The organism is Actinomadura keratinilytica, from assembly GCF_039539665.1.
GTDB classification, from domain to species: Bacteria; Actinomycetota; Actinomycetes; order Streptosporangiales; family Streptosporangiaceae; genus Spirillospora; species Spirillospora keratinilytica.
Genome location: NZ_BAABDO010000003.1, coordinates 55,849 through 113,519 on the forward strand (window position 1 = coordinate 55,849; position 57,671 = coordinate 113,519).

General features: G+C 72.1%; 47 protein-coding genes and 1 pseudogene (2 of these 48 only partly in view). 26 read left to right on the forward strand and 22 right to left on the reverse strand.

Annotation, left to right across the window (positions count from 1 at the left end; genetic code table 11):
• A protein-coding gene (locus ABD879_RS01760; protein WP_345016700.1) for an exonuclease domain-containing protein crosses the window boundary here: on the reverse strand, positions 1–246 show its start. The gene continues 681 nt to the left of window position 1, outside the view; the window shows 246 of its 927 coding nt (coding positions 1–246); its start codon is at positions 244–246; its stop codon lies beyond the left edge, outside the window.
• A 141-nt stretch (positions 247–387) separates the two neighbouring features.
• Here ABD879_RS01760 and ABD879_RS01765 point away from each other — a divergent pair, with 141 nt between their 5' ends.
• A complete protein-coding gene (locus tag ABD879_RS01765) occupies positions 388–2,484 on the forward strand; it encodes an N-6 DNA methylase (RefSeq protein ID WP_345016701.1) in 2,097 nt (698 codons plus the stop codon).
• A 32-nt stretch (positions 2,485–2,516) separates the two neighbouring features.
• Positions 2,517–3,536 (forward strand): annotated as a pseudogene (locus ABD879_RS01770) (type I restriction-modification system subunit M); the annotation flags it as partial.
• Positions 3,537–3,608: 72 nt separating this feature from the next.
• On the opposite strand, the gene ABD879_RS01775 reads toward ABD879_RS01770, so the two are convergent.
• From ABD879_RS01775 to ABD879_RS01830, 12 genes are all read right to left on the reverse strand, one after another.
• Positions 3,609–5,276, reverse strand: coding sequence for a GmrSD restriction endonuclease domain-containing protein (locus tag ABD879_RS01775; RefSeq protein ID WP_345016702.1), 1,668 nt, complete (start codon positions 5,274–5,276; stop codon positions 3,609–3,611).
• A 9-nt stretch (positions 5,277–5,285) separates the two neighbouring features.
• Positions 5,286–6,227 carry a hypothetical protein gene (locus ABD879_RS01780; RefSeq protein WP_345016704.1) on the reverse strand — a complete coding sequence of 314 codons (942 nt, stop codon included), beginning with the start codon at positions 6,225–6,227 and terminating at the stop codon, positions 5,286–5,288.
• A complete protein-coding gene (locus ABD879_RS01785; RefSeq protein ID WP_345016706.1) occupies positions 6,217–7,455 on the reverse strand; it encodes a DUF3696 domain-containing protein in 1,239 nt (412 codons plus the stop codon). The genes ABD879_RS01780 and ABD879_RS01785 overlap by 11 nt, the downstream gene beginning before the upstream one ends.
• 187 nt (positions 7,456–7,642) lie before the next feature.
• Positions 7,643–9,085: a hypothetical protein gene (locus ABD879_RS01790; protein ID WP_345016708.1), complete on the reverse strand. Its 1,443-nt coding sequence runs from the start codon at positions 9,083–9,085 to the stop codon at positions 7,643–7,645.
• Between the two features lie 89 nt (positions 9,086–9,174).
• On the reverse strand, positions 9,175–13,365 hold the full coding sequence (locus tag ABD879_RS01795) for a CHAT domain-containing tetratricopeptide repeat protein (protein WP_345016709.1): 4,191 nt from the start codon (positions 13,363–13,365) through the stop codon (positions 9,175–9,177).
• Positions 13,362–13,685 (reverse strand): hypothetical protein, encoded by a 324-nt coding sequence (locus ABD879_RS01800; RefSeq protein WP_345016711.1) that lies wholly within the window; start codon positions 13,683–13,685, stop codon positions 13,362–13,364. Before ABD879_RS01800 ends, ABD879_RS01795 begins: the two co-directional genes overlap by 4 nt.
• 493 nt (positions 13,686–14,178) lie before the next feature.
• Positions 14,179–15,990: a serine/threonine-protein kinase gene (locus ABD879_RS01805; RefSeq protein WP_345016713.1), complete on the reverse strand. Its 1,812-nt coding sequence runs from the start codon at positions 15,988–15,990 to the stop codon at positions 14,179–14,181.
• A 285-nt stretch (positions 15,991–16,275) separates the two neighbouring features.
• Complete coding sequence (locus ABD879_RS01810; RefSeq protein ID WP_345016843.1) at positions 16,276–19,068, reverse strand: DUF5682 family protein; 2,793 nt, start codon at positions 19,066–19,068, stop codon at positions 16,276–16,278.
• 20 nt (positions 19,069–19,088) lie between these two features.
• On the reverse strand, positions 19,089–20,204 hold the full coding sequence (locus ABD879_RS01815) for an ATP-binding protein (protein WP_345016715.1): 1,116 nt from the start codon (positions 20,202–20,204) through the stop codon (positions 19,089–19,091).
• Positions 20,205–20,244: 40 nt separating this feature from the next.
• Entirely contained in the window at positions 20,245–21,648 is a 1,404-nt protein-coding gene (locus tag ABD879_RS01820; RefSeq protein ID WP_345016717.1) for a VWA domain-containing protein, read from the reverse strand.
• A complete protein-coding gene (locus tag ABD879_RS01825) occupies positions 21,645–23,039 on the reverse strand; it encodes a hypothetical protein (RefSeq protein ID WP_345016719.1) in 1,395 nt (464 codons plus the stop codon). Before ABD879_RS01825 ends, ABD879_RS01820 begins: the two co-directional genes overlap by 4 nt.
• Entirely contained in the window at positions 23,039–23,533 is a 495-nt protein-coding gene (locus ABD879_RS01830) for a hypothetical protein (RefSeq protein WP_345016722.1), read from the reverse strand. Before ABD879_RS01830 ends, ABD879_RS01825 begins: the two co-directional genes overlap by 1 nt.
• 158 nt (positions 23,534–23,691) lie before the next feature.
• On the opposite strand from ABD879_RS01830, the gene ABD879_RS01835 reads away from it, so the two are divergent.
• A complete protein-coding gene (locus ABD879_RS01835) occupies positions 23,692–24,294 on the forward strand; it encodes a superoxide dismutase (RefSeq protein ID WP_345016724.1) in 603 nt (200 codons plus the stop codon).
• 134 nt (positions 24,295–24,428) lie between these two features.
• Here the strand turns inward: ABD879_RS01835 and ABD879_RS01840 are convergent, their stop codons facing one another.
• From ABD879_RS01840 to ABD879_RS01855, 4 genes are all read right to left on the reverse strand, one after another.
• Positions 24,429–24,863, reverse strand: coding sequence for a hypothetical protein (locus tag ABD879_RS01840; protein ID WP_345016726.1), 435 nt, complete (start codon positions 24,861–24,863; stop codon positions 24,429–24,431).
• A 60-nt stretch (positions 24,864–24,923) separates the two neighbouring features.
• Positions 24,924–25,295, reverse strand: coding sequence for a LysR substrate-binding domain-containing protein (locus ABD879_RS01845; RefSeq protein WP_345016728.1), 372 nt, complete (start codon positions 25,293–25,295; stop codon positions 24,924–24,926).
• A gap of 163 nt (positions 25,296–25,458) precedes the next feature.
• The gene (locus ABD879_RS01850; RefSeq protein WP_345016730.1) at positions 25,459–26,838 is read right to left on the reverse strand and encodes a glycoside hydrolase family 43 protein; all 1,380 of its coding nucleotides are present in this window, start codon (positions 26,836–26,838) and stop codon (positions 25,459–25,461) included.
• Positions 26,839–28,226: 1,388 nt separating this feature from the next.
• Entirely contained in the window at positions 28,227–28,445 is a 219-nt protein-coding gene (locus ABD879_RS01855) for a hypothetical protein (RefSeq protein ID WP_345016732.1), read from the reverse strand.
• 228 nt (positions 28,446–28,673) lie between these two features.
• On the opposite strand from ABD879_RS01855, the gene ABD879_RS01860 reads away from it, so the two are divergent.
• Together ABD879_RS01860 and ABD879_RS01865 are read left to right on the forward strand one after the other, a co-directional pair.
• The gene (locus ABD879_RS01860; RefSeq protein ID WP_345016733.1) at positions 28,674–29,888 is read left to right on the forward strand and encodes a sensor histidine kinase; all 1,215 of its coding nucleotides are present in this window, start codon (positions 28,674–28,676) and stop codon (positions 29,886–29,888) included.
• Entirely contained in the window at positions 29,876–30,538 is a 663-nt protein-coding gene (locus tag ABD879_RS01865) for a response regulator transcription factor (protein ID WP_345016734.1), read from the forward strand. Before ABD879_RS01860 ends, ABD879_RS01865 begins: the two co-directional genes overlap by 13 nt.
• Here the strand turns inward: ABD879_RS01865 and dmpG are convergent.
• Both dmpG and ABD879_RS01875 read right to left on the reverse strand, forming a co-directional pair.
• Entirely contained in the window at positions 30,492–31,571 is a 1,080-nt protein-coding gene (gene dmpG / locus ABD879_RS01870) for a 4-hydroxy-2-oxovalerate aldolase (RefSeq protein ID WP_345016735.1), read from the reverse strand. The genes ABD879_RS01865 and dmpG overlap by 47 nt on opposite strands.
• A complete protein-coding gene (locus ABD879_RS01875; RefSeq protein ID WP_345016736.1) occupies positions 31,568–32,470 on the reverse strand; it encodes an acetaldehyde dehydrogenase (acetylating) in 903 nt (300 codons plus the stop codon). Before ABD879_RS01875 ends, dmpG begins: the two co-directional genes overlap by 4 nt.
• Positions 32,471–32,607: 137 nt before the next feature.
• On the opposite strand from ABD879_RS01875, the gene ABD879_RS01880 reads away from it, so the two are divergent.
• The 11 genes from ABD879_RS01880 to ABD879_RS01925 all read left to right on the forward strand — a co-directional run bounded on the left by ABD879_RS01880 (position 32,608) and on the right by ABD879_RS01925 (position 44,574).
• Positions 32,608–33,354 (forward strand): IclR family transcriptional regulator, encoded by a 747-nt coding sequence (locus ABD879_RS01880; protein ID WP_345016738.1) that lies wholly within the window; start codon positions 32,608–32,610, stop codon positions 33,352–33,354.
• 86 nt (positions 33,355–33,440) lie between these two features.
• Positions 33,441–36,791, forward strand: a complete 3,351-nt coding sequence (locus tag ABD879_RS01885; protein WP_345016739.1) for a right-handed parallel beta-helix repeat-containing protein — start codon at positions 33,441–33,443, stop codon at positions 36,789–36,791.
• 136 nt (positions 36,792–36,927) lie between these two features.
• On the forward strand, positions 36,928–37,461 hold the full coding sequence (locus ABD879_RS01890) for a 2,4'-dihydroxyacetophenone dioxygenase family protein (protein ID WP_345016740.1): 534 nt from the start codon (positions 36,928–36,930) through the stop codon (positions 37,459–37,461).
• Between the two features lie 13 nt (positions 37,462–37,474).
• Complete coding sequence (locus tag ABD879_RS01895; RefSeq protein WP_345016742.1) at positions 37,475–38,752, forward strand: MFS transporter; 1,278 nt, start codon at positions 37,475–37,477, stop codon at positions 38,750–38,752.
• Complete coding sequence (locus ABD879_RS01900) at positions 38,749–39,786, forward strand: 2,3-butanediol dehydrogenase (protein ID WP_345016743.1); 1,038 nt, start codon at positions 38,749–38,751, stop codon at positions 39,784–39,786. Before ABD879_RS01895 ends, ABD879_RS01900 begins: the two co-directional genes overlap by 4 nt.
• A complete protein-coding gene (locus ABD879_RS01905) occupies positions 39,783–40,517 on the forward strand; it encodes an SDR family NAD(P)-dependent oxidoreductase (RefSeq protein ID WP_345016745.1) in 735 nt (244 codons plus the stop codon). Before ABD879_RS01900 ends, ABD879_RS01905 begins: the two co-directional genes overlap by 4 nt.
• 57 nt (positions 40,518–40,574) lie before the next feature.
• On the forward strand, positions 40,575–41,534 hold the full coding sequence (locus tag ABD879_RS01910; RefSeq protein WP_345016747.1) for a helix-turn-helix domain-containing protein: 960 nt from the start codon (positions 40,575–40,577) through the stop codon (positions 41,532–41,534).
• Positions 41,535–41,560: 26 nt separating this feature from the next.
• Positions 41,561–41,884 (forward strand): tyrosine-type recombinase/integrase, encoded by a 324-nt coding sequence (locus ABD879_RS32880; protein ID WP_425549611.1) that lies wholly within the window; start codon positions 41,561–41,563, stop codon positions 41,882–41,884.
• On the forward strand, positions 41,853–42,062 hold the full coding sequence (locus ABD879_RS01915) for a hypothetical protein (protein WP_345016749.1): 210 nt from the start codon (positions 41,853–41,855) through the stop codon (positions 42,060–42,062). The genes ABD879_RS32880 and ABD879_RS01915 overlap by 32 nt, the downstream gene beginning before the upstream one ends.
• Positions 42,063–42,122: 60 nt before the next feature.
• Positions 42,123–43,112: a pirin family protein gene (locus ABD879_RS01920; RefSeq protein ID WP_345016751.1), complete on the forward strand. Its 990-nt coding sequence runs from the start codon at positions 42,123–42,125 to the stop codon at positions 43,110–43,112.
• 46 nt (positions 43,113–43,158) lie between these two features.
• A complete protein-coding gene (locus tag ABD879_RS01925; RefSeq protein WP_345016753.1) occupies positions 43,159–44,574 on the forward strand; it encodes a dihydrolipoyl dehydrogenase family protein in 1,416 nt (471 codons plus the stop codon).
• 73 nt (positions 44,575–44,647) lie between these two features.
• Here ABD879_RS01925 and ABD879_RS01930 read toward each other — a convergent pair whose 3' ends face one another.
• Complete coding sequence (locus ABD879_RS01930; RefSeq protein WP_345016755.1) at positions 44,648–45,583, reverse strand: alpha/beta fold hydrolase; 936 nt, start codon at positions 45,581–45,583, stop codon at positions 44,648–44,650.
• Positions 45,584–45,647: 64 nt separating this feature from the next.
• On the opposite strand from ABD879_RS01930, the gene ABD879_RS01935 reads away from it, so the two are divergent.
• The 4 genes from ABD879_RS01935 (at position 45,648) to ABD879_RS01950 (ending at position 48,896) form a co-directional block, all read left to right on the forward strand.
• A complete protein-coding gene (locus tag ABD879_RS01935) occupies positions 45,648–46,478 on the forward strand; it encodes an AraC family transcriptional regulator (protein WP_345016757.1) in 831 nt (276 codons plus the stop codon).
• Between the two features lie 467 nt (positions 46,479–46,945).
• A complete protein-coding gene (gene hisS, locus ABD879_RS01940) occupies positions 46,946–48,268 on the forward strand; it encodes a histidine--tRNA ligase (RefSeq protein WP_345016759.1) in 1,323 nt (440 codons plus the stop codon).
• 20 nt (positions 48,269–48,288) lie between these two features.
• A complete protein-coding gene (locus tag ABD879_RS01945) occupies positions 48,289–48,645 on the forward strand; it encodes a hypothetical protein (RefSeq protein ID WP_345016761.1) in 357 nt (118 codons plus the stop codon).
• On the forward strand, positions 48,642–48,896 hold the full coding sequence (locus tag ABD879_RS01950) for a hypothetical protein (RefSeq protein WP_345016763.1): 255 nt from the start codon (positions 48,642–48,644) through the stop codon (positions 48,894–48,896). Before ABD879_RS01945 ends, ABD879_RS01950 begins: the two co-directional genes overlap by 4 nt.
• A 110-nt stretch (positions 48,897–49,006) precedes the next feature.
• Here the strand turns inward: ABD879_RS01950 and ABD879_RS01955 are convergent, their stop codons facing one another.
• Complete coding sequence (locus ABD879_RS01955; RefSeq protein WP_345016764.1) at positions 49,007–50,320, reverse strand: hypothetical protein; 1,314 nt, start codon at positions 50,318–50,320, stop codon at positions 49,007–49,009.
• Between the two features lie 190 nt (positions 50,321–50,510).
• Here ABD879_RS01955 and ABD879_RS01960 point away from each other — a divergent pair, with 190 nt between their 5' ends.
• The 6 genes from ABD879_RS01960 (at position 50,511) to ABD879_RS01985 (ending at position 57,084) form a co-directional block, all read left to right on the forward strand.
• Positions 50,511–51,104 carry a TetR/AcrR family transcriptional regulator gene (locus ABD879_RS01960; protein WP_345016766.1) on the forward strand — a complete coding sequence of 198 codons (594 nt, stop codon included), beginning with the start codon at positions 50,511–50,513 and terminating at the stop codon, positions 51,102–51,104.
• Positions 51,101–51,931, forward strand: coding sequence for an alpha/beta fold hydrolase (locus ABD879_RS01965; protein ID WP_345016768.1), 831 nt, complete (start codon positions 51,101–51,103; stop codon positions 51,929–51,931). Before ABD879_RS01960 ends, ABD879_RS01965 begins: the two co-directional genes overlap by 4 nt.
• 117 nt (positions 51,932–52,048) lie before the next feature.
• Positions 52,049–53,518, forward strand: a complete 1,470-nt coding sequence (locus ABD879_RS01970; RefSeq protein WP_345016770.1) for an SDR family oxidoreductase — start codon at positions 52,049–52,051, stop codon at positions 53,516–53,518.
• A gap of 555 nt (positions 53,519–54,073) precedes the next feature.
• Positions 54,074–55,693: a M4 family metallopeptidase gene (locus tag ABD879_RS01975; protein WP_345016845.1), complete on the forward strand. Its 1,620-nt coding sequence runs from the start codon at positions 54,074–54,076 to the stop codon at positions 55,691–55,693.
• 90 nt (positions 55,694–55,783) lie between these two features.
• Entirely contained in the window at positions 55,784–56,752 is a 969-nt protein-coding gene (locus ABD879_RS01980; protein ID WP_345016772.1) for a M28 family metallopeptidase, read from the forward strand.
• Between the two features lie 110 nt (positions 56,753–56,862).
• Positions 56,863–57,084: a DUF2277 domain-containing protein gene (locus ABD879_RS01985; RefSeq protein WP_345016774.1), complete on the forward strand. Its 222-nt coding sequence runs from the start codon at positions 56,863–56,865 to the stop codon at positions 57,082–57,084.
• A gap of 28 nt (positions 57,085–57,112) precedes the next feature.
• Here ABD879_RS01985 and ABD879_RS01990 read toward each other — a convergent pair whose 3' ends face one another.
• Positions 57,113–57,671: the 3' portion of an aspartate-semialdehyde dehydrogenase gene (locus ABD879_RS01990; protein ID WP_345016776.1), read on the reverse strand. The gene runs 461 nt beyond the window's last position; only the last 559 of its 1,020 coding nucleotides appear in the window; the start codon falls outside the window, past its right edge; its stop codon occupies positions 57,113–57,115.

Genomic DNA, 57,671 nt, shown 5'->3' on the forward strand with positions numbered 1-57,671 from the left:
GTCGGCGAACGCCATGATCTGTTTCAACGTCGGCTCCCACCCCGGGGCGTCGGCGACGTCGGCGGCGGTGATGCCGTGGATTCCCACGTTCCACGGGTCGAAGTAGTCGTACCCCTGCGGCGGCCGGATCAGCGATGACCACTCGCCGATGATTTTTCCGTCCGCCACGCGGACGAGCCCAACGGCGCACACGCTGCCGGGGAACGCGTTCGCCGTCTCGAAGTCGATCGCCACCCAACCGGTCATCCATCACTCCTCGCGTGGACCTCAGCGAAAGCAGGACACATAAGACCATGAACTGAAAGCACAGTCAAACGGTTCACTTGGCCGGGGGGAGTGTGTACAGTAGGGCCCACTCCCGCCAGAGCAGCTCCCACAGGAAGCCCGATGCCGCAGCAGACCGAGCAACTCACCGCCGCCGAGATCTCCCGGCTCGCCGGGGTCACCCGCGCGACGGTCAGCAACTGGCGCCGCCGCCACGCGGACTTCCCGCGCCCGAGTGGCGGCACCGAGAGCAGCCCCACCTATGACCGCGCCGAGGTCGAAGCGTGGCTGGCGGCGCGCGGACAGCTGCCCGAGCCCTCCGCCAAGGACGAACTCGCGACCGAGCTGCGCAATCGGCAGGCGGGCACGCCGCTCAACGCGCTGTATCCGATCGTGATCGCGCTGTCCCGCATGGCGCCGGAGGCGGTCGGCGAGCTGGCCGAGCTGCCCGACGCCGCACTCTTCCATGAGCTGGACAAGGTCGCCGAGCCGTTCGCCGAAGCGGTGCCGACGGTCGCCGAATTTGAGTTCGGCCCGGATGACGCGGCGCTGTTGCGGAAGGTCGTGACGTGTGTCCGCGAGGAAGGCGCCCTGCCCACGGTCGAACTGATCGGCGGACGGCTCGCACCGGACACGACGGTCCGGGGCTCGTACGCCACCCCGCAGCCCGTGATCGAGCTGATGACCGATCTACTGCCGGACGGCGTCCCGCCACAGGTGCTGGACCCGGCGTGCGGCGCAGGCGGGCTCCTGGCCGCGGCCGCACAGCGCGGAGCAACCCGCCTCTTCGGTCAGGACGTCGTGGCCGAACGGGCGGACCTGGCCGCGGCCCGGCTCGGCGTCCTCGCCCCGGACGCCGCCACGACGATCCGGACCGGCGACAGCCTGCGCGACGACGCCTTCCCGGGGCTCGCCGTCGACGCCGTGTTGTGCAACCCGCCCTTCGCCGACCGGTCATGGGGCCACGACGAGCTCTCCTACGACCCGCGATGGGTCTACGGTCTCCCGCCGAAGCTGGAATCGGAACTGGCGTGGGTGCAGCACTGCCTCGCGCACCTGAAGCCGGACGGCATCGCGGTGATGCTGATGCCGCCCGGAGTGGCCGAGCGTCCCTCCGGGCGGCGCATCCGGGCGGAACTGGCGCGCAACGGCGCAATACGAGCCGTCATCTCACTGGCGCCCGGTGCGGCTCCCCCATTCAACGTGGGGTTGCACCTGTGGGTGCTGCGGCGCCCGGACCCGGCTCGCCCGGCGGCAGACCCCGTCCTGTTCGTGGACGCTTCGCAAGCGGACGGCTGGGACGCCGTACGGGCCGCGGTGCTTGACGCATGGCGTTCGTTCGCCGCCGCCCCGGACGACTTCGAGCCGGTACCGGGGGTCGCCCGGACCGTGCCCGTGCTCGACCTGATGCGCGCAGAGATGGATCTGACCCCCGTCCGGCATGTCCGCGCGGTGGCACCGGTCGTCACGCCCGGCGACTTCGCGGCGACGGTGAACCGGCGGCGCGCGGAGCTGCGCCGAGCCGCGGAAGCCCTGCTCGCGAGCGACGACACGGACTGGCCCCCGGCCGGAGACGAACCGGTGACGTGGCGGACGGTGACCGTCGGAGACCTGCTGCGCGGCAACGCCCTGGCGATGGAACGCGCGGTCACCGGGTCGCAGAAGACGGGCGAGCCCGCGGACGGCAGCGGAGCGCGGGTGATGTCGGCACAGGACGTCACGAACGGCGGCGCCCCGTCCAAGAACCAGGCCGACTACAACTTCCTGTCGCCGGTCCTCCTGGAGGAAGGGGACGTCCTGCTTCCGGAGACCATCGGCGGCGGGGTGCGCGCCCGCGTCGTCGGCCCGGAGGAGGCCGGAAGCATGCTCGGCCCGCACGTGCTGTTGTTCCGTCCGGACCCGTCACGGCTGGACCCCTGGTTCCTCGCCGGGTTCCTGTCGGCCGAAGAGAACGTGCACGGAGCCGCGACCGGAACATCGATCATTCGCATCCAACCCCGCAGGTTGCGCGTCCCACTCATGCCACTGGACGAACAACGCGCGTACGGGAGGGCTTTCAAACGAATCGCCGCGCTGAGGCGAGCGGCCGAGATCGCGGGCCGCCTGGCCGAGGAGACCGCACGCGAGCTGACCACCGGCCTCACCGCCGGAGCGCTCGCCCCGCCGGGTCATGACCCTGGCAAACCCCGCGCGCACGCCCCCGCGAAGCGCAAGCATTGACTCACCCGCCCCACGGAACCGGAAGGAACCCGTTGGACACCGCCAAGTTCTCGGAGCTGACCAACCGAGCCTGGTCCGTCGCGGACCTGCTGCGCGGCGACTACAAACAGTCCGAGTACGGCAAGGTCATCTTGCCGTTCACCGTGCTGCGACGCTTGGAGTGCGTCCTTGAGCCGACCCGCGAGCAAGTCAGAGAGACCTACGAGCAGCGCAGGAACCAGGACATTGACCTGGAACGCTTCCTCCGCAGGGCTTCGGGCCACCGGTTCTACAACACCAGCAAGTACACGCTGAAGCAGATCGCCGGCGACCCGTCGCAGTGCGCCAAGCACCTGCAGGCCTACATCGGAGCGTTCTCCCCCAACGCCCGCGAGGTGCTGGAGAAGTACGAGTTCGCCCAGCAGATCAAGAAGCTTGACGGCGCGAACCTGCTCTACCTGGTCGTCGGACGCTTCGCAGACCTGGACCTGCGGCCGGAGGTGGTGGACAACCACCTGATGGGCTACGTCTTTGAAGACTTGATCCGGAAGTTCGCCGAAGCGTCCAACGAGACGGCCGGTGAGCACTTCACCCCGCGCGAGGTCATCAAGCTGATGGTGAACTTCCTGCTGGCACCCGATCATGATGTCCTGTCGCAGCCGGGCACCGTCCGCGAGATCCTGGACCCGGCCTGCGGGACGGGCGGGATGCTCAGCATTGCCGAAGAGTACATCCGCGAGCACAACAAGTTCGCGAACGTGAAGGTGTACGGGCAGGAGCTCAACCCCGAGTCCTGGGCGATCTGCCGCTCCGACCTGATGATCAAAGATCAGGACCCGGACAACATCGTCCATGGCAATTCGTTCACCAACGACGGCCACAAGGGCATGACCTTCCACTACATGCTCGCCAACCCGCCGTTCGGAGTGGATTGGAAGAAGTACAAGAGCGAGGTCGAGTGGGAGCACGAGAATTTGGGGTTCAACGGCCGCTTCGGCGCCGGGCTCCCCCGCTCTTCCGACGGTTCGCTCCTGTTCCTCCAGCACATGATCTCGAAGATGCGGCCGGTGGACCGGGACGGCTGCCGCATCGCCATCGTCTTCAACGGCTCGCCGCTGTTCACCGGCGCGGAGGCGCGGCCCGAGCTACTCGGTGTCGATGTCGGTTTCGCCTTCGGCCGTGTCGGCGGAAAGACCGAACCTCGCCATGAAGTTTCGCTCGCGCTCGGCGAGCGCGGCCCGGCGTTCGGCGATGAAGCCTTCGTCGTCCCCCTGGGCGAGCTTGGCCCACGCCTCCTCAGGTATGCCATGGCTGGCCAGCACTGCGCCGCGCAGGTGCTCGGGGAGCTGGAGCAGCGTGTTCCGCAGCGAGATGCGCGGCCTGGTCGGCATGATCAGCCGGTTGGCCGGGCTGGACGCGGCGGCCAGCCCGGCTTTGATCACCACATGCCGGTAAGCCGATGTGGCCCCCCGCGCCAGGATGTCCACGGGGTTGACCTTCTCCCCGTCCGCCGTCAGCCGTTCGGGGAACTCCTGCAGCTCCCAGATGATGAACGCCCGTACACGGGCACTGCGCAGGTCGAAGCGGTCGGGGAAAGGGCGGGCGCGCTCCTCATCCGGAGTGACCGATTCCGCCCCGTGGGCGAACCTTCTCATCTGCTGGATGGCCTGCTTGATCTGGGTCGAGTTGGCTCCCGCGAAGTGCCCCGACCACGACGTGACCCAGAACCACCGCGCGAGTTCCTCCATCTGGTGCCGATCCGGCTCGGGGCAGTGATGGAAGAAGGTGGTGAGCAGCATCAACTGCGCGTCGTAGGGGATCAGACGGGCGAGCGGTACGCCGACGTTCTCACTGCGCAGGAACTCGACGGCGCGTTCCAGCGCCTCTTCGGTATCGTCGACGGCCTGCTGAAGCTTGTGCTGGACGCGCTTGGCGAGCACGTCCCAGCGTGCCTCCTGCACGTTGTCCTCGCCGGTGACCGCGAGGACGGCCCGGAACACCGCGTCGGAGGAGACCTCGCCGAATCCGGTATCGGCGATCTGCTCCACCATTCCGTCCAGCCTGTCCGCGAGGGTCTGCTGGCCTTTCTCTCGGTAGGTGAGCGCCGACACCATCTGGGCGGGGCGCATCGCCTGGCCGGTGCTGTTGACACGCGAGAACACCTCGACCGCATCGGAGAGTTCCCCACCCACCAACCGGACCACGGCGATCTTGTACTGCCTGATGCGTTGCGCGACCAGTTCCGCCTCATTGATCAACCGGTCGATATCCATGTTCGGTGTTGCGCGTTCCTCCAGGTCGCGCGCAAAGGCGAGAAAGTCGCGGGTGCGCAGAACCGACCGCAGCGGCAGGTAGTACGGCGGCGGCGGCTCGGCCTGCTTCCAGTGCCGGTACCGGCTGGGCCCTTCCTCGGCGCCGGTGCCGAGGACCCTGAAGGGCCACCACATCCAGTCCTTCTGCGCTGTGGTGCGCCTGGCGTCCGCCGGACGGCGCAAGGTCGCGTAAAGCGTGGACAGGCGCTGGTGGCCGTCGAGCACGTAGGCCACGGCCCTGCCAGGGCTAGGCTCCGGCACCGGAAGATCGCCGATGCGGTCCAGGGAGGCCAGCTCCTCGGAGGTCTCCCAGAACAGCAGACTCCCGATCGGGTATCCGCGTTCGATGCTGTCGAACAGGTCCAAGATCTGCTCGGGGCGCCAGACGAACGGCCGCTGGAACCTGGGCACCCTGAGCTCACCGTCGGCGAGGGGGCCGAGGACCTGCTCCATGAGCAGGACCTCCGGCTTGACATCGATCTTGTACTCGTCGGCGGCCATGCTTCATCCTTATACGATCTCGCGGAGCATCTCGAGCATGGCCCGCAGCTCTTCGGGGACGTCCGGCCCGACATCGGTGCGGAAGTCCTCCTCGGTCAGCTCGGCGGCGTGCTCCAGGAAAGTCTCGATCACCTTGCGGCCGAAGCCGTCAGCGAGGTCGTTGATGACGTCCTGCGGTACTCCGTCGTACAACGGCCGCTGCTCCGGCGGGACGACACCGTTCTTGAACCCCGACTTCATGTCGTAGTGGCCACGCTGCTCCTTGGTGAGGCGGCCGAGGGCCGCCACCTTGGGCAAAGGCTTGACCTGCCGAGGCAACTCACGCAGGACCTTGTCTGGAATATAGTTTTCGATCTCTCTCAGGCGCAGTACGTGCACCTTGATGCCGTCCGCGCGGAGTCTTTCGATGTCGGCGTGTTTGTCCGGCGGGTCGCCGGGCAGCCGCCGATCACTGTCCAGCACCACGGCGACCCGGGAGACCCGCCGAAACCGAGAATGCTTGTCGGATGCGCGGCGGAACAGGTCCGCGGTGCCGCCGCCGTGATCGATGACGAGCCACTCATTTTCGATCGCGGTGACGATGACCCCGTCTTTGAACACGCATGCGATCGCCTTGATAAAGCCGCCGTCCGAGGCGTCGTTCTCCACCATGACGACCGCTGGACGTTCAAGATCCGCCATGTAATCCGCGAAGTCGTCCGCGGAGACGCGGAGGGGGGCCGGGGCGCCGGGCGTGCTGTAGGCGCGCTGCCGGGCGCTTTGCCGCGCTAAATCTTTGTAACTGGCCGCGAGTGTGGGGTAATGCCGATCGAGGAACGACTCTACGGCCTTGACCTGCGTCGGCTCGACCACCCAGCGATGGCGTCCAGCAGCAAAGCGCTTCAGGAGCGTAAGAACATCCTCGACGTGTTCATCGGCGTCGAACACCGCAGTCGTCAACTCAACGCGCATCGGTGTCCAAGCGCTCCGTCTGGGCCTCCGTCATGGCCCGGACCTCCTCGAAGTTCTCCGCGAAGATTTCGTCCGGCCAGTCATAAACGTTGCCGGCTTCGTCAACGTTGACGCGTTGCACCGTTGACGCCTCACCATCACTTTCGACGTAGTAGAGCGCGAGTTCGTCCGCACGCAGCCTTTTTTCGGCCACCCGGCGGCGCAGCCGGAGAAGAAAGGTTTCGCTGTGCGTTTCGATCAGGAACCGTACGCGGGTTTTATGGACGGCCCTGATGTACAGGTCGGCGAGCGCCGCTTGGGCGGAGGGGTGCATGTGCAGCTCGGGCTCTTCAACGATCTCCAGGATGTCGTCTGCGGGGCGGTCGAGCTCGTCCTGAGCCCGTTGCACGAGAATGGGAAGCACCTGGGCCACCCCGGTGCCGGAGTCCGCGGCGGACACCCAGAGGTTTCGCGCCTTGAGGGACTTCAACCCGACCGCGTAGGCGTCGTACCGCGGGATGACCTCCAACCTCCAGTCAGGCAGGTGGTCGCCGAGATACTCATTGATCTTCCCAATGAGCCGGCCCCGGCTTCGCACGTGGTCATGGATCAAGATCTCCGCGGTGCGGCTGCCGAACTGGTCCTGCGCGGGCCGCCTGGCCGTCAGCCGCCCCAGGCGGGCCGGCCGAGTGCGGAACGGGCCGAGATGGCGAATCTCGCCGAACGCTTCTTTGATTTCCCGGCCGCGAACGAAGTCGTGTTCGGGAATGAGTCCGGAGAACCTGACCCCGATCGGCTCATCGGAGGCTTTCCCGGGTCCGGAGACGTAGTACGGCCGCTCCTCGGACTCATCCGTGTCGTCGGCGTCCGACCAGGTGAAGGTGGCCGACTCGCCGCGCACGTCGATACGGCAGCGGCTGACGACCTGCGTCTGCGACTCGATGACGTTCTGGATGGTCCAGCTGCACCGGATCGGCTCCCTGAACTCCAGCTCGATGCCGACACTTCCGTGATCAAGCCGGTTGTGGACGAGATCGATGAAGTCCGGGGCGTCCTCTCCCAGCTCGGCGAGATCCAAGGGCACCGGTGAGAGGCCGTGCATACCCGTGGCGATGACCAGCGGAGAGCGGACCAGGGCGCTTTTGCCGGAATTGTTCTTGCCGAAGACCACGGTGATCGGTCGGATCTCCACCTCCTGCCGTTGCGCGAAGCACTGGTAGTTCTGGAGCGCAAGCCGCACCAAGGTCATGGTCAAGAACCATAACGTCTATCTCTTGCCTGCGCCGCCCGGATGGAGAGCGAGGGCCACGCGGCACCGCCCTCCGCGTTCGGGAACGCGGATGCGCGCCGACGTCGGCCGTCTGGCCTCGTCGGCCGAGCGCAACGTCGGCGACTGCCGAAGGCCTGTTCCAGAACGCACATGCACCAAGATCGAATCAGCGGCGGGGTTCGGTGTTTTTGTGGGTGGTGGGCTTCTTCGATTTCCCGGGGAAGACCTGGATCAGGTGGGTTTCCAGGGGGCCGTCGGGGCGGTAGGCGGTGTCGCGGTTGCGGACGTGGAGGCGGACGCGGTACGGGCCGGGGCCCGCGGCGGTCAACGGCGGCAGGTTAGGTGGTGTGTCCGCCGGCAGGTAGAGCTTGGCGGTGCCGCGTGGGCTGTCGATGCCGACTTCTTGGACGCGGTCCCAACCTTTGAGCGCCAGCGGCGGGGCCTTGCGGTAGGCGCGCACGGTGACGCAGAAGTCGTCGTTCTCCACACCGGTCATCACCGCGGCGGCCGAGCCGCTGGACGCGATCAGGCCGTCCTTGATCGCCCGGCCGAACGGGTCGCTGGGGGCGGGGCCGTCGCCGATGTAGTAGCCGCCGCCCTCACCGGTGGTGACCAGGGTCGTCTTCTGCCGCACGGCCCTCGGGTCGCGACGGAAGGAACGGCGGCAGGAAGCCTCATCCTTGGCTTGTTCTTTCTGGTATTCGCGCTCCAGACGTCGGCGTGTCTCGGCGGCGGTCCGGGCCTGGCGCAGTGCCACGTCCGGGCACAGGTAGGCGAGCACGGCCTCGAAACGGGCGCGTCCGCCCAGGCTCCTCCATTCGTCCAGCGCGGCCGGGGTGGGACGGCCCTGCGAGTCCATGCGCGTGCACACGCGTCGTCCCCGCCAGAGGAGCTCGCCGTCGTCGACGTCCTCGTGCAGTGGCTTGGCCGGGGAGTAGGCGGGGTGGTCGTGGCCGCGCACCATGCACAGATAGGCGCGTTCGCGTTCCCTGACCGGCATCCGCGCGATCGCCTCGATGCCCGCGGCTCCCTGGGCCTGCGGGAGGGGGACGCCGCCGGACGGGCAGTCTTCCGGGCCGATCGCGGCGATCTCCCGGCGTCCGTGGTCGCCGCCGACGGTGAGCAGCAGCGCCGCGGCCAGCGCGAACGCCGTGATCCAGCGGGCCCGGCGGCGCACCGTCAGGTAGATCAGGGCGGCCGGGACGAGGGCAAGGGAATCCCATCCGAGCGTCCGGGGCACGAGCGGCTTCCACAGAGCGGTGCAGCCCTCGTCGCCGGCCGCCAGGTCATAGGCGGCCAAGAGCGGTTTCGTGAGCCCGGCGACCGCGAGGAGCGTCACCGCCGTCCACCCGGGCACCCGCGACCGCGTGCGCGCCCACAGCGCGAATGCGGGGCCGACGACGAGGAACGGCATCCCCGTCAGCCACTGCAGGGGTCCCAGCTCCATCCGCAGCCGCCACCCCCGGCACTCGGCAAAGCCCATGAAGCCGAAGCTCATCCCCGCCGTGGTGCCCCTGCTCAGGACGTCCAGCAGTAGTCCCAGCACAGAGGGGAGGGCGCTCGCCGCAAGCGCGGCCCACCACAGCGTCCGCTCCTGACGGGGGGACATACAGCACCTTTCCGCTTCAGTCGCCAGGCGGCCCCGACCTTAGCCGCCCGCGCCTGTCACCGTTCGACGGCGGCCGCCTTCGGAGGAAGTCAGGCGCCGGCGTGGATGTGGGCGGCCCACAGGGAGGGGGCGCCGGGCAGCCGGTCCCGGACCTGGCGCACGGCATCGTGGACGGCTCGGGCCGCTCGCGCGGTGTCGATCCCCCGGCCCGTGTCCAGGTTCGCGTAGAAGGCGTCCGCGATCTCGGTGGCCACCTGGTCGTCGACCTCCCAGAGCGTGCCGACCACGTGCGGGTAGCCCGCGAGCTGGAACGCCGACGTGAGGTGAATGGACTCGTCGGCGAGCTCCGGCGCCGCGTTGTAGGCCGTCCGGCAGGCCGACAGGTAGGCCAGGCGCGCGTTCTCCAGCCGGACCGGCCCGAGGCTGGCGACGGTCAGCGGGGCGGTCTGGTGGTCGTGCAGGTGGAGCATGCTCCGCGAGGGGTCCGCGGCGTCGCTGCTGCCATGGCAGGCGAAGTGCGCGATGGAGTACTCGGGCAGGCGGTCCAGGACCCGCGCCCTGGTGGGCGTGTCCTCGGTCACGACCGCGGGGTCGGTGGACTCGTTGACGAGAACGGCGGCCTCCGGGAACCGTCTGCGCAGGCGGTCCACCTCCTGCGCGACGTGCGGGAGGCGCCCCGCGCCGGGCGTGGCGGGCATGGCCACGATCAGCATGCGGTCGATCGCGGGGGCGGCGGCCTCGCGCTCCCTGGCGTAGCCGAGAGCCCGCAGGGTCGGCGTGTACGACGACACCGCCCGGTCCATGACCGTGCGGCGCCCCCGCTTGCCCGGCGGCTCGCGGTGGTATCCGGCGGCATGGATCGGCAGCATGGCGAGGGGGCCGGTGGGCACCCACCAGACTCGCGGCCACGGTTCCCCGTCGCCCGGTGTGCGCCGGTACCCGAGCCGGTCCAGGACCGGGCCGGCCGCCGCGTCCCACAGCCACTGGAGTATGCGGAAGATCTCCTGCTGGGCGTCGACGCGCCGCTGGAGCCCGGCACGGGGGTCGCTTGCGGCCTCCAGGGCGCGGCCGAAGTCGACGACTTTCCGGACGAGGTCGGTGCGGCCGAGCTCAGGGAGGGGCAGCGCCGTGATGCCCTCGCCGGTCACGAGGATGGCGGCGTGGCCGTGGCCGCTGGTGGTGAGCACCGCGATCGGCCCGTGCGCGGCGTGCCGGACGAGCTGCTCCGGTTCGGGGGGTAGCAGGAACGTCTCGAATCCCGGCAGTGCGCGGATCTCTTCGATCGTCTTCTCGAAGGCCGAGGCGGCCCGGCGCCGCCGGTCCACCGCGCTCTCCCGGTCCGGCGGGCGGGAGGCGGTGGGCGTGCCGGCGTCCAGGGAGTCCTCGATCGCGTCGAGCCGGCCGCTCAGTTCGATGAACCTGGCGGCCAGAGCCGGATGGCGTTCGGCGAGTTCGGTCAGATCGGTCCGGGTGTCGAGCGCCTGGCCGAGCAGCACGCCGCGTCCCGTCTCCAGCAGGCGCAGGGCGTGCCGGGCCCGGTGCGCCACCGTGCCGCGGCGCGGGTCGGCGAGGACGAGCGCGGCGGCGGGCCCGGCCAGGCCGGCGTAGCTTTTCAGCATGTCCTGCCGGCTGGTGCGGTCCAGGTGCCGTGCCGCCGCCTCGGGGAGCAGCCGCACCGCCGTCTCCAGCAGGTCCGCGGCGTGCACGAGGTCGCCCGTGTCGAGGAGCCGCGCAGGTGCGAGAGCCGCGCGGAGCCGTGCCGTCACGGGCGCCGACGCCACCATGGCGGCCTGCCGGAAGGCCGCGACGGCCTGCTCCCGGTCGCCGTCCGCGCCGGTGACGCGGAACCTGGCGTGGAAGGCGAGGCCGAGGCCGCTCAGCATCGCGGCGCGGCCGGGGTCGTCGGCGGGGGTGGCGGCGACGGCCCGCCGGGCGACCTCGACGGCCTCCTCGGCGTCGGCCGCCGCGCCGGTGTGCCCGAACCGTACGGACAGGCTCACCGCCAGCTCGTGGAGGACGTCCCTCAGACCGGGATGGTCCGCGGGAGTGAGGCCGACCGCGCGGCGTGCGGATGCGACGGCCTCGTCCAGGTGGGCCGTCTCACCGGTGCGCTCCGCGCGATCCCGCAGCGCGATGGCGAGTCCGCGCAGGCGGAACGGCAGATCGGGATGGTCCGGCGGGGTCGCGGCGACCGCCGCGCGGAAGGCGGAGAGCATCTCCTCCAGGTCGGCGGGTGCGCCGGTGCGCTCGAACCGCAGGCCCATGGCGGAGCCGAGGTCGTACAGGTAGTCGCCTCGCTCGGGGTGGTCGGCGGGGACGGCCGCCACGGCCTGCCGGGCGGCCTCGATCGCCTCGTCCAGGTCGGGTCCCGCTCCGGTGCCGTCATACCGCTGCTGCAGCAGGATGCTGAGGCTCTGCAGGCGCATCGCCGTCTCGGGATGACCCGGCGGGGTGCTCGCGAGCGCCTCGCGGGCCGCACCGATCGCCCGGTCGAGATCGGCCGTCGCGCCCTCGCGCCGGTGCCGGGTCTGCAGAGAGACGGCGACGATCCCCACGTTCCTCGCCCTGCCGTAGTGGCCGGCGGGGGTGATGTCCGCCGCGCGGCGGCTGACCTCCAGCGCCTCCTCGAGGTCGGAGCGGTTTCCGACACGCGTGAACCGGTGGAGCAGGATGCGGCCGAGATTGCTCAGGTACACGCCGTGGTTGGGGTGATCGGCCGGCGTTTCCCGCACCGCCCGGCGTTCCGCTTCGACGGCGTCGTCCAGGTCCGCGAGGCGCCCGAAGCGCGCGAACCGGACCTGCAGGTTGTTGCCCAGGTTGGACAGGTACATCCCCAGGTTGCGGTGTCCCCGGGGAGTGACGTGCACGGCCTGCCGTCCGGCCTCGACGGCTTCGTCGATCATCTCCGCCGTGCCGTACCGCCGGAAGCCGGTCTGCAGGCTGATGCCGAGATTGGACAGGTACATGCCGTAGTTCGGGTGGTCGCGGGGAGTGACCCGCACGGCCTCCCGCGCGGCCCGAATGCCCCTGTCGAGGTCCTCCAGCGCGCCGAAGCGCTCGTACCGACGCAGCAGCGCCACGTTGAGGGCGGACAGGTACATGCCGCCCTGGGGGTGGTCGGCGGGGACGGCTGCGACCGCCCGTTCGGCGAGACTCACCGCCTCGTCGATGTCCTGTTCGTCACCGCGCTGGTCGAACCGTTCTCTCAGGAAGCCGCTCAGGTCCGACAACCTCATGGCGTAGAAGGGGTGCTCGGGGGGCGCGGACTCGACCGCCTGCCTGCCGAGGTCGATCGCCTCGTCGAGGAACTCGGCCGCGCCGGTGTACTGGAACCGGGCCATCAGGGCTGCGCAGAGGTTGCCGAGATGCAGGCCGCGACCGGGTTCGCCGGGCGGGATGGCCTGTACGGCCGCACGTCCGGCTTCGACGGCCTGCTCCAGGTCTTGCGGCGACCCCCCGCGCTCGTATCTGATCCGCAGGGCGACGCAGAGATTGGAGAGGCCCAGGAACCTGCGCGGGGATCGCGTGCGGCCCGCCGCGTCGCGGCAGACGGCGATCGCCTCGTCGAGGTCCGACGGGGCGCCCGCGATGTGGAAGCGGGCCATCAGCGCGGCGGCGTAGTTGAGCAGGAACACGACATGCTCGTCGTCCTCGGCGGCACCGGCCCGCATGGCCTCCCGCGCGCTTTCGACGGCCTTGTCCGCGCTGTCGCGGTCCCCGGTGCGTTCGGCGATCCGGCAGTGGACGACGGAGAGGTTGCCCAGGCGCATCGCACGGCTCGGATGGTCGGCGGGTGTCAGGTCGAGGATCCGCCGCCACAGGGCCGCGGTCCGCGCCAGAAGCACGGGCTCGCGCTCCAGTTCCGTCCGGGCCGTCAGGGCCTGGGCCACACCGTGCGCGGCGTCGATGACCAGCGGCAGCCACGGCTCGGGAGCGGATCCCGCACCGGCGAGGAAGCACACGAGGAACGACTTGCCCGCGACGACCAGCAGGTCCTTGTCCATCGCGCGGGGATCGGGCGCCGCGTGCAGGCAGAACCACAGCAGCCAGCCCAGCGCCAAGCGGGCTTCCACGTCGGGCAGGTCGCCGCGGCCGTACCGGTCGCCGAGTTCGCGGAAATAGTCCTCGCCGTCGAGCTGATCGACACCGTCCAGCACGGCGGCCAGCCGCGCGGCGTCCTCGAGTGCCCGCGGCGACGCGGCGGGCGAGACGTCCTGTGCCGCGTCGATCCTGCGCAGCCAGTCCTTGACCGCTGCGAGACGTTCGTCGTACGCGGTCACCGCGTGCCCCCTGCGGCGACGTCGAAGGGGCGGCCCGGAGCAGGCGGCGGCGGTCGGGTGCGCAGATGGCGGGTGAGGGCGCGGCCGATCTCCCGGTCGAGAGGACGGCCCGGCAGGTGTTCGCCGGCCGCGTCGCAGGCGGCCGCGGGGATGATGCCGAGTCGCTGGGCCAGGGTCGTGGCGTGCAGGCGGGCGGCGGCCTCCAGGTGCCGGGCGTAGGCGTCGGTGGCGGCGCGGGTGCGGTGCCGGGCGGTGATCGCTATCACGACGGTCAGGGGCGCCGCGGGCCGCCAGCGGACGGCCGGCAGCGCGTAGAGCACGGCCCATGCGCCCAGGGCCGCGGCACGCGACAGTTCGGTCCGGGCGGAGTCCAGCCGGGCGCGTTCAGGCCGCCTCTGAGCGCGCCGCGGCCGAACACCCCGAGCGGGTCCCCCTGCGCCTGAACGGCGATGTGCACCGTGTTCAGCAACTCGGCGATGTGGTCTCGGGAAAGCTCCCGGCCGTCGGGCCCTTTTCCGGATCGCAGCGCGGCCGCCAGCCGCGGCAGCGGAGCCGACGCGGCGGCCCCCTCGTCACCGAGAAGTGCGCGAATCTCGTGCAGATTCGCGCAGACATCCGCCAACCCGGCGTCGACCTGCGATGACTTCATCCGAACCCCCGGCCGAGATCATGTCCTCGCAACCAGAAACCGGTAGTGCGACCACATATGACCATATCGTGCGACCGTCAACCCGGCGGTAAATGAATTGCGCCCCCTGACCGCACCGGTTTTCGTTCGCGAGTCGAAGCGGTGCATCGGCTCCGGAGACGGCCTCAGGTGCGGGGCAGTCCGGCGGCGGCGGAGCCGGCGAGGTCGGTGGCCAGGCGGCAGCGGTCCCGCGCGTCCAGTCCGAAGACGACGACCAGCAGCAGCTCGGTGCGGGGCTGCCCGGCCAGGGTGAACCGGCGGTGCAGGACCCGGACCAGGCAGGTGTCGTCCCCGTATCCGTCCGGTTCCACGTAGGCGTAGCGGCCGCCGACCCGCGTGGGGTGGCCGTCGTCCGCGGTGAGGGGGACGTGCTGGTCGAAGCGCACGAGAAGCTGGGACCGGCTGGTCGTGCTCCGCCAGCGGCATTCCCAGTTGCCGAAGCCGACCTCCGGGTGGAGCGCGTCCACGCCGGGGAACCGGGCGAGCGCGTCGGCGTCGAGGAGCCCGCAGGCGTCCACCCAGAACAGCGACCGGTCCGCCGGACGCGCGGCACGTTGCGGGAACCGCCCGCCGGACAGTTTCGCGACCGCGCTCTTGGCGGCGGCCTCGGCCATCGCGCACAGGTCGCCGCGGCCCTTGTCGGTGAACTTTGCGCCGATATCGACGCGCACCCCGTCGCGAAGCACGACCGTCCGGTGGCACTGGCCGTCGTTCTCCGGCTCCCTGACGATGGCGATGCCGCCGACCCGTTCGACCTGCCAGGGCGTCGCGACGTCGGGCTCGGCGGCGAGGAGCTCCACCGTGACGTCCACCTGGCCGCCGCCGGGCGGACGCACGTAGACATCGCACCGGTTGAAGTTGCCGGAGGCCGGGTCCAGCTCGGTGCCGCCGAAGCGGGCGAGGGACGCCTGGTCCAGCAGGGCGCAGGGGTCCGCCTTGTGCGGGTCGGCGATGGAGCTCGGCGGCGCCGTCGAGGTGGAACGCGCCGTGCCCGGCCACCACTCGATGGCCATCCAGGCGGCGGCGGTCAGCACGAGGGCCGCGACGGCGACGGTGAGGCAGGCGAGACCGCGTCGACGGCCGACGCCCTTGCCGGCAGCGTCCTCGGCGGGGTCTTGGGCAAGGTCTCGGGCGAATTCTTTGGCGAGGTCTTCGAGCATGCTCCGGGCCTGCGCCGCGGTGGGCCGCTTGGCCGGGTCGACGTGCATCAGCGCGTGCAGCACCGGGGCCAGTGCCCCTGCCCGGCGGCCGGGCGCGGCGACCTCTCCCCTGATCGCCCGCGCCAGCAACGCCATGGGGTTGCCCCTGCCGTACGGGGAGACGCCCTCGACGGCGGCGAACAGGGTGGCGCCGAGCGAGAACACGTCGCCGGCCGGGGTGGGACCGCCGCCCCTGGCGACCTCCGGTGCGACGTACGCCGGGGTGCACCGGATCGGGCCGCCGGAGTCGGTCAGCGTCGCGTCGGCGTACGACGCGCGGGCGATGCCGAAGTCGCCCAGTTTGGCCTGGTCGTCCGCGGTCACCAGCACGTTGCCGGGTTTGATGTCGCGGTGGATGACACCGGCGGCGTGCACCGCCTCCAGCCCCGCGGCGATCTGCGCGCCGAACCGCGCCGCCCGCTCGGGTGGCAGCCTTCGGTGATGCGCCAGGCTGCGCGCAGCCACGTACTCCATGACGAGCCACCACTGCGAGCCGTCCGACACCACGTCGTAGAGGGTGACGATGTTGGGATGGTTGAGGCCGGCGAGGATCTCGGCCTCGTCCAGCAGGCTCCTGATCCGCCTCTCGGCGTCGCCGTCGGCGGGGACGGCGGCGCGTTTCATCGCGACCACGCGGCGCAGCCGCTCGTCGCGGGCGCGCCAGACCGCACCGCCTCCGCCCTCACCGAGCAGTTCTTCCAGCCGGTAACGGTCGGCGACAAGCTGACCAGCCCGCACGGCTCCTCCAGAAGACCGGATGACGCAACCGCACCTTTGGATCCGCCCAATCTAAGCCACGACCTGTCACGCATCGGAGGCGTTTCATGAAATGGATCGCCGCTTCGGTGCGCGGTCCGCCGCCGAGGTGGGAAAACGGCCCGCCGCACGTCCGCGCGAGACGGCGGCACCGCACATCGGCCCCGGTCCGGGCGGCGGGCCGGGGGCCTGCCGCCCGGACGGGTGCGCCTCGGGCGCGTCATCTGAGGCTCTGCCGCCGGACGCGTCCCACCGGTCGGCCTCCGGTCAGGTCAGGAGGGCGGCGACCGCGTCCGCCGTGGCGGGGTGGTCGGCCAGCAGGGCGGCGACCGGCCCGGTGGGGTCGGACGGCCCGGACGGCCAGTCGGGCGGCAGGCCCAACAGGGCGGCCACCGCGTCGCAGGTCGCGGGGTTGGCCGCCAGCAGGTCGCCGACGGGGCCCGCGTCCACGGGCGGGGCCGGCGCCTCCGGCGGGGCCGACCATGGCGGCGTCCAGGTGTCCAGGGCGGCCAGGGTCGCGGGGAAGGTGCGGCCCGCCTCCCTGATCAGGACGGGCACCATCTCCGCCGCGTGGTCCTTCAGGGTGGTGATGAGCCTCGGCAGCCACGGCAGCAGCACCGCGTCGGGCAGCCGCGCGAACGCCTTCGACAGGATCTCCACCACCAGCGGCGCGAGCGACGGCACCGGCTCCAGGGCCTGGACGAAGCCGCTCAGATACAGCGGGAACGACGGGACGACCAGCGGGTTGTCCAGCAGTTCGTCGCAGCGGCGGCGCAGCTCGTCCAGCGGGAGCAGGCCCAGCTGCGTCTGCGCCGCCCACAGCAGGGCGACCTTGTCGGGGGCCTCCGGGTGCGACTGCTGGACGGCCAGTTCCAGCTGCGTGTGGTCGCAGCCGAAGGACAGCGCCAGGCTCTCCATGCCGAGCAGGAACCCGAGCATGGCCGCGACCTGCCGCGCCCCGGCGTCGTCGTCGGCGAACGCGGTGGGCAGCAGCGTGCAGTAGTGCGCGTACCCGGCGGTCACGAACGACCGGCACCACTCCGGCAGGTCCGGTTCGGTCGCCTGGTAGTAGGCGAGCAGCCGCCGGGCGCGGCGCAGCACCTCGGGGGCGTCGTCCACGGTGCGTTCGGCGGCCAGCAGCTCGACGGCGCGGGCGCCGAGTTCGTCGGTGAAGCGCCTGCCGCCCAGGAAGAGGATGGAGTCCTCCACGGCGGCGAGGGCCTGGGCGGCGGTGGCCTTCGGCGCGTGCACCGCCTTGCGGAGCCGCTGCTCCAGCACCTGTTCGACGGTGACGCCCTCGTAGCCCAGCTCGACGATGGCGCGCATGTTGCGGCCGATCGCCAGGTCCCAGCTCTCCTGCATGGAGCGTTCGCCCAGGCGGCGCGTGCCGATGATGGGCCGGGCGGCGTCGGGCACCAGCCGGCGCAGCACCCACAGCAGGTCCGAGCACGGCCGCAGGTCGGGATCGGCGTCCAGGTTGAGCAGCGCCCGGCGGATCGTGCGCTCCTCCAGGTTGACGCCGAGCGGCTTGAGCCGGTCGAGGACGTCGCGGGCCAGCGGGGGCAGGGCGTCGTAGCCGACCGAGCCCACCCGGTCGCCGCCGAGCAGGATCTCGCACAGGCGCGCGATGTCGCGGCGGCCCGGCACCGCGTCCTTCTCGATGCAGGTGACCGCGGCGTCCTGGAAGTCGTACGGCGTCGGCCGCCGCCGACCGCGGATCCCGGCCAACAGGATCGACGTCTCGTACACGGCGATGGCGTCGGCGGTGCTGGACGGGTAGCCGTTCTTGCGGGCCAGCCGGACGATGTCGACGCACCAGCCGAGCAGTTCCTGCTCGTCGACGCCGTGCGGGGCGGGCGCGGTGGTCAGGAAGCCCGACAGCCGGTCGGTCACCGGTCCGGGCCGCGGCGCCACGGGCTTGGCGCGTCCCTTGCGCCGGCCGCCCAGTTTGAACGGCTTGATGCCGGTGCGCCGCAGCGCCTTCTTCCAGGTCGCGGCGGCGATCGACACCGAGCCGGGGGCGAGCCCGAACTGCGCCTCGATCGCCGAGTGGCTGGACGGGATGAGCCCGTACTGCCACTTGGTGGCGGTGCGCGGGCCGATCTCGAACCCGGTCGCGCCGTGCAGGCCGAACTCGGGGACGCGGCTGGCGGCGTGGAAGGCGCCGCACACGTACAGGCAGTCGGCGGGGTCGGCGCCGGAGGCCGCCAGGTGCTCGCGGATCCGCGTCCACATGTAGCGTTCGCGGTCCTCGTCCACCCGGGTGCGGGCGGAGTCCTCGGGCCGCAGCCGCCGGAACAGGCTGCCGATCAGCACCATGACCTGCCGGTAGGTGTCGTAGTCGGCGTCGACCAGCGGCTGCTCGACGTACTGGTCCCACCACTCCGACCAGTGCCGCACCTTGCCGTGGTGCAGCAGGTGCTCCTCCAGTTCGGCGAAGCCCGGCCGCAGGTCGCCGATCTCGACGCCGACCGCGTCGCCGTGCAGCGCCGGCTCGTCGCCCTCGCCCTTGCCGGGGCCGTCGGGTCCGGCGGGTCCGGAGTCGCGGCCCGCGGCATCGTCGCGCGGCTCCCACTGGAAGACGTGGTCGACCGACCGGTCCACCAGCACCAGTTCGACGCCGGAGGTGGTCAGCGCATAGGAGATCGCCTGGTATTCGGCGGACGCCTCGGTGATCGGCGCGACGACGCTGAGCGGCGCCCACCGCTCGGGGAAGCCGTCGATGTCGGCGGCGAACGCCTGCAGCGCCACCGGCAGGGTGCAGTTGTGCAGCTCGTCCAGCAGCGGCCGCACGTCCTCGCACAGCTCCAGGTAGATGACCTTGGGCCGCTTGTCGCGCAGCCGGCGGGCCATCGCCGTCGCCGAGGACGGCGAGTGGTGGCACACCGGGAAGATCTCCAGCGGCTCGCGCAGCGCCCGGTCGACGTCCTCGACCATCCCGGCCAGGATCTGCGCGACGGGGCCGGAGCCGAACCGCTCGGCCGCGCCGAGCAGCTGCTCGCGCAGCCCGCCGAACGGCCCGGCGGCCACGTCGTCCAATCCGGTCGCCCTGCCCGTCATGCCGTCGGTCGCCTGGTCGGTCATGACAGCTTCGCCAGCGCCTCGCGGCCGCCCTCCAGGAAGCCCTGCCAGGGCCCCTGCTCCTTCTTGCTGCGCGGTTCGATGACGCCGTGCCAGAACTTGTTGAGGATGGCCAGGTCCTCCGGGCTGCGCCGGGCCAGCGACCCGACCAGCGAGGACGCCAGCGTCTCGGCGCGCAGTTCGCGTTCGCCGAAGAACTGGCTGTGCAGGATCGCGTCCTCCAGCACGCCGATCTGCTCGGCCGTGGACAGCGCCGACTCCAGCTTCTCGTCGTCGCTGCGGGCGGACGCGGCGGCGGCGCGCAGGTCGGCGAAGCTCTGCAGCAGCACCTCCAGCAGCGACGGCGCCACCTCCAGCTCGATCCGGTGCCGCCGCAGCAGCTCGGTGGTGCGGAACCGGACGATGTCGGCCTCGGCCTTCCTGCTGGTCACCACGGGGATGCGCACGAAGTTGAAGCGCCGCTTGAGCGCCGAGGACAGGTCGTTGACGCCCCGGTCGCGGCTGTTGGCCGTCGCGATGACCGAGAAGCCGGGCTTGGCGAACACGGTGTTGTCGGCGTCCAGCTCGGGGATGGAGATGTACTTCTCCGACAGGATCGAGATGAGGGCGTCCTGCACGTCGCTGGTGGCGCGGGTCAGCTCCTCGAACCGGCCGATCATGCCCTGCTCCATCGCGGTCATGATGGGCGAGGGGATCATCGACTCCCGGGACTGCCCCTTGGCGATCACCATGGAGACGTTCCAGGAGTACTTGATGTGGTCCTCGGTGGTGCCGGCGGTGCCCTGCACGACCAGCGTCGAGTTGCGGCAGATCGCCGCCGCCAGCAGCTCGGCCAGCCAGGACTTGCCGGTGCCCGGGTCGCCGATCAGCAGCAGCCCGCGGTCGGACGCGAGCGTGACGATGGCGCGTTCGACGAACGTGCGGTCGCCGAACCACTTCTGCGGGATCTCCCGGTCCAGGCCGTCGGAGCGCTCCGACCCCAGGATGAACGTGCGGACCATCCGCGGGCTCAGCCGCCACGAGAACGGCTTGTGCCCGTCGTCGATCGACTCCAGGTAGTCGAGCTCGTCGGCGTACTTGACCTCGGCGGGTGCGCGCAGCATCTCGTCGGTCATGGCAAAGGTCTCCTCGTGAACGTCGGTTGCGTGGGGGGCGTCAGGTCAGGAAGTTCTTCAGTTCGAACACGAGCTTGTCGATGTGGCCGGACAGGACGGGGGTGCCCAGCTCCTTGAGCTTCTGCCGGTACCAGGGGTCGACGCTGGCGCGGCCGGAGCTGTTGACCGACCCGACCGGGATGAACTTCACGCCGGACCGGTGCAGCGACCGGAAGTCCTCGAGCAGGCCCCGGTCGTCGTAGAAGTCGGAGATCCACACCAGCACCGTGTTGCGCGGGTCGGCGATCTTCGGCCGGGCCATCCGCATCGCGACCGGGCCGTGCGTGCCGCCGCCGAGCGTGGTGCGCAGCAGCACCTCGAACGGGTCGCGCACCCACGCCGTCAGGTCGATCGCCCGGGTGTCGTAGGCGATCAGGTGCACGTCCACCTTGGGCAGCCCGGCGAAGATGGACGCCAGGATGGTGCAGTTGACCATCGCGTCCACCATGGACCCGGACTGGTCGACCACCACGATCATCCGCGCGGGCGTGGTGCGGCGGGCGGTGTGCTTGTAGAACAGCCGGTCGACGTAGAGCCGCTCCTCCTGCGGGTCGTAGTTGACGAGGTTCTTCCAGATCGTCCGGTCGAGGTCGAGGTTGCGGAACACCCGCTTGGGCGGCACGCTCCGGTCGATCTTGCCGGTACTGGTCTGCTCCACCCGGGTCCTCAGCACCTCGGCGACCTCGTCCACATACCGCCGGATCAGCGTCTTGGCGTTGGCGAGGGCCTCGCCCGACAGGTTGTGCTTGTCGCGCAGCAGCTGCTCGACCAGCGACATGCTGGGGGTGAGCCGGCGGGCCAGCGCCGAGTCGGCGAGCACCTCGCGCAGCCGCATCCGGCTGACCAGGTCGCCTTCCAGGGCGGCCAGGAACGCCGCGAGGTCGGCGTCGGTGACCTCGAACCCCTGACCGGCGCCGAAGCCGCGCCCGGGGCCGGAGCTCTTCCCGGAGCCGTTCTCCTCGCCCTGGTCCGCGCCGCTCTGCTCGTCGCCCGGCTCGCCCTGGCCGGGGGCGCGGCCGGCGCACGCGCCGAGCGCGCGGCGCAGCCATTCGGCGTCGCGCTGCCAGGTGGCCAGCCGCTCCGCCGACACGTCGCCGGTGCCGGTGCGGAACGCGTTGAGCAGCAGCTTCGACACCACGGCCGTGCGCCGCACCCGGTCGCCGCCGTCGCCGCCGGCCAGCGGGTCGCGGAACTCGGCCTCCAGTTCGGGGAACCGCTGCAGGACGGTGTCGACCGAGACACCGGGGTCGAGCAGCGCCGCCGGGAGCCCGCGCTCCTCGACGACGGCCAGGCTCGCCGACTCCAGGGCGGGCTGCTCCTCGACATCGAACACCTGCCCCAGCAGCCGCCACAGCAGCACCTGGCGGCGGACGTCATCGCTGTGGACGTCGTCGCTGTCGATCATTTCCGCAGCAGCCTTCCCGCGCGTTCGGTGAGGACGGCCACGGGATCGCCGGAGCGGGCTTGGGCCTTGGCGACCTTCGGGTCGGTGGGGCCGAGCGCCCAGTCGCCGTTGTGCGCCGCGACCGGTTGCTTCTTGACGGTGCTCTGCACGGCGAGCGGCTGCAGGCTCCAGCGCCCGGCGTCCCAGCGGAGCAGGCCGATGCACGCCGTGGAGGCGGTGACGAGCTGGGCGGTGAGCGGGCCGCCCGGCGGCAGCCGGTCCAGGTCGACGGCGAGGGTCTCGCCGCCCAGGTCGAACGTGCCGTCCCGCTTGGCCTTGTAGCCCTCGACCAGCACCGGTTCGGCGATGTGCACCGGGTGGCGGTCGAGCGGTGCGACGGCGGGGGCCTCGGCGTCCGGGAGCCGGACGCGGGCCGTGGCGAACGGGTCGGCGGGCTCGCCGGCCTCGGCGTGCTCCTCGTCCCAGAGCAGGTCGCCGCCTGCGGTCAGCCGCATGCCGGAGACGCCGACGGAGCGGTGCTCGGCGAGGGCCGCCAGCAGCGTCGGGTAGGCCGACAGCAGCTTCCACACCTCGGGGCCGACGATCGTGTCGACCTTGGCGGCGGAGACGGCGACGCGGACGAGCCGCACCGGCCCCTCGCCGCCGTTCGGCTCCAGCACCGCGTGCAGCTGCGCCTGGACGGCCGTGCCGTGCTCGTGGACGTCGACGCCGAGGGGCAGCAGCCGCCCGGAGACGGTGGTGGTGCCGCCCGGCCGGCCGCCCGAGTGCGACAGCAGCACCGCGCGCGTCCACAGGTCGGCCCAGCGGCGTTCGGGGATGCGGTCCATCGTCGCGACCGGGGAGGAGACGCGCAGCTCGGCGGCCATGCCGTCGAGCAGGACGGCGAGGCGGCGCAGCCGCGGCTCGCCCCACAGCGCCTCGACCGCCTGGTCGGCGGCCGACGCCAGCCCCTCGTCGACGCCGGCCCAACCGGCGATGGCCAGCTCCCGCAGCCAGGACCGGGCCGCGGCGAGCAGGTTGGCGGGTACCGGTTCGCCGTCGGCGGGGCGCTCCTGCCAGGCGGCGCGGGACCGGCCGAGCGCGCCGTCGAGCCGGGCGAGCAGCGCGTCGTGGGCCGCGCCGAGCAGCGCGGCGCGCGCCCCGGCCAGCGCGGTCGTCTCGGGGACGCCGATGGCGCCGCCGGCGACCTTGGCGGTCGCGTCCGCCAGCGCCGTGCCGAGCGGGGACGCGCCCACCGCGGCGGCCAGCGCGTTGACGGCCTCGGCGTGCCGGGGACCGAGCCGGGCGAGCCCGCCCGCCAGCGCGGCGTCGAACCCGGCGACCACCTCCAGGGCCTCCGCGACGCCGGGCGGGGTCTGGGCGAGCAGTTCGGCGAGCTGCACCGCCTGCATCAGGCCACCGCCTTCCAGGCCGGGAACCAGTGCATCTCGGGGAGGGGCTCCGGGACGGCCGGAACCTCCAGATAGGTCAGGTGCCGCAGGAACCGGCTGAACACCATGGCGGCCGGGGCCTTCTCCAGCGTGCCCTTCAGCAGGAAGTGCAGGTCGTCCCCCGCGGAGGCGTCCACCTTCAGGTAGCGGGCGACGCGGTCGAACCCGTACTGCTTGACCGCCTCGTCGATCAGCGCCTTGAGGTGCTTGCAGCGGTAGGAGCCTCCGGCACCGCCGCACGGCCGGTTGTTGTTGGTGCTGCAGCTGAAGTTGTGCGTCTCGGCCGCGATCGACGAGACGTACACGCGGGCGATGTCCGAACCGCTCGACACCACCCCTTGCAACCGGCCCTCGGCCAGTTCGACGAACGGCACCTTGGCCAGTTTCCGTGGTCGGACGGGCGGCACCACGCGCACCGCGCTCCGTTCCTCCCACCCGGCGTCGCCGGAAGTCATGAGCTTCGTCCTCCACCCTTGCGGTCCGTCGGATGGCGAACGTTCTATCGACCCCCACCGACAATCGAGCGCCGTCGGCCGTTCCGGCTGGTCAGCGGCCACCCCGACAGCTAGCTGCATACTTGCTGCAGTTGCGAGTCATTTGCAATAGTGGGCCCATGTCGACCTACGCGCTACCCGATCTGCCCTACGACTACGCCGCCCTGGAGCCCGCGATCACCGGCGAGATCCTCGAACTGCACCACGGCAAGCACCACGCCGCCTACGTCAAGGGCGCCAACGACACCCTGGAGAAGCTGGCGGAGGCACGCGACAAGGAGCAGTACGGCAGCCTGGTCGGGCTGGAGAAGACGCTGGCGTTCAACCTGTCGGGGCACGTGCTGCACTCGATCTTCTGGACGAACCTGTCCCCCGACGGCGGCGACCGCCCCGACGGCGAACTGGCCGACGCCGTCGACGAGCACTTCGGTTCGTTCGAGGCGTTCCGCAAGCAGCTGTCCACGGCCACCTCCACCGTGCAGGGCTCGGGCTGGGGCGTGCTGGCCTGGGAACCGGTCGGCAGGCGCCTGGTGGTGGAGCAGGTCTACGACCACCACGGCAACGTCGGCATGGGCACCACCCCGCTGCTGGTCTTCGACGCCTGGGAGCACGCCTACTACCTGCAGTACCGCAACGTGCGCCCCGACTACGTCGAAAAGCTGTGGTCCCTGGTCAACTGGGCCGACGTCGCCGCCCGCTACGCGGCCGCCAAGAACGCCTAGGCGCCTCGGGGCCACCCGACCGTGGCGCCCACCAGGCCGGGATCATGCTCAGAACACGTTCCCTCACGGCCTGGTGGGCGCCGCTCACGCTATCCGCTCGCGCGCGATGCGGCGGCCGTCGCGGTGCCCCCGCGTCAGTGGAAGTGGATGCCGCCGTTGACGTCGCGCATCTGGAAGACCTTCTCGGCCGGGGCGCTGACGATGTTGGTGACGCCGTCGCCGCTGGTCGCGGTCGCCGTCCGGACCTGCCGGAGCCGGTTCTCCACGTGGGCGCGGAAGTCCGGGTCCTGGTCCATGGCGTAGCGGACGGCGCTCCACAGGTCGTCGGCGAACTCCGGGGCCTCCGCGAAGGCCCGGCGCAACGCCTCGGTGAGCCGGGCGACCCGTTCGGCGTCGTCGGCGTCGGCGATCGCGCCCTGCAGCGCCTCCTCGTCGGCCGGACGGCCGCGGAACCTCTCCCGCACCTTGCGGGTGATCGCGACGATGCCGTCCTTGACGGGCTGGCCGGTGAGCTCCACCGCCTTGCCCGCGGCCGCCGCCGCGACCGCCAGGGTCAACGGGTCTGCCATCGGTCGCTCCCGATCCTCGGGGACTGGGGACGGCACCAGTCCAACACGCGCACCCCATGGTCACAACAGACCGCGCCATGCCGGTGGCTCTTCCTGGAGTGCGGGCCGTGCCGCGGTGACGGTCCGGACGAAGCGGAGGGCCCGGGCGGAGGCGCCGTCGCGGGGCCAGGCGACGGCGATGCGGAGCGGGTCCACGTCGTTGATGCGGCGCCAGGTGAGGTCGGGGTGGGCGTAGTAGGCCGCCATCGACTCGGGGCCGAAGCACACGGCGGTCCCGGCGGCGACGTGCGTGAGCATCTCCTCGACGTTGTCGTTCTCCGGGCCCCGCACGGGCGCCGACCCGTCCGGACGCGGGTTGGCCGCCCACCAGTCCACCCAGGCGGCGGGGGCGCGGCGCGGACGGCCCGGCTGCCGCCTCCCCGCAGTCAACATCAACCGACAGCTGAACGCCAAGATCCGCCGGACAGGCCCGGAGGGGTGCCGTTGACACGGGCGGAGAACGCGGCCGGTGCCGTGGGCGTCCGCTGCGCCTCATGGGCGCCTGGCCGGTGCCGGGACCCAGGCCGCCCCGGCACCGGCCAGGCGGGGCGGGGTGTCAAGAGGTGACGCGGAAGGTCGCGTCCTGGCGGTCGGTGACACCGGAGGAGGAACTGAGCGGGTCGATGCGCAGCAGATAGTTGCTGTGCCGGAGATAGTAGGTCGGGTAGTTGTAGGAACGGAACGACGACCACGACGCGTCGGCGAGGCCGGCGGTGCGGTAGAAGGTGGCGTCGGCGCGGAATTGCGCGGTGCCGTCGTTGGAGTCGAGCCGGACAGCCAGATCGTAGTGCCGCAGGTAGTGGCCGGGGTAGTTGACCGACTCGAACGACACGCCGGACGCGTCGGCGAGGCCGGGCACCATGCGCCACATCTGGTCCTGGTAGGGGTCGAACGGATAGGCGTCGATCCGGCCGACGAATTCCTGGTGCCGTACGAAACGGTCCGGGTAGTTGTACGACTTCAGCCGCACCCAGTTGGGCGTCCCCCAGCGGGAGACCAGGGCGTTGTACTCGGCGTCGGTGATACCGGCGATCGACCCGTGCTTGGAGTTCAGCGGCGGGGTGTAGTCGCGCTGGTCGAGCGGGGTCCACGCACCGGAGGTGATGTCGCTTGTGGACCAGGCGTAGTAGTCGTTGTTGACGGGGCTGTAGGAGTCGCCCCACAGCCGCCAGCCGCTGCCGTCGTTGAGCTTGTGCAGCAAGGGCGCCTCGATCGCGCCGCCCTGGATCAGGCCGCTGGTGTAAGTGGTGAAACTGTTGGGCGCGCCCGTGGTGGACCGCGCCCCGTAAAGACGGCCGTCCGCCAGATTCTTGTAGTACATGTAGGTGATTCCGCCGTCCACGACGATGTCGCCGTCCAGGACGCCGAATCCGGGGCTGAAATAGGTCTGCGGGCTGCTGACGGTGCGGAAGTCGGTGGTGTAGTTCACCCAGAAGACGTCGGCGGTGGAGTAGACGATCCCGTACTGGCTGCGGGAGGCGTCCCAGAACACCGTCGGAGCCCACGTGTGGTCGTCGGTGGTGTGCATCCGCAGGCGGCGGTAACCGGTGAAGGATGTCAGGTCCGTCGAGTCCCACACGTGCAGGTACTGGCTGTTCAGGCTGAAGTTCGTGCCCTTGAGGTCGGTGGCGATGACCACGAACGTGCCGTCCGGCTTGCGGAACACCTGCGGGTCGCGCAGGCCCTGCTGACCGGCCGTCGGCGTGACGACCGGGTCGTTCTGGTTCAGCGGCGTCCAGTTCAGGCCGTCCCGGCTGACCGCCAGGTGCAGGCCGTAGTCGGCGCCCAGGCCCTGCGGCGACTCGGTGAAGTAGGCCATCACGTAGGCGTTGTACGTCGCCGCCGACGCGGCTCGCGGGAAGCCCGCCACGCCGGCGGCGGCGAGCGCGGCGGAGGCGAGGGCGGTCCGGGTGAATTCTCTCCGGGAAAGGGTCACGGGGCTGGCCTTTCTTCTCGGGAGCGGGCTGTGCCCGGGGTTCACGGAGCGCATAGCGGCAGGCCGGTGAACGAAGACGGATGCCTTGCGGGAATGCGGGACAATGCCGCGCAGCTGAAACGGCGCGGCCATACGACGCCTCGCGTCGGAGCTCCTGCCGCACACCACCGACCCCGGCAGGAGAAACCGCGTGGGAGCCTCAGTGTTAGAAGGCCAATCGAAAGGTGTCAAGACCGGCCGGGGCGGCCTCCGCGGCGGCGCCCGGGCCGGTGGAGTCCCTGTGCTCGGCGGATGCCGGCCCAGGGCAGCCGCGGATTCCGTTCGCGTGTGTGCTCGGCCGCAGAGACCCCCGCACATGAAATTTCATGCGGCGTGACGCGCGCCTCCGCCGCCTTGACCAGCCGAGAACGGCGCGGGCGCCGCCGGCGGAGAAGCCCCGCACTCGCGAGAGGGTCTTGACGGACCTCACGACGTCGTGTTTGCTCCGCTGCACCACCACCGACGCCATCCCACCCCGAGAAAGGCCGCACTGGACGCGAAAATGTTAGCGCTAACAATAAGTCCACCGACACCCCGCCCCGACTCCAGGCGACCCCTGGAGGGAGGTCGGCCCACCCATGTGAGCGTTAACGCCCACACGCCCACGATGCCGTTCCAGCGGGCCGCGCCTTCACGGCCGTCACCCCTTGGGTGACGCGTTGAGCGCCCTCCCGCTGTCGGTGTCAGTCGCATCAGCGCTCCGGCCCCGGCCACAAACCGACCCCCACCACCCGGGCACGGTCAGCCGACGACCGGCCGATGGCAGGCGCAACCGAGCACGGCCGAGCTGTCGACGCCGCAGCGTTCCCGTGCCCGGACACGCGCCAACGTGAGCGTCAACGCGCGGCACCGTCCATGCCCCGTAAGGCCGGCATCGGTGACATCGCGCATGCCAGCCCACGGACGCACTCAGCTAACCCTCTGCGGTGAGCTGCTTGGCCGAACACGACCGGCTACATGACGCTCCAGGGTTCCCCCGCCATCCTGCCCGCCCCGAGTGAGCCCATAGAGGAGCGGGTCAGGCGGTTTGCCTTCTCGACGAGGCATCTCCCAAGCGGCGCCGCGCTTCGGTCTGCCGTTCGCCATGCCTCCCGCTCTGCACGCGCCGACGAATTGCGTCGGGGCGTCCGGCCCGTTGCCGATGACGGGCAGGTCGGTCTGCTCCCCGGGCGGTTGCTGGCCCGTGCTCGTGTGGGCGCTGCTTCTCGTGTGCGTCTGCTGAGGACGCCGCCTCCCACTATGCGGGGCCGGTGGTTGGTGGAGGAAGGGCTTCGGCGGGGTGTCGCCTTTGCCGGACGGGGCTTTGCGGCTGGGGCGACGCCCCGCCGTCGGGCGGGGGCGTACGGGGGTCAGGGGCGGCGGCGGGTGCGGTAGTGGTGGCTGATCAGGGCGATGGCGATGGCGAGGGTGACCGCGCCGGACGCGATTCCGGCGGCCATGTTGACACCGGTGCCGGAGAGCACCATGTTGCAGGCCCCGCTGATGATCAGAAGTGCCCACAGCAGGGGCCGGACGGTTCCGCCGTTGCGGCTCGCGGGGGCCTTGGAGGCGTCGTAGTGGTTCGTCATCGCGTGCTCCTCGGTGAGTGGTCCGATCGACGTGCACCACGCTAGGAACCGCGGAGGCGGGGGACGATCCAGCCATTGAGCCGATCTTCGGTACAGCAGGCTGTACTCCTTCGCCCGGCGCGCTGACAGTGCCCGGTCGCTGGCCTAGGGTTCCAGACCTGGGAGGTGCGAATGACGGCGAACGGGGCCGAACCGGCCGGTACCCGGCGTGGTCGGCGAGCGGTCGCCGTGGCGCGCGCCCGTGCCGCCCTCGACGCGCTGGAGCATCTCATCGGGGGGCTGGGCACGGCCCTGCTGGCGTTCGCGACCGTGATGTGGATCGTGCTGGTCGCGCTGTTGTGCGTCACCGGTGCGGGGTTCCTGCTGGCGCGCACCGTCCCGCGTGTCCTGCGGGCCGTCGCGGACCGCGAGCGCGGGCGGCTGTCGCGGTGGGGGCCGGAGATCATCGGTCCGGGACCCGCGCCGTCCGACGTGCGGGCCGCGCTCGCGGACACGGCCGTCCGGCGGGAGCTGGCGTGGGTGTTCGTCCACGCCACGCTCGGCCTGTTCCTCAGCCTGGCCGGGGCGACCCTGACGCTCAACACCGTCCCGTACATCGCCTTCCCGCTGTGGTGGCGGTTCCTGCCTCCCGACGAGACCCGGCCCACGTTCGTGTTCTGGGACGTCACCGACGACTCCGGCGCCCTGCTGGTGGTGCTGGTCGGCGTGGCGATGGGGGTCGCCTTCCTGGTCGCCGGGCCGGGCATGGCCCGGCTGCAGGCGTGGCCGGGGCGGCGGCTGCTGGCGCCGCCCGCCGACATGGACCTGTCGCTGCGGATCGCCGAGCTGTCGGCCACCCGCGCCGCCGCGCTGGACGCCCACGCGATGGAGCTGCGGCGCATCGAACGGTCCCTGCACGACGGCGCCCAGAACCGGCTCGTCGGCGTCACCATGATGATCGGCGTGGCCCGGCGCGCGCTGGCCCGCGACCCCGCCGACGCCGACGCCGCGCTGGAACGCGCCCAGGAGGCCGCCGAGCAGGCCCTGGCCGAGCTGCGCACGGTGGTGCGCGGCATCCTGCCGCACGTCCTGGTCGACCGGGGGCTGGCCGGGGCGCTGGCCGGGCTCGCCGCCGACTGCGGGGTGCCCTGCACGGTGGACGTCGACGTCCCCGGGCGGTGCGCCGCGTCCGTCGAGGCCACCGCCTACTTCGTGACGGCCGAGGCGCTCACCAACATCTCCAAGCACAGCCGGGCGAGTCGGGCGACCGTGGTCGTCCGCCGGGAGGGCGCCCGGCTGCTGCTGCGGATCGAGGACGACGGCATCGGCGGCGCGGACGCGCAGCGCGGCTCCGGGCTCGCCGGAATACGCGGCCGCGTCGAGGCGCACGACGGCCGCCTGACCCTGACCAGCCCACGCGGTGGGCCGACGATACTCCAGGTGGAGCTGCCATGCGGATCGTGATCGCCGAGGACGACCCACTGCTGCGGGAGGGGGTGGCGCTGCTGCTGCGCGCCGAGTCCCTGGACGTGGTCGCCACCACCGACACCCCGGACGCCTTCCTGGCGGCCGTGGACGAGCACAAGCCCGACGTCGCGATCGTCGACGTGCGGATGCCGCCCACCCACACCGACGAGGGGATCAGGGCGGCGGTGGAGGCGCGGCGCCGCCACCCCGGGCTGGCCGTGCTCGTGCTGTCGGCCTACGTGGAGCAGGCGTTCGCCACCGAGCTGCTCGGAGGCGGCGGCGCCGACCGGCTCGGCTACCTGCTCAAGGAGCGGGTGGGGCGCGTGGAGCAGTTCCTGGACGCGCTGCACCGCGTCGCCGAGGGGGGCACCGCCATCGACCCCGAGGTCGTCGCGCAGCTGCTCACCCGCACCCGCACCGACAGCGGGCTGCAGCGCCTGACGCCCAGGGAGCGCGACGTGCTGTCGCTGATGGCCGAGGGCCTCGGCAACAGCGCCATCGCCGAACGGCTCGTCGTCACCGAAGGCGCCGTGCACAAGCACATCCGCAACATCTTCGCCAAGCTCGACCTGGCCCCCACCGACCGGGCGGACCGCCGCGTCACCGCCGTCCTGCGCTACCTGGAGGAGACCCAGCGCCGCCCGTGACGCCGCGTTCGCGCTCCTCCGCCAGGCGCAGCGCCACGTCGATGATCATGTCTTCCTGGCCGCCGACGTACCCGGCCTCGCCGACCCGCTGCAGGATCTCGTGGGCGGGGACGCCGTACCGTTCGGCCGCGCGCTCGGCGTGCAGCAGGAAGCTGGAGTACACGCCCGCGTACCCCTGGGTGATCGCCGACCGGTCCGCGAACGGCAGGCGCGGCAGGAACGGCTGGACGACTTCTTCGGCCGCGGCCAGCACTCCCGGCACGTCCACTCCGGTGGTGATGCCGAGGCGCTCGAAGGTGGCCGCCACCACCTCGGTGGGCGCGTTGCCCGCGCCCGCGCCGAGCGCGCACAGCGCCCCGTCGATCTGCCGGGCGCCGTTCTGCGCCGCCAGGACGGAGTTGGCCACCCCCAGCGACAGGTTCTGGTGGCCGTGGAACCCGACCTGCGCCTCGCGGCCGATCTCCTCGACCAGGGCGCGCACCCTGGCCTGGGCGTCGGCCAGCACCATCGCCCCGGCCGAGTCCACGACGTAGACGCACTGGGCGCCGCCGTCCACCATGATCCGCGCCTGCCGGGCCAGTTCCCGCGGGCCGATGCGGTGCGACAGCATGAGGAACCCGACCGTCTCCATGCCCAGCTCGCGGGCCGCGGCGAAGTGCTGGAGGGACACGTCGGCCTCGGTGCAGTGGGTGGCGATGCGGGCCACCGACGCGCCCGCGTCGTAGGCGCGGCGCAGGTCCTCCACGGTGCCGACGCCGGGCAGCAGCAGCACCGCGATGCGCGCGGCGGTGGCCTCGTCCACGGCCGCGGCGATCAGCTTGATCTCGTCCTCCAGCGAGAAGCCGTAGTTGAACGAGGAGCCGCCCAGGCCGTCGCCGTGCGCCACCTCGATCACCTCGACCCCGGCCGAGTCCAGCGCGTGCACCACGCCCCGCACCTGCTCCTCGGTGAACCGGTGCGCCATCGCGTGGCTGCCGTCGCGCAGCGTCGAGTCGGTGATCCTTACGCGCTCGGCGGTGTTGTCCGCGGTCATCGCCCCACCTTCGCCTCGGACGCGTGCCGCGCCAGCTCCTCGCCGACGCGCGCGGCGGCGGCCGTCATGATGTCGAGATTGCCGGCCCAGGGCGGCAGGTAGTCGCCGTTCCCCTTGACCTCCAGGAACACCGCGACGCGGGCGTTGCCGCCCCACTCCTCGCGGGCGTGGTCGAACTGCGGTTCGGCGCGCAGCGTGTATCCGGGGACGTATTCGGCGACCCGGGCGGCCATCCGCGTGACCGACGCGGCGATCGCCGCGGTGTCGGCGTCCGGCGGGATCGCGCAGAACACCGTGTCCCGCATGATCATCGGGGGTTCGACCGGGTTGAGGATGATGATGGCCTTGCCCCGGGCGGCCCCGCCGACCTGCTCGATCGCGCGGGCCGTGGTCTGGGTGAACTCGTCGATGTTGGCGCGCGTGCCCGGCCCCGCCGACCGCGAGGCGATGGACGCGACGATCTCCGCGTACGGCACCGGCGCCACCGCCGACACCGCCGCGACGATCGGGATGGTCGCCTGCCCGCCGCAGGTGATCATGTTGAGGTTGGGGGTGCCGGCCAGGTTCGCCAGGTTGACCGGCGGGCAGACGAACGGCCCCACCGCCGCCGGGGTCAGGTCGATCGCCTGGATGCCCGCCTCCGCGTAACGGGGGGCGTTGGCCAGGTGCGCCTTGGCGGAGGTCGCCTCGAAGACGATGTCGGGCAGGTCGTCCTGCGCCAGCAGCCAGTCCACGCCGCCCGCGCTGGCCTCGACGCCGAGGCGGCGCGCCCGGGCGAGCCCGTCGGACTCCGGGTCCACCCCCACCATCGAGTGCACCTCGATCGTCTCGGACCGCAGCAGTTTGATCAGCAGGTCGGTGCCGATGTTGCCCGACCCCACGATGGCCGCGCTCAGCACGCCGCCCTCCGGACGGCGGCGCGTTTCACCACGTTCACCTGCGTTTCCTTTCGTCGTCGACGCGGTCAGGGTGCGCGTGCCCGCACGCGTGCGACAAGGGATCCGTCCCGTCTGGCGGGACGCGTACCCTGTCGGCCATGACCGCTGCCCCTGCCGGGGACTCCCTGCCGTCGCGCATCGCGGCGGTCCTCGGCGCGTTCCGTGCGGGAGACGACGCCGTCGGCGCCGCCGAACTCGCCCGCCGCACCGGCCTGCCCCGCTCGACCGTCCACCGGATCACCGGCGACCTGGTGCGCGCCGGGCTGCTGGAGCGGCACGGCCGCAAGGTGAGCCTCGGGCTGGCCCTGTTCGAGATCGGCCAGCGGGTGCCGCGCCAGCGGGTCCTGCGGGAGGCCGCCGTGCCGTTCATGTCCGACCTGCGCGAGGCCACCCGCCAGACCGTGCACCTGGCCGTGCTCGACGGCCGCGAGGTCGTCTACGTCGAGAAGCTCACCGCGCCCGGCGGGCCTCCGCTGCCGTCCGCCGTCGGCGGCCGCGTCCCCGCCACCGCCACCGGCGTCGGCAAGGCGATCCTGGCCTTCTCCCCGCCGGAGACCGTCGAGGCGCTGCTGTCGGCCCCGCTGCCGCGGCTCACCGAACGCACCATCACCGCCCCGGGCCTGCTGCTGCGCGAACTGCGCCGCATCCACCGCGAGGGCGTGGCCTACGACCGGGAGGAGTCCGGGCCCGGCGTCACCTGCGTCGCCAGCCCCGTCTTCGGCCCCGGCCGCAAGGTCGTCGCCGCCCTGTCGCTGTCGGGCTGGAGCAGCGGGATGCGGCCCGCCCGGTACGCACCCGCCGTCCGCACCGCCGCCCTGGCCCTCACCCGCGCCCTGCGCCCCTGACCGCACGCGCCGCGCCCATTTGCCGATCTGTGGGCAGGCGGCCACTATCGGCAGCGGACGCCGATGAAAGAACCCCCGGAGGGACCGTGCGCAGGCTGGTCGTGTCGCAGAATCCCCGTCGCGGCTTCACGAACCTGACCGACGCGCTCCTCGTCCCGGGCGGCGGGCCGCTGTGGATCGGGGTGGAACCCGGCCACTACCGGATGAGCAGCTGCCGCTTCTGGGGCGTGGCCGAGATCGAGGCCACCGGCGGTCCCGGCACCGTGGTGATCGACTGCGGCGGCGAGTACAACCTGCGGGTGGAGAACCGGGGGCGGGTGGTCCTGCGCAGGCTGACGCTGCGCAACTACCACGAAAGCGGCTCCGCCGTGGACGTCGTGGGCGCCCATCTGGCCGCCGAGGACTGCACGTTCACCGCCATCTCCGACACGGCCGTCCAGGCGTGGGACGGCGCGAGGCTGTTCCTGCGCCGCGGCGTCGTGCAGGGCGGCGGCATCGTGTGCACCGACGCCGAAGGCGTCATCGAGGCCGGCACGGTCGCCGACACCTCCGCCGCGGGCGTGTCGCTCCACCGGGGCAGCCGGTTCACGCTCCAGGACGTCACCGTGCGCAAGGCGGGCGGGTCCGGGATCTGGGTGGACGGCGGGTCGGCCCCGCGCGTCGAGGGCTGCCTGGTCGAGGACCCGGCCCGGGCCGGGATCGTCATCGAGGAGAAGGCGGCCGCCGCCGTCGTCCGCACGCGCGTCACCGGCACCGGCGAGGCGGGGCTGGTCGTGCGGGCCGGCGCGACGGCGACCGTGGACGACACCGTCGTCTCCCGCCCGGGCGACGTCGGCCTCTGGGCCGCCGGCGGCGGGGCCCTGACGGCGCGCGGCGTGTCGGTCGAGGCCGCCGCCATCAGCGCGGTCTACGCGTCCGACAACGCCTCGGCGACGTTGCAGGGGTGCCGCCTGGAGGAGCCGAGGGCGTGCGGGGTCGTGGCGGTCGAACGGTCCACGGTCGGCGTCGCCGACACCGGCATCCTGCGGACGGGCCAGTCCGGGGTGGAGGCCCGCGACGCGGATGTCACGGTGCGCGACAGCCTCGTGCGGGGCGCCGGAGGGCTCGGGATGCTGGCGACCGACTCGGCCGGTCTGACGGCGCAGCGGGTCGCCATCGAGCAGACCGAGCACAACGGCGTCCTGGTCCGGGATTCGGCGGTCGCGGGACTGGAGGACTGCACGATCGCCGGGAACACGACGGGCGACGGGCTGGCCGTCCTCCAGACCGGCACCTGCTCGTTCTCCGGCGGGACCATCACCGGCTGCTCCGGCGGCGCGGGCGTGGCCGGCGCCGGGTCGGCGCTGACGCTGCGCGGCGCCCGGATCATCGGCAACCGGTACGGCGGCGTCACCGCCGTGGACGGCGCCGAGCTCGCGGTGCTCGACTGCACGGTCACCGGCAACGAGGGGCCGGGGATCCGCGCCACCGCGGACACCGCGGTGACGGTCGAACGCACCGTCTCCCGCGGCAACGAGCAGGACGACCAGGTGGACCGCCCCCCGATCGACGGCACCCACCTGGACATCGGCGGGAGCACGAGCGAGGAGAAGGCCGCGGCGGCGACGGCCGGACCATCCGTCCCCGAACCCGATGACGACACCGTCCCCCTGCGAAAGCCGCCCGCGCCCCAGGCGGCGGAACCGCCGCAGGCCGCGCCCCGGCCGGAACCGGAGCCCGAGCCGAAGCCGGTGCCCGGACCCGCGCCGCGCCCGGCGCCCCAGGGGCGGCCGGCGGGCGTGGAGGCGCTGCTGGCCGAGCTGGACGCGATGGTCGGCCTGGCCGAGGTCAAGCAGGAGATCCGCAAGCTGGTGTCGTTCCTGCGGGTCGCCGAGCAGCGGCGGCGGGCCGGGCTTCCCGAGGGGCCGTCCATCGGCCGGCACGTAATCTTCTCCGGCGGCCCCGGTACCGGCAAGACGACCGTGGCCCGGCTGTACGGCAGGCTGCTGGCCGAGCTGGGCGCGGTGTCGTCCGGCCACTTCGTGGAGGTGTCGCGGGCGGAGCTGGTCGGCAGCGCGCTCGGCGAGACGGCCGCCAAGACCACCGCGGTGTTCGACGAGGCGCGCGGCGGCGTGCTGTTCGTCGACGAGGCCTACACCCTGTCGCGGCGGTTCGGCAGCGGCGCCGACTTCGGGCAGGAGGCCATCGACACGCTGGTCAAGCTGATGGAGGACCACCGCGACGAGGTCGTGGTGGTGTTCGCCGGGTACTCGGCGGAGATGCGCGAGTTCCTGGACGCCAACCCGGGGCTGAAGTCCCGGATTTCGCGGACGATCGAGTTCCCCGACTACAGCCCGTCGGAACTGGTGGAGATCGTCCGGCGGACGGCCGACCGGTACGGCTTCCGCCTCGCCGACGCCACCCGCGAGGCGCTGCTGGCCCACTTCCAGAACATCCGCCGCGACCAGCGGTTCGGCAACGGCCGGGAGGCCAGGAGGATCTTCGAGGCGGCGCTGCAGCAGCAGGCGCTGCGGCTGGCCGAACTCGACGCCCCGAGCGCGCAGGAGCTGGCGGAGCTGCTGCCCGCGGACTTCGACGGCGTCCTGGACCGCGGGCTGGGCGTGCGGGCCGCCGACGGCCGCGACGACGCCCAGGTGGCCGCGCTGCTGGAACGGCTGGACGGCATGGTCGGGCTGGCCGAGGTCAAACGGCGCGTCCGCGACGTGTTCGACATGCTGGAGACCGAGCGGCGCCGCCGGCAGGAGGGGCTGTCCAGCGAACCGTTCGCCGGGCACCTGGTGTTCTCCGGCCCGCCCGGCACCGGCAAGACCACCGTCGCGCGCCTGTACGGGGAGCTGCTCGCGGCGACCGGGCTGCTGGCGCGCGGCCAGGTGGTGGAGGTGTCGCGGTCCGACCTGGTGGGCCAGTACATCGGGCAGACCGAGGCGCAGACCACCCGGGTGTTCGAGAGCGCCCGCGGCGGCGTGCTGTTCATCGACGAGGCCTACACCCTGGCCCGCGACCACGAGCGCGACTTCGGCCGGGAGGCGATCGACACGCTGGTCAAGCTGATGGAGGACCACCGCGACGAGGTCGTCGTGATCGTCGCCGGGTACACCGAGGAGATGGGCCGCTTCCTGACCGCCAACCCGGGGCTGGCGTCCCGGTTCTCCGGCACCGTGGAGTTCCCGCCCTACGGCCGCGACGAGCTGGTGACCATCCTGACCCGGCAGGCCGCCGACGCGGGCTTCACGCTGACGCCCGAGGCGCTCGACGCCGTCCGCGCCCACCTGGACGCCCGCGCCGAGACCTTCGCGCAGGGCAACGCCCGCGAGGTCCGCAAGCTGCTGGAGGCGATGCGCACCGCCCAGGCCCGCCGGATCGCCGCCCGCGAACGCTCCGGCGCCCCCGTCCCGGCCGGCGAACTCGGTCTGCTGCTCCCCGACGACATGCCCTGACCCCCGGTGCACCGGGCCGGGCGGGGCACGCCGCACGATGTCCGAAATGCGCAAATACGGACGTCGCATATGGGAAAGACGGGCGTCGGAGTGACGCGGTTCACTCTCGGCAACGCGACCGAGAGGAGTACGGACCATGCCCGAGGCGCCCAGCTCGGAGTTCTGGAAGGACATCAAGCCCATCGCGGACTCCGTCAAGCCCGACGCGCTGCCCGAGGTCTACCTGTCCAAGGTGGCCACCGACGACGACCGCTACTACGTGCCGTTCACCGAGACGGTCGGCTCCCGCCCGCTGTGGATCAACATCAAGGACAACACCTGGTCCGACATCCTGCGGGCCAAGGAGGCCGGACTGGTCAACCGGCACTACCACCCCCACGAGGTCTTCGCCTACACCATCTCCGGCAAGTGGGGCTACCTGGAGCGGCCGTGGACGGCCACCGCGGGCGACTTCGTCTACGAGGCCCCCGGCGAGGGGCACACGCTCGTCGCCTACGACAGCGGCGAGCCGATGAAGACGCTGTTCATCGTCAAGGGCCCGCTGATCTGGCTGGACGAGAACGGCGAACCCGAGGGCTACTTCGACGTCCACGACTACCTGAAGATGTGCCGCGAGCACTACGAGAAGGTCGGTCTCGGCGCCGACCTGGTCGACTCGCTGCTGCGCTGACAGGTCCGTCGCCATGGCACCCCCCACCCCCTCCGCCGACCGGTACGAGAACCGGTTGCTGGTGCTGCTGTTCCTGGCGTTCGGGTTCGTCTTCTTCGACCGCCAGGCCCTGGCCTACCTGGCCTCCTACATCGACGGCGACATCGGTCTGACCAACTCCCAGCTCGGCATGCTGTCGGGCATCCTCGCCCTCACCTGGGCGCTGGCCGGGATGTTCGCCGGGCGCCTGTCGGACCGCCTGGGCCGCCGCAAGCCGATCCTCATCGCCGCGGTCCTGCTGTTCTCGCTGTTCTCGTCGGCGTCGGCGCTGGCGACGGGATTCCTCGGGCTGCTGGCCGCACGCGCGCTGATGGGCGCCGCCGAGGGCGCGGTGCTGCCGATGGCGCAGTCGCTGATGGTCGAGGCGTCCCGTCCGGCGCGCCGCGGCCTGAACATGGGGCTGCTGCAGGGCTCCTCGGCGGGCCTGCTCGGCGGCATCGCGGCGCCGATCGCGGTGGTCTGGCTCGCCGAGTCCGTCGGCTGGCGGACGACGTTCTTCGTCACCATCATCCCCGGCATCGTGGTCGCCGCCCTGATCGCCAAGTACGTGCGGGAGCATCCGCCCAGGCGAGCCGCACTCGCCCAGGACGCCGCGCCCGCCGCGGAGACCGCGCCCGCCGGAGGCGGGGTCACCATCCGGCAGGTGCTGGCGAACCGCAACGTGGTGATCTGCATGCTGATCGCCTGCTGCTACCTGACGTGGTTCGTCACCATCATCACGTTCACCCCCACCTACCTCACCGACGAGAAGGGGTTCGCGCCGGGAACGATGAGCGGCGTCATGACCTGCCTCGGCGTGGCGTGGGTGCTGTGGGGGTTCGCCACTCCGGGGATCTCCGACCGGATCGGCCGCAAGCCCGCGCTGATCGGCTTCACCGTCCTGGCGGCGTGCTGCCCGCTCGCGGTGGTGTACGTCGGCAACCCGGTGCTGCTGGGCGTGCTCATGGTGCTCACCTACACCGGGCTGGGCTGCTTCACCCTGTTCATGGCCACCATCCCGGCCGAGACCGTGCCGCGCACCGCGCTCGCCACCGCGCTCGGCGTGATCATGGGCGTGGGCGAGCTGGCCGGCGGCTTCCTCGGCCCGATGGTCGCCGGCTGGGCCTCAGACCAGTGGAGCCTGCGCGCCGCGATGTACATCGCGGCCGGCGGAGCGGTGATCGTGGTACTGCTGGCCACGGGGCTGCGGGAGACCGCTCCCGCCGTCGTGCGGCGGCGCGCCGCGCAGGGCACCGCGGAGGCCGTGGCGTGAAGGCGGCGGTCTGGTACGGCGCCCGGGACGTCCGGGTCGTGGACGTCCCGGCGCCCGCCCCCGGGCGGGGCGAAGTGGCGATCGACGTGGCGTACTGCGGGATCTGCGGCAGCGACCTGCACGAGTACGCCGACGGCCCGCACGCCATCCCGGTGGCCGAGCCGCACCCGGAGTCGGGCCGGACGGCCCCGCTGGTGCTCGGCCACGAGTTCTGCGGGACGGTGACGCGGGTCGGCCCGGACGTGTCGGGCCTGCGTGCGGGCGACCGGGTCGCCGTCGAACCGCACTACCGGTGCGGCCGGTGCCCGCGCTGCCTGGCGGGCGAGTACAACCTGTGCCGCCACTTCGGCTTCGCCGGGCTGATGGGCGACGGCGGCCTGGCCGAGACGGCCGTCGTGCCCGCCTACATGGTGCACCGGCTGCCCGACGGGGTGTCGCTGGAGCAGGCCGCGGTGTTCGAGCCCGCCGCGGTCGCCCTGCACGCGCTGCACCGGTCGGGGCTGCGGGCGGGGGAGACCGTCGCGGTCGTCGGACTGGGCCCGATCGGCCTGCTCATCGTCCAACTGGCCGCCTTGCGGGGGGCGGGCCGCGTCGTCGCCGCGGACCCGTCCCCGCGGCGGCGCGAGCTGGCCCTGCGCCTGGGCGCCGCCGAGGTGGTCGAGGACGCCGGCGGCGGCGCGCTGCGCGCGGCGGCGGGCGGCGAGGGCGCCGACGTGGCGTTCGAGGCGGTCGGCGCGGAGGCGACCCTGCGCCACTGCCTGGAGGCGACCCGCCGGGGCGGCCGGGTGACGCTCGTCGGACTCGGCGGCACCGTCGCCATCGACGCGTTCGCGCTGGTCAACAACGAGCAGTCGATCATCGCCAGCGTCGGCTACCGCGGCGTCCACCCCGAGCTGATCAGGCTTGTCGCCGAGGAGGGGGTGGACCTGACCGCCGTCGTCACCGCCGTCGTCCCGCTCGGCGACGTGGTCCGCGACGGCTTTGCGGCCCTGCTGGCGAGCAAGGAGGAGATCAAGGTGCTGGTGCGGCCATGACCACGGGATTGGACCCGCGGCTGTTCGCGGACAAGACGGTGCTGGTGACCGGCGGCACGTCCGGCATCGGCGCGGCGACGGCGCTGCTGTTCGCCGAGCTCGGCGCGCAGGTGACCGCGGTCGGCCTGCGCCCGGCCCCAGGCGACGGCCCGCCCGAGCACCCGGCGGTGCGGGTGGTGGAGCAGAACGTGCTGGACGACGTCGCCCTGACCGAGCTGATCACCGCCGCCGACCCGCTGGACGTCCTGGTCAACTGCGCCGGGATCAGCCGCGACCGGGACGAGTACGAGCTGGACCAGTGGCGGCTGGTGCTGGAGGTCAACCTGACCGCGACCATGATCGCCTGCCAGGCGGCGCGGCCGGCGCTGGCCCGCCGCGGCGGCGCGATCGTCAACGTCTCGTCCATGTTCGCCTTCGGCGGCAGCCGGGACCGGCCCGCCTACAGCGCGAGCAAGGGCGGCGTGTCGCAGCTGACGCGTTCGCTGGCGGCCGAGTACGCCGCCGACGGGATCCGGGTGAACGCGGTCGCGCCGGGCTTCATCATCACCCCGCTGGCGCGCGGCCTGCTGAACGACCCGGAGGCGGGAGCGGCGGTGCGGGCGCGCATCCCCTGCGGCCGGTTCGGCGAACCCCGCGAGGTCGCCTCCGCGGCGGCGTTCCTGTGCTCTCCCGCCGCCTCCTACGTCACCGGCGCCGTGCTGCCGGTGGACGGGGGCTACCTGGCGATGTGACCACCATCACAACGGGCTAGACTTCGCGAAACATTCCGAACTGGGAGGAGGCTGACCATGTCGGCGACCGCTCCCCCCGTGATCTCCCGGGCGACGACCGAGGAGATCGCCCCTCGCGACCGCATCGCCTACTGGGAGGACTACAACCGCAGGACCCTGGTCGGCCTGTCCTGCACCTCCTACTCCGAACAGGGGCTGCTGGCCCGGCAGACCAATTTCGAACTCGGCGGCGTGCGCCTGGCCGACATCAGCGGCAACGCGCACGCCATCGAGCGCAGTCCCCAGATGGCCCGGTCCGTCCCCAAGGACTCGGTCTTCGTGACCCTGCTGGTCAAGGGCGACGCGGTGTTCATGCACGAGAACGGCTGCCTGTCGGCCACCGCGGGTGAGCTGGTCGTGTACGACACGCGGCGCCCCTACCTGTTCGGCTTCTCGGGCATGATGCGGCAGTTCCTGGTCGACATCCCCCGGACGCTGTTCGTCGAGCAGTGCATGTCCGGAGGCGTCCCCGCGCCGATACTGTTCGGCCGCGGCACCGCCCGCGAGGGGGAGCTGGTCGCGAGCCTGCGCACCCTCCTGGCCGGGATGGTCGCGGGCACCCCCGGCGGCACCCGCGACGACGTGCTCGAACTGATCAGGTTGCTGGGCCGGGAGCGGTCCGGCGACCGGTCCGCTCCCGGCACCTACCAGGCGCTGCGCATCGTCGCCGAGGACTACATCGAACGCCACCTGCACGACCCGCGCCTGACCCCCAGCCAGATCGCGGGTGTGCTCGGCGTCTCGGTGCGGCACCTCGGCCGCGTCTTCGAACCGACCGGCACCACGCCGTCGCGCTACATCACCGAACGCCGCCTCCAGCACGCCTACGAGCAGCTCACCGGCGGCGACCCCGCCGGCACGACGATCGCCGACGTCGCCTACCGGTGGGGTTTCTCCAGCCAGGCCCACTTCGCCCGCCTCTTCCGCACCCGCTACGGCTGCACCCCCAGCGAGGCCCGCGCCCGCCGCCGCCCCTGACCCGCCGCCCTGGGCCACCCCAGGTCGTGCTCGCCGTCGGCGCCGCAGCCGGATTGCCCGGGCTGCGGCCGCACCGCCTCCGACACGCCTACTCCACCCGCCTACGCCGCGGCGGCGCCGCCCCCGCCCGAATCGAGGCCCTGCTCGGGCATGCCTCGATCGCGACCTCGGCGCGGGTATCTCCGGGCCGGGGCCGACGAGCTCGCCGAGGTCGTCAGGAACGTCTTCGGCACTTGGCGGCTTCGCACAGGAAGGAGCGTTGCCCGCGAAGCGGTCACGTCGATGTGCGGCGGTCGAGGCGTGGTCTTGGATGGTTGGATGCCGCATGCAGAGAAGCGGTACGCATCTGAGCCGTTCTGGGCCGGGATGGGTGCGCCGGCGACGCTGATGGTCGGCCTGGTGACCGCCTGGGTGAGCCACACGGTGGGCTTTCCGCGACGGCGTCTGCTCTATGGGATGCGTTCGGTGACGCCGTTGCTGACGGCCCCAGAAGGAGTCCGCGACGATCTTGAGCCGGTGCCGAAATAGGCTCCGAGGCCGGGGCGCTGTAGGGGCGGAGAGCAGCAGCCGAGCGGAAGGCGTTCTACGGTGAGCGATGTCGAGGTCGAACCGCGCGAAGCAGGCTACGGCGCCCCCGCGGACGGACGGCAGGGGGAGCCGCAGGTCGAGGTGCTCGCCGCCAGGGACGTCCCCCTCGGCGGCCCCCGGGCGATGACGGTGCGCCGCACCCTGCCGCAGCGGTCCCGGCCGCTGATCGGCGCGTGGTGCTTCGCCGACCACTACGGGCCCGACGACGTCGCCCTGACGGGCGGGATGGACGTCGCCCCGCACCCCCATACCGGCCTGCAGACGGTGAGCTGGCTGTTCAGCGGCGAGATCGAGCACCGCGACAGCCTCGGCACGCACGCCCTCGTCCGCCCGGGCGAGCTGAACCTCATGACGGCCGGATACGGGATCAGCCACTCGGAGGTCTCCACCGCCCGCACCACGATCCTGCACGGCGTGCAACTGTGGGTGGCGCTGCCGGAACGGCACCGCCACACCGCCCGCGCCTTCCACCACCACGTGCCGCGCCCGGTCCGCCTGGACGGGGGCGAGGCCAGGGTGTTCCTCGGCTCCCTCGCCGGCGCCGCCTCGCCCGTCCCGACCTTCACGCCGCTGCTCGGCGCCGAACTGACGCTCGACCCGCACGCGACCGTGCCCCTCGCGGTCGACGCCGGTTTCGAGCACGGCCTGCTGGTCGACCTCGGCGAGGTGCGGATGGCGGGGACGCCGGTGCGCCGCGGCGAGCTCGGCTATCTCGCCCCCGGAACGGGAACGCTGACCTTGGAGAACATGACCGGTGCCCCGGCGCGGGCGCTCCTGCTCGGCGGGACGCCCTTCGAGGAGCGCATCGTGATGTGGTGGAACTTCATCGGCCGCACCCACGACGAGATCGTCCGGGCCCGGCGGGAATGGGAGGCCGCCGCCGAGCGCTTCGGCAAGGTCGAAGGGTACGCCGGGGACCGCCTCCCGGCGCCGCCCCTGCCGAACGTGACGCTCCGCCCGCGCGGGAACCCCGTGCGGCGCGCCGGCTGACCGGCGGCATGTTTGAGCACGCGGGTCGCTTAGGAAGGATGGGGCGGTGGACGAATTCGATGTCGTGGTGCTGGGCGGCGGGCCTACGGGCGAGAACCTCGCGGAGCGGGCGCACGCGGGCGGGCTGACGGTCGCGCTGGTAGAGGCCGAACTGGTGGGCGGGGAGTGCTCGTACTGGGCGTGCATGCCCAGCAAGGCGCTGCTGCGTCCGGCCGCCGCCCGCGCCGACGCCGCGCGGGTCGCCGGGGCGCGCGAGGCGGTGACCGGCGCTCTGGACGCGGCGGCGGTGCTGCGGCGCAGGGACTCCTTCGCCTCCGACTGGAAGGACGACGGCCAGGTCGCCTGGCTGAACAGCGCCGGGATCACCCTGGTCCGCGGGCACGGCCGCCTGGACGGGGAACGCCGGGTGGCCGTGGACACGCCCGACGGCGGACGCCGCGTCCTGACGGCCCGGCACGCGGTGGCGGTGTGCACGGGCACCCGCGCCGCGCTGCCGGAACTGCCCGGCCTGGCCGACGCCCGCCCGTGGACCAGCCGCGAGGCCACCGCCTCCCAGACGGTGCCGGAACGGCTGGCGGTGGTCGGCGGCGGCGTCGTCGCGGCCGAGATGGCCACCGCGTGGCGGTCGCTGGGCAGCGAGGTGACGCTGCTGGTGCGGGGGCGGCGGCTGCTGTCGAAGCTGGAGCCGTTCGCCGGCGAGCTGGTCGCCGACAGCCTGCGCGAATCCGGGGTCGATGTGCGGTTCGGCACGTCGGTGACCGAGGTGCGCCGCGACGGTCCGGTGACCCTGGCCTTGGACGGCGGCGAGACCCTCACGGCCGACGAGGTGCTGTTCGCGACCGGCCGCGTCCCGGCGACCGCCGATCTGGGCGTGGAGAGCGTCGGCCTGGAGGCGGGCAGGCCGATCGAGGTGGACGACACCGGCCTGGCGGTGGGCGTCGAGGGCGGCTGGCTGTATGCGGCCGGGGACGTCACCGGCCGGGCCCTGCTGACCCACCAGGGCAAATACCAGGGACGGATCTTCGGCACGGTGATCGCCGACCGCGCCGCGGGCCGCGAGCTGGACCTGGCGCCGTGGGGGCGCAGCGTCGCCACCGCGGACCGGCGGGCGGTGCCGCAGGTGGTCTTCACCGACCCCGAGGTCGCGGCGGTCGGCCTCACCCTCGAAGAGGCGCAGCGGCAGGGCCGCAGGGTGCGGGCGGTGGACTACGACCTGGGCCATGTCGCCGGGGCCTCCCTGTACGCCGACGGCTACCGGGGCCGCGCCCGCGCCGTGGTGGACCTGGACCGCGAGACCCTCCTGGGCGTGACCTTCGTCGGCGCCGGCGTCGCGGAACTCCTGCACTCGGCGACCGTCGCCGTCGTCGGCGAGATCCCCCTCGCCCGCCTGTGGCACGCCGTCCCCGCGTACCCGACCATCAGCGAAATCTGGCTGCGCCTCCTGGAAACCTACCGAGGCTGACCCCGATGCGACCATCACGGCGCTCCTCTACCCGGAGGGCCGGCGAGGGCGGCCGGCACCGCGTCCGGAGCGGTCACCCTCCGCCGCCGCTGCCCCGGATGAAGGAGAGGAGGAGTGCGGCGGTCCGCCAGGGGTCTTCGAGCATCGGCGAGTGGCCGACGGCCGGGAGCAGCTCGACTCTCGCACCCGGGACGACGCGGTAGTCGGCGGCGGACGAGGAACGCCACCGCCGGTCCTGCTCACCGAAGATCACCAATAGCGGTTTGCCGACGGCGGTCAGCCGGTCGGGGAGCGTGCGCTGCTCCAGGTAGTCGTCCACCGCCCGGGATGTCGCGGTGAGCGCGTGGTAGGTCATGCCGCGTATGTCGTCGACGAGTTGCCGCGGGGCCTCGTAGCCGCGGCGGCTGAACGCGGTGCTCAACCCCTGGCGGACGATCCGGTCGGTCCGCAACCGCCACAGCAGTTGCCCGACGACGGGCACGAACAGGAGCCCGCCGACGAAGCCGTCCGAGATGAAGGCGTCCGGATTCGGCCCGGAGTCGATGAGTGCGAGCGCGGTCACCAGGTCGGGCCGCTGCTCCGCGAGAGCGGTGGCGACCGAACCGCCGGTGGAGTGGCCGACCAGCACGGCCTGCTTCACGCCGAGCCGGTCCAGCACCGCGCCGACCCGCCGTCCCTGCTCCGGGATCGCATAGCCGCCGCCGGAGGGTTTGGCCGACCGGCCGTGCCCGAGCAGGTCGATGCCGATGACGCGATGGGACTCCGCGAGCATCGGAACCAGCGGGTCCCACCAGCGCGTCGACCCGGCGAGCCCGTGGATCAGCACGACTGCCGGGGCGTCGCGGGGCCCGTCCTGGCGCACGTGGACGCCTCCGCCGTCGAGAGGCACAACGGAATCCCCTGTGGCCTCGGCGTGCTGCCGCGACACCACCACCGCGTTCGTCAGGAGCAGCACGACGGCGAGGAGAGCGGCCGAGGCGACGACGTAGCGCTTCCTTGGAAGGTTCATGGCGCCACTGTCGCCGCCCCCGCGTCCCGGAGGCTTGAACGAATGTTCCGCTTAGCATGAGGCAATGCGCTCCGCCGCGTACGAAGCGCCCGTATGGCACGTCGCACGCCCCACGCGGCCCAGCCGCATGACCGGTGTCAGCATGGCCGGATTCCGCGACCGCGGCAGGGCCCCGGGCGGCCACCGGGCGATCCCGCACCCGGGCGTGACGCTGGCCGTGGAGTTCGGCGCCGCCCCGCTCATCGTGGACGCCGCGGGACGGCGGTTGCGGGGAAGCGTCGTCGCCGGGCTCGGGTTCGGCCCCGGCGAACTGCGGGTGCGGGGCGAGTACTTCGAGGCCGTGCAGGTGCGCCTGTCCCCGCTGGTGGCACGCGCGGTTCTGGGGGTCTCCCCCGCCGACCTGGACGGCGCCGTGGTGGCGCTCGACGACCTGTGGGGCCGGGAGGCGTCACGTATCCGCGAGCGGCTGAGCGAGGCGCCCTCCTGGGAGGGCCGCTTCGCGTTGGCGGACGCGCTGCTCGCCCGCCGACGTGGAACGAGGGCGTCCGTGGACCCGGAGGTGGCCTGGGCCTGGCGCCGGATCGTCTCCAGCCGCGGCCTGATCCGCGTCGACGGCCTGGCGGACGAGGTGGGGTGGAGCCGTAAGCGGCTGTGGTCCCGGTTCCGGTCGCAGATCGGCCTGCCGCCCAAGCGCGCCGCGAAGCTGGTGCGTTTCGACCATGCCGTCCACCGCCTGGCCACGGGCGAGGGCGCAGCCCGGGTCGCGGCGGAGAGCGGCTACGCCGACCAGTCCCACCTGCACCGCGACGTCGTGGCGTTCACCGGACTCACCCCGGCGACCGTGGCCGACGCACCATGGCTGGCCATCGACGATTTCGCCTGGCCCACCCGGTGAACTTCCTTGTACGGGCCCTTGGCTTACGCCGTCCCGCACCGAGCACCGAAGCGTCAGCACCACCTGCTGTCGGTGACGCTCGCGCAGTGAGGCGACCGCCGCGCGTCGGCGTTCCAAGCCCGTCAGTCCGCTCCACAACACCTCTGCGAGCAGGTCGCTCCTCAACGAGAGACCTGGCGCAACTCGTCCAAGCCGACGTGCAGGACGGGCGGCGCACCGAAGCCCGGCGAAGGCCGAATGCGCGCGGCGCGCGCCCGGACGCACCGACCGTTACCGCTTACCGGCGCTTTGTAGAAAGCGGCTGTTGATCACATCTCTGTGCCGGGGATCGCTGTTTGCGTCCTTGGCACCATCGGTACGATCGCCCTTGCGCTCCGCAAGTCAACTTGCGAACCTCCTGTCCGATTGTGGACGGGATGCACGATTCCTCTCATCTTGCCGCCTGGTTACCGCGGTCAGGAGTTGAAATGGCCTCACAGCAGTTCGAACCACCCTCCGGCACGCGGGACTTTCTCGCCGATGCCCTGCGAAGGCGTGAACGCGTTTTCACGCAAATACGCGAGGTATTTGCGCGATATGGGTTCGAACCGCTGCAGACTCCGGCGTTCGAACGGCTGGAGACCCTGACCGGCAAATACGGCGATGAAGGCGACAAGCTGATCTTCAAGATCCTGCGCCGCGGCGAGCACGAGGCCACCGGCGAGGCCGACCTGGCCTTGCGCTACGACATGACGGTCCCGCTGGCGCGCGTGGTCGCCACCTACGGCTCCAAGCTCCCCACGCCCTACAAGCGGTACGCCATGGGCCCGGTGTGGCGCGCGGACCGTCCCGGCAAGGGCCGGTTCCGCGAGTTCGCACAGTGCGACGTGGACGTGGTCGGCTCTTCCTCTCCGCTGGCGGACGCGGAGACGGTCTGCGCGCTCAGCGACGCGTTGGACGCGGTCGGGGTGCGGGACTTCACGGTTCTGGTCAACTCGCGCCAGGCGCTGGCCGGGTTGCTGGAGGTCTACGGCGTCCCGTCCGACCTCGGCGGCGGGGTGCTGATCACCCTGGACAAGCTCGACAAGCTGCCGCCCGACAAGGTCGCCGCCGAGCTGGTCGACGCCCGCTCGCTCAGCCCCGGCACCGCCGAGAAACTGGTGGCCGATCTGACCGCCTTCGACGCGGTGGAGCGCATGCGCGGCGCGCTGGCGGGCAGCGAGGCCGGACGGGCCGGGCTGGACGAGATCGACCGGCTGCTGGAGCTGGCCGCACCGAAGGTCGGCAAGGACCGGATGGCGTTCACTCCCCGCCTGGTGCGCGGCCTGGACTACTACACCGGCGTCATCTTCGAGATCACGGCCGAGGGCATGCCCGGCTCGATCGCCAGCGGCGGCCGCTACGACCATCTCATCGAGGCCCTGGGCGGCCCGGACGTCCCGGCCTGCGGCGGCTCCCTGGGCGTCGAACGCATCATCGGCCTGCTGGACCAGACCGCCGAGGACGGCGACCGCACCGACGTCGCCGTGACGCTCATCGCCCCGGACACGGCCGCCGAGATCATGGGTTTCGCCGCGCGGCTGCGTGACGCCGGCCTGCGCACCGAGATCTATCTGGCGTCCAGCCGCAAGCTGGCCAAGCAGCTCAAGTGGGCCGCCGACCGCAGGGCGCGCTTCGCGCTGATCTACGGGGCGGCCGACAGGGAAGCGGGCGTCGTCACGGTGCGGGACATGGACACCGGTGACCAGTCCCAGGTCCCGCCCGAAGAGCTCGTCGCGCACCTCGCCGGGAGGTGCGCACCGTCGTCGTAATCCACAGAGGAGAGTCACTGATGGGTGCGCAGGGCGACCGCATCTTCGCCGCGGTCAGTCAGCGGGGCTTCCCCGACCCCTGGTCGACCTTCGGGGAATGCCTGTCCTGGGAGGCTGCATACGCGGTGCAGCTGAAGCAGGCCATCGACGATGCCCGCAAAGGAAACGACGAGCAGATCAACGGCACCATCGACGAGCTGTTCAAGCGCAAGGCCGACAATTTGCTCACCGCCCGCCGACTGCTCGATGACGTCCTGGCGGAGTACGACCAGACCGGCATGTGGCGGCTGCTGGACGAACGCGCCGCGAAACTCGACATCGACGATGTTTCCGAGCGATGGGGGCGGGGGCTGGTCGAGCATCCTTTCCCGCGTTGATATCGCTCCAGTTCAACTGGCGTTACATGAAGCGGCACGGTGTCCGCGCGTTCTATGAGATGACCGCCCGCTACGTCGACGATCTCCTCGGCAACACGCGCCGCTGGGCCGAGGCATGGACGGCCGAGACCAGAACCGGCGTCATCGACCGCCTCACCACAGCGGAATGCGACCTCGCCTCGGAAGAGGCCCCCATGCACTGCGACATCTGCAAGAAGACCATCACGGCGCTCCTCTACCTGGAGGACTAGCGAAATACGCGCCCAGCAGGCCGACCCCCAGCCGTGCGAATGGAACATCGCGTCCCCCTCCGCACAAGGGAGGAGGGGGACGCCAGGGCGTCCCGGCCCTCGGTAACGCGTCAGGCGGCGGACGTCAAGGTCCGCAGCTCTTGCACCGGGGCGAGGTTTCGCGCCTTGGCGGGGATCGCGTCCAGGACGCGACGTCCAGCGACGCGGACACGGAGTATTCGCCGCTCGGGAGGTACCTCGTTGAGGATACGAACGGCCTGGTTTGCAGCCTCCTGGGGGTCACTCGGGGCACGCAGCAAGGCGCCGTACAGGCGAACCTGGAACGACACGTACTCCTCGGGGCGATGGAAGCGAGTAAGAGAATTCTGGGCCTCGGTGACGTTCTTCTCGTCACCGAGAATCGCGTACACGAAACTCTGCTCGAAAAGCAGAATGTGTTCGCGGGACGGCGCGGTGGCGGGAATGCGGTCAAAGACCTCCTCGGCTTGGCGGATCGCGGCCAGCGCCTCGTCGTGTCGGCCCATCAGGGCGAGCAGATCGGCCTTCGTACCCAAAGCAGTCATGAGCTCCCCGGTGGGCTGGTCACCCAGGAGTTGGAGCGCCTTCTCGTTCAAGGCCAGAAGTTCCGCCGGGTCCTCCTGCCTGTCCGAGACGCGCTGGTTCGCCTCCCATTCGCGGGTGCGACCGGAGAGAAGGTCGCTTCCGGACTGGTCGGCCAGGTCGCGGGCGGTGAGCCACCATCGGCTTGCCTGACGGCGGTTACCGATCTGCTGCCACGTCCCGGCGATCAGATAGGCGTGACGGGCAGCGACATACGACAGATCACGCCGGACACCGTCCGGCTGCCACCGCTCCAGGTGCTCGGACATATCCGACCAGTCGTCCGCCAGTGCGGCCAGGACGACTTCGGGTGGGTCGATGCGGTAACTGAGCGCCTGGACGTCGTAAGCAGAGCCCCAGTCATCGATCATCGAGCGGGACACGCTCGCGCCGGGGAGTTTCGGGGAGGAGCCCTGCCACGCCTGGGTGAGGGCCGCCAGAACGGGAGCGACCGTGGCACCAGCGGTTACCTTTGCGCCGTCCTGCAGCAGATCACGTCGTTTCACTGGACCTTGCTCCTTAACGGAGGCCGGGGGACCTGCTTTCAAGGTACGCCTGTGGGCCGAGATTTCCTGCCGGAGCGATTCGATCTGGCGGCGGACCTCGAACAGGCAGCCGTCGGCGTTGATCGACTTGTCGAGCGCAAGGGACAGGTCCAGGGACGGCAGGCGCTCACCTCCCTTGATCATGGAAATGTACGCCTCGGTGCAGTCGGCGCCGCGCGCGATCGCCTTGTTGGGACGGTCGCCTGCGAGATGCAGAAACAGGCGGGCGTACAGGCGCCTGCTGATCATTGTCACGGCGTCTTCGAGCCGGTCTTCCATGTCGGCCTCCACGGATGCCGTACGGCAAGCACCTCGCGCTCACCATCCGTCAAGTCATCGTCACTCACGATAACCGCGACCGACCTTGCGAGTGTGCGTTTGTGAAAAGAGGTGCGTATCTTGTCACCGCAGGGGGTAGCCTAGGGATCCTAGTTTTTATCTAGTGTTCCTAGGCAGGGGGTGTGCGGGCATGGGGCGGGCCGGGTTGACGGCGGAGCGGGTGACGCTCGCCGGGGCCAAGCTGGCGGACGAGGTCGGGCTCGAACACGTGACCATGTCGGCGGTGGCGCGGCGCCTCGGGGTGAAGGACGCGAGCCTGTACGCGCACGTGCGCAGCCTGGAGGACCTGCGCGGCCGCATCGCGCTGCTGGCGGCGGACGAGAAGACCATCCGCATCGCGGATGCCATCGCGGGGCGGGCGGGCAAGGACGCGCTGGTGGCGTACGCGAACGCCTACCGGTCCTACGCCCACGAGCATCCGGGCCGGTACACGGCGACGCAGGTGCCCATGCGCATCGATCCCGAGCTGGCGGCCGCGGCGCCCGGGCCGCGGCGTGCGGTCGAGCTGACCTACGGCATGCTGCGCGCCTACAAGCTGGACGAGCCCGACCTGACCGACGCGGTGCGGCTGGTGCGCGCCACGCTGCACGGCTTCGTCAGCCTGGAGGCCGCGGGCGGGTTCGCGCACGCGCGCCCGGTGGAGGAGTCCTGGACGAGCTGCCTCGAAGCCCTGCACGCCTCGCTGCGCCATTGGCCGTCGCGCCGTGAAGGAGACCCGTCGTGAGCACACCGACCACCGGCCGTCTGCGCGTGGACGGCGCGACCCTGCATTACGAGGTGCGCGGGGAGGGGCCGCCGCTGCTGTTGATCCCCGGCGGCACGGGCGGCGCGGCCTCCTTCGACGGTGTCGCCGACATGCTGGCCGCCGAGTACACGGTCGCGTCCTACGATCCGCGCGGCCTGTCGCGCAGTCCGCTGGACGACCCGCAGGCGCAGCAGCGGGTCGCCCGGCACGCCGACGACGCGTTCCGGCTGCTGGATCTGCTGTCCCCGGACGCGCCCGCCCGCGTGGTCGGCTGCAGCTCGGGGGCGATCGTGGCGCTGCACATGCTCACCGAGCGTCCCGAGCGGCTCGAACGGGTCGTGGCGCACGAGCCGCCGGTGGTGGAGGTGCTGCCGGACGCCGCCGAGCACCGCGCCATGCTCGCCCGCGTCCAGGAGACCTTTCACCGGGACGGTCTGCTGCCCGCCGCGGCCGAGTTCGCGGCGGCCCTGCGGCGTCCCGGCGATCCCGCCCCGGCGCCCGTCGAGCTGCCGCCCCAGGCGCGGGCACGAGCGGAGCGCACGATGGCGGACATGCCGTACTTCCTCGGGAGCATCGTGCCGAGCTTCATGGCCTACGCCCCGGACCTGGACCGCCTGGAAGCCCTGAAGCACCGGCTCGTGCTCGCCGCCGGGGCTGACTCGCACGGCGAACTCCCCTACCGTCCCGCCGCCTGCCTGGCGGAGCGGTTCGGCACCGGGCTCGTCCACTTCCCCGGCGGGCACACCGGTCTCACCACGCATCCCGCCGAGTTCGGCGACATGCTCCGCAAGGTGCTGGCCGCTTGACCCCGTAATACGGCAAGGCGGTGATGTCCCGGGCCTCCCGGTCCGGCAAAGACGGGGCGGCGGCGGGCGTGCCGGGCGTCACGGCGGGTAGGACGCGGCCGGATCGGAGGGGCTGCGTTGGGCGACCGGTTGTGCCTGGTCACGGGGGCCAGCGGTTACATCGGGGGGCGGCTGGTGCCGGAGCTGCTGGACTCCGGCCACCGGGTGCGGTGCATGGTGCGCTCGGCGCGGCGGCTGCGCGACCATCCGTGGGCGGGACGGGTCGAGATCGCCGAGGCCGACGCCACCGACCCGGAGTCGACGGCGCGGGCCCTGGACGGGGTGGACGTCGCCTACTACCTGATCCACGCGATCGGCAGCGGGGGCGGGTTCGCCGGGGCCGACCGGCGGGCCGCGGGCGTGTTCGCCGACGCCGCCCGCGGCAAGGGCGTCGGACGGCTGGTCTACCTGGGCGGCATGACCCCGGCCGACCGGCTGTCGCCGCACCTGGAGTCGCGGGCCGAGGTCGGGCGGATCCTGCTGGACAGCGGCGTCCCGACGATCTGGCTGCGCGCCGCCGTGATCATCGGGTCGGGGTCGGCGTCGTTCGAGATGCTGCGGTACCTGACCGAGCGGCTCCCGGTGATGGTGACGCCGCGCTGGGTGCGCACCCGCATCCAGCCGATCGCGGTCCGCGACGTGCTGCACTACCTGGTCGCCTGCGCCGACCTGCCGCCCGAGGTGTCGGGGGCCTTCGACATCGGCGGCCCGGACGTGCTCACCTACCGGGACATGATGCGCCGCTACGCCGCCGTGGCGGGGCTGCGGCGACGGCTGATCATCCCGGTGCCGGTGCTGAGCCCGCAGCTGTCGAGCCTGTGGGTCGGGGCGATCACGCCCGTCCCGGGGAGGCTGGCGCGGCCCCTGGTCGAGTCGCTGCGCAACGAGGTGGTGTGCCGCGAGCAGGAGATCGCGCGGCACATCCCGCCGCCGCCGGACGGGCCGACCGGGTTCGAGCAGTCGGTGCGGCTGGCGCTGCGCCGCATCCGGGACGCCGACGTCGCCACCCGCTGGTCGTCGGCGTCCGTGCCGGGCGCGCCCAGCGACCCGCTGCCCACCGACCCGGACTGGGCGGGCGGCAGCCTGTACGTGGACGAACGCGCCTGCCGCACGCGCGCGTCCGCCGAGCGGCTGTGGGCGGTCGTCGAAGGCATCGGCGGGGAGCACGGCTGGTACTCCTTCCCGTCGGCCTGGCGGGCCCGGGGCGTCATCGACCGGCTGGTCGGCGGCGTGGGCCTGCGCCGGGGCCGCCGCGACCCGCGCCGGCTGCGGGTCGGCGAGAGCCTGGACTTCTGGCGCGTCGAGGAGATCGAGCCGGGGCGGCTGCTGCGGCTGCGCGCGGAGATGCGGCTGCCCGGCCTGGCCTGGCTGGAGCTGGGCGTGGACGAGCGCGACGGGCACACCGTCTACACGCAGCGGGCGCTGTTCCACCCGCGCGGCCTGGCCGGTCACGCCTACTGGTGGGCGTTCCGCCCGTTCCACGAGATCGTCTTCGGCGGCATGTGCCGGGGCGTCGTCGCCGCCGCCGAGGATTCCCGCTCCGCCTGACGGGTCAGCGGCCGGACGCGTTCGGCGCGGGCCACGGCGGCATCGACCACCGGTACCCGCCGGCGCCGGCCTGGTCGTGCGAGCACGTCGCGCCCTGACCGGCAAAGGCCGCCGGACGGGGATGCAGCGGTGTGAACACGGCCGGGGCGCGGGCGGTGTTCGGCCTGCTCAGCGCGGATTTTCCGGCCGTTCAGTCCATACGTTTTGAATTTCAGTCTCGGCTGGATTCATTGACTTCCGTCCGCCGCGCGGGGTGCACTTCTGCTCAGCTCCTCCGGAAGAGCGCGCCCCCCGTCCCCCGCGGCGCGGTCCCCCGCCACCGCGCCCTCACCTCCCCCGGCGCGGGCCTCGGACCCCGCGCCAAGCGTCCCCATGGCCCCGCCACGGACGCTCGCGGATGCGGTGCCCCCGCCCACCGCATCCGCGCACCCAGCATGCGGGCCGTCCTCCTCGGTCAACGCCGGGCCCGCCGCGTCCGCCGCGGAGCAGTCCCACAAGGACCTCCACGGCGCCGCCGCGTCCGGCCACTGGAAGGAGCCCCCCCAAGTGAGACGCATGTCCGCGCTCGGGACCGCGGCGATCGCCGCCGGTCTCGCCGTGGCGATGTCCGCGCCCGCGTCGGGCGCGACGAACCGCGCCGCGCCCCCGTCCCCCGTCCCGTCCCCGCAGGCCGCCGCCGCGTCCGCCGACCGGCTGGTGGCGTCCGGCCCCGCGCGGCTGCACCGGTCCCCCAAGGACACGATCGTGCGGCGCGGTGTCGCCCAAGGCGCCGGCGGGCTGCAGTACGTGGCCTACGAACGCACCTACGACGGCCTGCCGGTGCGCGGCGGCGACTTCGTCGTCGCCACCGACGCCTCCGGCCGGGTGCTCAGCACCTCGATCGCCCAGAGCCAGACGCTGTCGGTGTCCACCACGCCGAAGCTGACCGCCGAACGCGCCGCGGAGATCTCACGCGGACGGCTCGCCGACGCGACCGGCGTGTCGCGGCCGCGGCTGACCGTCCTCGCCGAAGGGTCGGGCCGGCTGGTGTACGAGACGGTCGTCGCAGGCTCCTACAAGGAGCGTCCCGCCCGGCTGCACGTGCTGGTGGACGCGACCAGCGGCGAGGTCGTCCAGCAGTGGGACGAGGTGCGGGACGCCGACGACGACCTCAGCTACTACCACGGCGGCAGCCAGAACCCCATCAGCGTCAACAGCACCCGGTCCGGCTCCACGTACACCCTGCGGGACTCCACCCGTCCCGGCATCAGCTGCGCCAACCAGAGCGGCACCGTGTACTCGGGCACCGACGACGTGTGGGGCAACGCGTCCGGCACCAACCTGGAGACCGCCTGCGTCGACGCCATGCGCGCCGCCGCGGCCGAGTACGACATGGTGCGCACCTGGCTGGAACGCAACGGGCTGAACGGCAGCGGCGGCGGCTGGCCCATGCGGGTCGGGTTGAGCCAGGCCAACGCGTACTGGAACGGCAGCTACGCCAATTTCGGCCGCAACAGCTCCAACACCCGCCAGGCCACGTCCACCGACGTGGTCGCGCACGAGCTGGGCCACGGCATCTTCCAGACCACGCCCGGCGGCTCCAGCGGCAGCAACGAGAAGGGCGGGCTGAACGAGTCCACCGGCGACATCTTCGGCGCGCTCACCGAGTGGTACCTCAACGAACCGCGCGTCGGCGAGCAGTTCTCCGGCACCACCGCGCTGACCAACTACGACCCGCCGGACTACCTGGTCGGCGAGGAGGTGAACCTGGTCGGCAGCGGCGAGATCCGCAACATGGCCAACCCGTCGGCCCTGGGCCACCCCAACTGCTACAGCTCCAGCGTCCCCCGCATGGAGGTGCACGCGGCGGCGGGCGTGCAGAACCACTGGTTCTACCTGCTGGCCGAGGGGTCGAACGCCAATGACGCGGCCAACGGCCGTCCCAACAGCCCGACGTGCAACGGCGCCACCGTCACCGGCGTCGGCGTGCAGAAGGCGGGACGGATCTTCATGGAGACGCTCAACCTGAAGACCTCCACCTGGACGCACTCGCTGGCGCGGCGGGCGTCCCTGCAGGCCGTGCTCAACCTGGTCGCGGTCGGCAAGGCCACCTGCACCGACTTCACCCGCACCCGCGACGCCTGGAACGCCGTCAGCGTCCCGGCGGCCGCCAACGAGCCCACCACCTGCGGCTGACCCCGCAGCCGGCCGCGCGGGGCCGCCCCGGCGGCGCCCCGCGCGGCCGTATCCTCACCCTCGGAGATCCGAATGAGCCCGCGGAGTCCCATGAGATCGCGCTTCGCCGCGCTGGCCGGCAGCGCCGCACTCGCGGCCGCCCTCGCCGCCGCACCCGCCGCGCCCGCCTCGGCGGCGGCCGCACCCGACATCTCGCTCACCAACGTCAAGGCGCACCTGGCCCAATTGCAGAGCATCGCCTCCGGCAACGGCGGCAACCGGGCCCACGGCAGCGCCGGGTACCGGGCGTCCCTGGACTACGTGAAAGCGCAGCTCGACGCCGTCGGCTACCAGACCCGGATCCAGCCGTTCACCTACGGCGGCGCCACCGGCTACAACCTGATCGCCGACTGGCCGGGCGGCGACACCGGCGAGGTCCTCATGGCCGGCGCCCACCTGGACAGCGTGACGGCCGGGCCCGGCATCAACGACAACGGCTCGGGCGCGGCCGGCGTCCTGGAGGCCGCGCTGACCGTCGCCCGCACCGGCTACCGGCCGTCCCGGCACCTGCGCTTCGGCTGGTGGGGCGCCGAGGAGCGCGGGCTGGTCGGCTCGCGCTACTACGTCAACAGCCTGACGGCCGCCGAGCGCACCGCGATCAAGGGCTATCTCAACTACGACATGATCGGCTCGCCCAACGCCGGGTACTTCGTCTACGACGGCGACAACTCCGACGGCGTCGGCTCGGGCCCCGGCCCGGCGGGCTCCGCCGAGATCGAACGGGTCATCCAGAGCTACTTCGCCGGCATCGGCGTCGCGACGCGCGGCACCGACTTCGACGGACGCTCCGACTACGGCCCGTTCATCCAGGTCGGCATCCCGGCGGGCGGCACGTTCACCGGTGCGGAGGGCATCAAGACCTCCGCCCAGGCCCAGCTGTGGGGCGGCCAAGCGGGGGTGGCGTTCGACCGCTGCTACCACCGCTCCTGCGACACCACCGGCAACATCAACGACACGGCGCTGGACCGCAACGCCGACTCCATCGCCCACGCCATCTGGACCCTGGCCGGAGGGTCCTGACAGCGCGTCCGCGCCAGGACGGCCCCCGCGCCCTCTGCCCGCCGGGGCCGTCCCCGCCCTTCGCGCGCCCGCCGTGGGGGGATGTCGTAGCCCGGCGTGACAATGGGTGTATGTGCCGCAGCATCAAGACGCTCCGTCCGCCGTACGCCGACGACGTCACCGACGACGACATCCGGGCGGCCGCGCTCCAGTACGTGCGCAAGATCTCCGGGTTCCGCGCGCCCGCGCCGCACAACGCGCAAGCCTTCGACCGCGCCGTCGAGGAGATCGCGCAGAGCACGGCCGCCCTGCTGGCGTCCCTGGAGGTGCGCGGCTCCCGCCGCTCCGCCTGACGGCGGCGCCGGGCGCGCGGTCAGCCGGTCACTCGGCGGCGACCAGTTCGGCGATCTGGACGGCGTTGAGCGCGGCGCCCTTGCGCAGGTTGTCGCCGGAGCAGAACAGCGCCAGGCCGTTGTCGACCGTCTCGTCGCGGCGGATGCGGCCCACGTACGTCGGGTCCTGGCCGGCGGCCTGCAGCGGCGTCGGGATGTCCGACAGCGCCACGCCGGGCGCGCCGTCCAGCAGCTCGCGGGCCCGCTCGGGCGTGATCGGGCGCGCGAACCGGGCGTTGATCTGCAGGGAGTGGCCGGTGAACACCGGGACGCGCACGCAGGTCCCCGACACCTTCAGGTCCGGGATCTGCAGGATCTTGCGGCTCTCGTTGCGGAGCTTCTGCTCCTCGTCGGTCTCCTCCAGGCCGTCGTCCACGATCGAACCGGCCATGGGCAGCACGTTGAACGCGATCGGCCGCGCGTACACCCGCGACTCGGGGAACTCGACCGCGGCCCCGTCGTGGGTGAGCCGGTCGGCGCCCTCCACCACCTTGCGGGTCTGCTCGTGCAGCTCGGCGACGCCCGCCAGGCCGCTGCCGGACACCGCC

Bases quoted from the DNA above. Each gene is read 5' to 3' on its own strand.
- ABD879_RS01915 (WP_345016749.1), top strand. From the start codon at position 41,853: ATGCCGCATGCAGAGAAGCGGTACGCATCTGAGCCGTTCTGGGCCGGG.
- hisS (WP_345016759.1), top strand. From the start codon at position 46,946: ATGGCCTCACAGCAGTTCGAACCACCCTCCGGCACGCGGGACTTTCTC.
- ABD879_RS01810 (WP_345016843.1), bottom strand. From the start codon at position 19,068: ATGACGGGCAGGGCGACCGGATTGGACGACGTGGCCGCCGGGCCGTTC.
- ABD879_RS01895 (WP_345016742.1), top strand. From the start codon at position 37,475: ATGGCACCCCCCACCCCCTCCGCCGACCGGTACGAGAACCGGTTGCTG.
- ABD879_RS01985 (WP_345016774.1), top strand. From the start codon at position 56,863: ATGTGCCGCAGCATCAAGACGCTCCGTCCGCCGTACGCCGACGACGTC.
- ABD879_RS01910 (WP_345016747.1), top strand. From the start codon at position 40,575: ATGTCGGCGACCGCTCCCCCCGTGATCTCCCGGGCGACGACCGAGGAG.
- ABD879_RS01855 (WP_345016732.1), bottom strand. From the start codon at position 28,445: ATGACGAACCACTACGACGCCTCCAAGGCCCCCGCGAGCCGCAACGGC.
- ABD879_RS01845 (WP_345016728.1), bottom strand. From the start codon at position 25,295: ATGTTGACTGCGGGGAGGCGGCAGCCGGGCCGTCCGCGCCGCGCCCCC.
- ABD879_RS01975 (WP_345016845.1), top strand. From the start codon at position 54,074: ATGTCCGCGCTCGGGACCGCGGCGATCGCCGCCGGTCTCGCCGTGGCG.
- ABD879_RS01960 (WP_345016766.1), top strand. From the start codon at position 50,511: ATGGGGCGGGCCGGGTTGACGGCGGAGCGGGTGACGCTCGCCGGGGCC.
- ABD879_RS01980 (WP_345016772.1), top strand. From the start codon at position 55,784: ATGAGATCGCGCTTCGCCGCGCTGGCCGGCAGCGCCGCACTCGCGGCC.
- ABD879_RS01865 (WP_345016734.1), top strand. From the start codon at position 29,876: ATGCGGATCGTGATCGCCGAGGACGACCCACTGCTGCGGGAGGGGGTG.
- ABD879_RS01935 (WP_345016757.1), top strand. From the start codon at position 45,648: ATGCGCTCCGCCGCGTACGAAGCGCCCGTATGGCACGTCGCACGCCCC.
- ABD879_RS01785 (WP_345016706.1), bottom strand. From the start codon at position 7,455: ATGACCTTGGTGCGGCTTGCGCTCCAGAACTACCAGTGCTTCGCGCAA.
- ABD879_RS01880 (WP_345016738.1), top strand. From the start codon at position 32,608: ATGACCGCTGCCCCTGCCGGGGACTCCCTGCCGTCGCGCATCGCGGCG.
- ABD879_RS01780 (WP_345016704.1), bottom strand. From the start codon at position 6,227: ATGCGCGTTGAGTTGACGACTGCGGTGTTCGACGCCGATGAACACGTC.
- ABD879_RS01830 (WP_345016722.1), bottom strand. From the start codon at position 23,533: ATGACTTCCGGCGACGCCGGGTGGGAGGAACGGAGCGCGGTGCGCGTG.
- ABD879_RS01790 (WP_345016708.1), bottom strand. From the start codon at position 9,085: ATGTCCCCCCGTCAGGAGCGGACGCTGTGGTGGGCCGCGCTTGCGGCG.
- ABD879_RS01890 (WP_345016740.1), top strand. From the start codon at position 36,928: ATGCCCGAGGCGCCCAGCTCGGAGTTCTGGAAGGACATCAAGCCCATC.
- ABD879_RS01765 (WP_345016701.1), top strand. From the start codon at position 388: ATGCCGCAGCAGACCGAGCAACTCACCGCCGCCGAGATCTCCCGGCTC.
- ABD879_RS01820 (WP_345016717.1), bottom strand. From the start codon at position 21,648: ATGATCGACAGCGACGACGTCCACAGCGATGACGTCCGCCGCCAGGTG.
- ABD879_RS01835 (WP_345016724.1), top strand. From the start codon at position 23,692: ATGTCGACCTACGCGCTACCCGATCTGCCCTACGACTACGCCGCCCTG.
- ABD879_RS01930 (WP_345016755.1), bottom strand. From the start codon at position 45,583: ATGAACCTTCCAAGGAAGCGCTACGTCGTCGCCTCGGCCGCTCTCCTC.
- dmpG (WP_345016735.1), bottom strand. From the start codon at position 31,571: ATGACCGCGGACAACACCGCCGAGCGCGTAAGGATCACCGACTCGACG.
- ABD879_RS01905 (WP_345016745.1), top strand. From the start codon at position 39,783: ATGACCACGGGATTGGACCCGCGGCTGTTCGCGGACAAGACGGTGCTG.
- ABD879_RS01825 (WP_345016719.1), bottom strand. From the start codon at position 23,039: ATGCAGGCGGTGCAGCTCGCCGAACTGCTCGCCCAGACCCCGCCCGGC.
- ABD879_RS01955 (WP_345016764.1), bottom strand. From the start codon at position 50,320: ATGGAAGACCGGCTCGAAGACGCCGTGACAATGATCAGCAGGCGCCTG.
- ABD879_RS01945 (WP_345016761.1), top strand. From the start codon at position 48,289: ATGGGTGCGCAGGGCGACCGCATCTTCGCCGCGGTCAGTCAGCGGGGC.
- ABD879_RS01840 (WP_345016726.1), bottom strand. From the start codon at position 24,863: ATGGCAGACCCGTTGACCCTGGCGGTCGCGGCGGCGGCCGCGGGCAAG.
- ABD879_RS01815 (WP_345016715.1), bottom strand. From the start codon at position 20,204: ATGACCGACGAGATGCTGCGCGCACCCGCCGAGGTCAAGTACGCCGAC.
- ABD879_RS01775 (WP_345016702.1), bottom strand. From the start codon at position 5,276: ATGGCCGCCGACGAGTACAAGATCGATGTCAAGCCGGAGGTCCTGCTC.